The 57,671-nt window shown below is 42.4% G+C and carries 50 protein-coding genes (2 of these 50 running past the window's edge); 22 read left to right on the forward strand and 28 right to left on the reverse strand.

Features of this window, described 5'->3' with window-relative positions; all coding sequences use genetic code 11:
• The 3 genes from BLT07_RS14515 to BLT07_RS14525 all read right to left on the reverse strand — a co-directional run.
• A protein-coding gene (locus BLT07_RS14515) for an AI-2E family transporter (protein WP_091870313.1) crosses the window boundary here: on the reverse strand, positions 1 to 490 show its 5' end (the start). Its footprint begins 611 nt before the window's first position; only the first 490 of its 1,101 coding nucleotides appear in the window; its start codon is at positions 488 to 490; its stop codon lies beyond the left edge, outside the window.
• A gap of 95 nt (positions 491 to 585) precedes the next feature.
• Positions 586 to 1,191, reverse strand: coding sequence for a DUF4159 domain-containing protein (locus tag BLT07_RS14520; protein WP_091870318.1), 606 nt, complete (start codon positions 1,189 to 1,191; stop codon positions 586 to 588).
• A gap of 105 nt (positions 1,192 to 1,296) precedes the next feature.
• Positions 1,297 to 2,007 (reverse strand): galactosamine-6-phosphate isomerase, encoded by a 711-nt coding sequence (locus BLT07_RS14525; protein ID WP_091870322.1) that lies wholly within the window; start codon positions 2,005 to 2,007, stop codon positions 1,297 to 1,299.
• Positions 2,008 to 2,284: 277 nt separating this feature from the next.
• Here BLT07_RS14525 and BLT07_RS14530 point away from each other — a divergent pair, with 277 nt between their 5' ends.
• On the forward strand, positions 2,285 to 3,148 hold the full coding sequence (locus tag BLT07_RS14530) for a sugar phosphate isomerase/epimerase family protein (RefSeq protein WP_091870326.1): 864 nt from the start codon (positions 2,285 to 2,287) through the stop codon (positions 3,146 to 3,148).
• 22 nt (positions 3,149 to 3,170) lie between these two features.
• On the opposite strand, the gene BLT07_RS14535 is transcribed toward BLT07_RS14530, so the two are convergent.
• Positions 3,171 to 3,878: a 16S rRNA (uracil(1498)-N(3))-methyltransferase gene (locus BLT07_RS14535; RefSeq protein WP_091870331.1), complete on the reverse strand. Its 708-nt coding sequence runs from the start codon at positions 3,876 to 3,878 to the stop codon at positions 3,171 to 3,173.
• A 177-nt stretch (positions 3,879 to 4,055) separates the two neighbouring features.
• Here BLT07_RS14535 and BLT07_RS21750 point away from each other — a divergent pair, with 177 nt between their 5' ends.
• Positions 4,056 to 4,253 (forward strand): DUF433 domain-containing protein, encoded by a 198-nt coding sequence (locus BLT07_RS21750; protein ID WP_449421127.1) that lies wholly within the window; start codon positions 4,056 to 4,058, stop codon positions 4,251 to 4,253.
• On the opposite strand, the gene BLT07_RS14545 is transcribed toward BLT07_RS21750, so the two are convergent.
• Positions 4,216 to 5,337: a tRNA (adenosine(37)-N6)-threonylcarbamoyltransferase complex transferase subunit TsaD gene (locus tag BLT07_RS14545; RefSeq protein WP_091871034.1), complete on the reverse strand. Its 1,122-nt coding sequence runs from the start codon at positions 5,335 to 5,337 to the stop codon at positions 4,216 to 4,218. The two genes, BLT07_RS21750 and BLT07_RS14545, sit on opposite strands and share 38 nt — an antisense overlap.
• A gap of 225 nt (positions 5,338 to 5,562) precedes the next feature.
• Here BLT07_RS14545 and BLT07_RS14550 point away from each other — a divergent pair, with 225 nt between their 5' ends.
• The 4 genes from BLT07_RS14550 to BLT07_RS14565 all read left to right on the forward strand — a co-directional run bounded on the left by BLT07_RS14550 (position 5,563) and on the right by BLT07_RS14565 (position 13,353).
• Positions 5,563 to 9,999, forward strand: coding sequence for a translocation/assembly module TamB domain-containing protein (locus BLT07_RS14550; protein ID WP_245726565.1), 4,437 nt, complete (start codon positions 5,563 to 5,565; stop codon positions 9,997 to 9,999).
• A gap of 134 nt (positions 10,000 to 10,133) precedes the next feature.
• Positions 10,134 to 11,120: a 6-phosphofructokinase gene (pfkA, locus tag BLT07_RS14555; RefSeq protein WP_091870334.1), complete on the forward strand. Its 987-nt coding sequence runs from the start codon at positions 10,134 to 10,136 to the stop codon at positions 11,118 to 11,120.
• Positions 11,121 to 11,313: 193 nt separating this feature from the next.
• A complete protein-coding gene (gene gap / locus BLT07_RS14560; RefSeq protein WP_091870338.1) occupies positions 11,314 to 12,315 on the forward strand; it encodes a type I glyceraldehyde-3-phosphate dehydrogenase in 1,002 nt (333 codons plus the stop codon).
• Between the two features lie 186 nt (positions 12,316 to 12,501).
• A complete protein-coding gene (locus tag BLT07_RS14565) occupies positions 12,502 to 13,353 on the forward strand; it encodes an N-acetylglucosamine kinase (RefSeq protein WP_091870342.1) in 852 nt (283 codons plus the stop codon).
• Positions 13,354 to 13,499: 146 nt separating this feature from the next.
• Here BLT07_RS14565 and BLT07_RS14570 read toward each other — a convergent pair whose 3' ends face one another.
• Positions 13,500 to 16,262 (reverse strand): putative LPS assembly protein LptD, encoded by a 2,763-nt coding sequence (locus BLT07_RS14570; RefSeq protein ID WP_091871043.1) that lies wholly within the window; start codon positions 16,260 to 16,262, stop codon positions 13,500 to 13,502.
• Between the two features lie 136 nt (positions 16,263 to 16,398).
• Between BLT07_RS14570 and BLT07_RS14575 the strand changes: the two genes are divergently transcribed.
• The 10 genes from BLT07_RS14575 (at position 16,399) to BLT07_RS14620 (ending at position 28,079) form a co-directional block, all read left to right on the forward strand.
• The gene (locus BLT07_RS14575) at positions 16,399 to 17,676 is read left to right on the forward strand and encodes an N-acetylmuramoyl-L-alanine amidase family protein (protein WP_091870346.1); all 1,278 of its coding nucleotides are present in this window, start codon (positions 16,399 to 16,401) and stop codon (positions 17,674 to 17,676) included.
• 249 nt (positions 17,677 to 17,925) lie between these two features.
• Positions 17,926 to 18,909, forward strand: a complete 984-nt coding sequence (locus BLT07_RS14580) for an MlaD family protein (RefSeq protein WP_091870350.1) — start codon at positions 17,926 to 17,928, stop codon at positions 18,907 to 18,909.
• Between the two features lie 52 nt (positions 18,910 to 18,961).
• Positions 18,962 to 20,293: a 4Fe-4S dicluster domain-containing protein gene (locus BLT07_RS14585; protein ID WP_091870354.1), complete on the forward strand. Its 1,332-nt coding sequence runs from the start codon at positions 18,962 to 18,964 to the stop codon at positions 20,291 to 20,293.
• A gap of 220 nt (positions 20,294 to 20,513) precedes the next feature.
• Positions 20,514 to 21,293 (forward strand): (Fe-S)-binding protein, encoded by a 780-nt coding sequence (locus BLT07_RS14590; RefSeq protein WP_091871046.1) that lies wholly within the window; start codon positions 20,514 to 20,516, stop codon positions 21,291 to 21,293.
• 120 nt (positions 21,294 to 21,413) lie between these two features.
• Positions 21,414 to 21,896 carry an ABC transporter ATPase gene (locus tag BLT07_RS14595; protein WP_091870358.1) on the forward strand — a complete coding sequence of 161 codons (483 nt, stop codon included), beginning with the start codon at positions 21,414 to 21,416 and terminating at the stop codon, positions 21,894 to 21,896.
• 66 nt (positions 21,897 to 21,962) lie between these two features.
• On the forward strand, positions 21,963 to 24,875 hold the full coding sequence (locus BLT07_RS14600) for a serine hydrolase domain-containing protein (RefSeq protein WP_091870361.1): 2,913 nt from the start codon (positions 21,963 to 21,965) through the stop codon (positions 24,873 to 24,875).
• 79 nt (positions 24,876 to 24,954) lie between these two features.
• On the forward strand, positions 24,955 to 26,103 hold the full coding sequence (bshA, locus tag BLT07_RS14605) for an N-acetyl-alpha-D-glucosaminyl L-malate synthase BshA (RefSeq protein ID WP_091870366.1): 1,149 nt from the start codon (positions 24,955 to 24,957) through the stop codon (positions 26,101 to 26,103).
• Between the two features lie 124 nt (positions 26,104 to 26,227).
• Positions 26,228 to 26,473 (forward strand): AbrB/MazE/SpoVT family DNA-binding domain-containing protein, encoded by a 246-nt coding sequence (locus BLT07_RS14610; protein ID WP_091870371.1) that lies wholly within the window; start codon positions 26,228 to 26,230, stop codon positions 26,471 to 26,473.
• Positions 26,464 to 26,787, forward strand: a complete 324-nt coding sequence (locus tag BLT07_RS14615; RefSeq protein ID WP_091870374.1) for a type II toxin-antitoxin system PemK/MazF family toxin — start codon at positions 26,464 to 26,466, stop codon at positions 26,785 to 26,787. The genes BLT07_RS14610 and BLT07_RS14615 overlap by 10 nt, the downstream gene beginning before the upstream one ends.
• Before the next feature lie 110 nt (positions 26,788 to 26,897).
• The gene (locus BLT07_RS14620) at positions 26,898 to 28,079 is read left to right on the forward strand and encodes an OmpA family protein (RefSeq protein ID WP_091870379.1); all 1,182 of its coding nucleotides are present in this window, start codon (positions 26,898 to 26,900) and stop codon (positions 28,077 to 28,079) included.
• 55 nt (positions 28,080 to 28,134) lie between these two features.
• Here the strand turns inward: BLT07_RS14620 and BLT07_RS14625 are convergent, their stop codons facing one another.
• From BLT07_RS14625 to BLT07_RS14735, 22 genes are all read right to left on the reverse strand, one after another.
• Positions 28,135 to 29,106 carry an alginate O-acetyltransferase AlgX-related protein gene (locus BLT07_RS14625; RefSeq protein WP_091870383.1) on the reverse strand — a complete coding sequence of 324 codons (972 nt, stop codon included), beginning with the start codon at positions 29,104 to 29,106 and terminating at the stop codon, positions 28,135 to 28,137.
• 1 nt (position 29,107) lies between these two features.
• Positions 29,108 to 30,562: an MBOAT family O-acyltransferase gene (locus tag BLT07_RS14630; protein ID WP_091870387.1), complete on the reverse strand. Its 1,455-nt coding sequence runs from the start codon at positions 30,560 to 30,562 to the stop codon at positions 29,108 to 29,110.
• A 38-nt stretch (positions 30,563 to 30,600) separates the two neighbouring features.
• On the reverse strand, positions 30,601 to 31,923 hold the full coding sequence (locus BLT07_RS14635; protein ID WP_091870390.1) for a GNAT family N-acetyltransferase: 1,323 nt from the start codon (positions 31,921 to 31,923) through the stop codon (positions 30,601 to 30,603).
• Complete coding sequence (locus BLT07_RS14640) at positions 31,847 to 32,905, reverse strand: GNAT family N-acetyltransferase (protein WP_091870394.1); 1,059 nt, start codon at positions 32,903 to 32,905, stop codon at positions 31,847 to 31,849. The genes BLT07_RS14635 and BLT07_RS14640 overlap by 77 nt, the downstream gene beginning before the upstream one ends.
• A gap of 107 nt (positions 32,906 to 33,012) precedes the next feature.
• Entirely contained in the window at positions 33,013 to 33,693 is a 681-nt protein-coding gene (locus BLT07_RS14645; protein ID WP_091870399.1) for a PIG-L deacetylase family protein, read from the reverse strand.
• A gap of 95 nt (positions 33,694 to 33,788) precedes the next feature.
• Positions 33,789 to 34,766, reverse strand: a complete 978-nt coding sequence (locus tag BLT07_RS14650) for a methionyl-tRNA formyltransferase (RefSeq protein ID WP_091870402.1) — start codon at positions 34,764 to 34,766, stop codon at positions 33,789 to 33,791.
• A 68-nt stretch (positions 34,767 to 34,834) separates the two neighbouring features.
• Positions 34,835 to 35,491 (reverse strand): HAD family hydrolase, encoded by a 657-nt coding sequence (locus BLT07_RS14655; RefSeq protein ID WP_175455339.1) that lies wholly within the window; start codon positions 35,489 to 35,491, stop codon positions 34,835 to 34,837.
• Entirely contained in the window at positions 35,475 to 36,443 is a 969-nt protein-coding gene (locus BLT07_RS14660) for an ATP-grasp domain-containing protein (protein ID WP_091870408.1), read from the reverse strand. The genes BLT07_RS14655 and BLT07_RS14660 overlap by 17 nt, the downstream gene beginning before the upstream one ends.
• The gene (locus BLT07_RS14665; protein WP_091870413.1) at positions 36,440 to 37,459 is read right to left on the reverse strand and encodes a glycosyltransferase; all 1,020 of its coding nucleotides are present in this window, start codon (positions 37,457 to 37,459) and stop codon (positions 36,440 to 36,442) included. The genes BLT07_RS14660 and BLT07_RS14665 overlap by 4 nt, the downstream gene beginning before the upstream one ends.
• A 4-nt stretch (positions 37,460 to 37,463) precedes the next feature.
• On the reverse strand, positions 37,464 to 38,066 hold the full coding sequence (locus BLT07_RS14670) for a sugar transferase (RefSeq protein WP_091870417.1): 603 nt from the start codon (positions 38,064 to 38,066) through the stop codon (positions 37,464 to 37,466).
• A 174-nt stretch (positions 38,067 to 38,240) separates the two neighbouring features.
• Positions 38,241 to 39,404: a glycosyltransferase gene (locus BLT07_RS14675; protein ID WP_091871048.1), complete on the reverse strand. Its 1,164-nt coding sequence runs from the start codon at positions 39,402 to 39,404 to the stop codon at positions 38,241 to 38,243.
• A gap of 55 nt (positions 39,405 to 39,459) precedes the next feature.
• Positions 39,460 to 40,599 carry a glycosyltransferase gene (locus BLT07_RS14680; protein WP_091870422.1) on the reverse strand — a complete coding sequence of 380 codons (1,140 nt, stop codon included), beginning with the start codon at positions 40,597 to 40,599 and terminating at the stop codon, positions 39,460 to 39,462.
• Positions 40,600 to 40,666: 67 nt separating this feature from the next.
• The gene (locus BLT07_RS14685; RefSeq protein ID WP_091870425.1) at positions 40,667 to 41,437 is read right to left on the reverse strand and encodes a formyl transferase; all 771 of its coding nucleotides are present in this window, start codon (positions 41,435 to 41,437) and stop codon (positions 40,667 to 40,669) included.
• Positions 41,434 to 42,420, reverse strand: a complete 987-nt coding sequence (locus BLT07_RS14690) for a polysaccharide deacetylase family protein (RefSeq protein WP_091870429.1) — start codon at positions 42,418 to 42,420, stop codon at positions 41,434 to 41,436. Before BLT07_RS14690 ends, BLT07_RS14685 begins: the two co-directional genes overlap by 4 nt.
• 1 nt (position 42,421) lies before the next feature.
• Positions 42,422 to 43,507 carry a glycosyltransferase gene (locus BLT07_RS14695; RefSeq protein WP_091870433.1) on the reverse strand — a complete coding sequence of 362 codons (1,086 nt, stop codon included), beginning with the start codon at positions 43,505 to 43,507 and terminating at the stop codon, positions 42,422 to 42,424.
• A gap of 34 nt (positions 43,508 to 43,541) precedes the next feature.
• Entirely contained in the window at positions 43,542 to 44,417 is an 876-nt protein-coding gene (locus BLT07_RS14700) for an O-antigen ligase family protein (protein WP_175455340.1), read from the reverse strand.
• A gap of 281 nt (positions 44,418 to 44,698) precedes the next feature.
• Positions 44,699 to 45,628: an ATP-grasp fold amidoligase family protein gene (locus BLT07_RS14705; protein WP_245726566.1), complete on the reverse strand. Its 930-nt coding sequence runs from the start codon at positions 45,626 to 45,628 to the stop codon at positions 44,699 to 44,701.
• 90 nt (positions 45,629 to 45,718) lie between these two features.
• Positions 45,719 to 46,300: an acyltransferase gene (locus tag BLT07_RS14710; RefSeq protein WP_091870443.1), complete on the reverse strand. Its 582-nt coding sequence runs from the start codon at positions 46,298 to 46,300 to the stop codon at positions 45,719 to 45,721.
• A gap of 28 nt (positions 46,301 to 46,328) precedes the next feature.
• Positions 46,329 to 47,666 carry a murein biosynthesis integral membrane protein MurJ gene (gene murJ / locus BLT07_RS14715; protein WP_091870448.1) on the reverse strand — a complete coding sequence of 446 codons (1,338 nt, stop codon included), beginning with the start codon at positions 47,664 to 47,666 and terminating at the stop codon, positions 46,329 to 46,331.
• Positions 47,667 to 47,681: 15 nt separating this feature from the next.
• On the reverse strand, positions 47,682 to 48,785 hold the full coding sequence (locus BLT07_RS14720) for a glycosyltransferase family 4 protein (RefSeq protein ID WP_091870453.1): 1,104 nt from the start codon (positions 48,783 to 48,785) through the stop codon (positions 47,682 to 47,684).
• Between the two features lie 184 nt (positions 48,786 to 48,969).
• Positions 48,970 to 50,787 carry an Ig-like domain-containing protein gene (locus BLT07_RS14725; RefSeq protein ID WP_175455341.1) on the reverse strand — a complete coding sequence of 606 codons (1,818 nt, stop codon included), beginning with the start codon at positions 50,785 to 50,787 and terminating at the stop codon, positions 48,970 to 48,972.
• 964 nt (positions 50,788 to 51,751) lie between these two features.
• Positions 51,752 to 52,834: a glycosyltransferase gene (locus BLT07_RS14735; protein ID WP_091870466.1), complete on the reverse strand. Its 1,083-nt coding sequence runs from the start codon at positions 52,832 to 52,834 to the stop codon at positions 51,752 to 51,754.
• Between the two features lie 496 nt (positions 52,835 to 53,330).
• On the opposite strand from BLT07_RS14735, the gene cysQ reads away from it, so the two are divergent.
• The 6 genes from cysQ to BLT07_RS14765 form a co-directional block, all read left to right on the forward strand.
• Positions 53,331 to 54,137: a 3'(2'),5'-bisphosphate nucleotidase CysQ gene (gene cysQ / locus BLT07_RS14740; RefSeq protein ID WP_091870469.1), complete on the forward strand. Its 807-nt coding sequence runs from the start codon at positions 53,331 to 53,333 to the stop codon at positions 54,135 to 54,137.
• Positions 54,137 to 54,553 carry a DUF2061 domain-containing protein gene (locus BLT07_RS14745; RefSeq protein WP_091870473.1) on the forward strand — a complete coding sequence of 139 codons (417 nt, stop codon included), beginning with the start codon at positions 54,137 to 54,139 and terminating at the stop codon, positions 54,551 to 54,553. The genes cysQ and BLT07_RS14745 overlap by 1 nt, the downstream gene beginning before the upstream one ends.
• Positions 54,550 to 55,143 (forward strand): adenylyl-sulfate kinase, encoded by a 594-nt coding sequence (gene cysC, locus BLT07_RS14750; RefSeq protein ID WP_091870478.1) that lies wholly within the window; start codon positions 54,550 to 54,552, stop codon positions 55,141 to 55,143. The genes BLT07_RS14745 and cysC overlap by 4 nt, the downstream gene beginning before the upstream one ends.
• A 1-nt stretch (position 55,144) precedes the next feature.
• Positions 55,145 to 56,050: a sulfate adenylyltransferase subunit CysD gene (gene cysD, locus BLT07_RS14755; protein ID WP_091870482.1), complete on the forward strand. Its 906-nt coding sequence runs from the start codon at positions 55,145 to 55,147 to the stop codon at positions 56,048 to 56,050.
• Between the two features lie 22 nt (positions 56,051 to 56,072).
• Positions 56,073 to 57,329: a sulfate adenylyltransferase subunit 1 gene (locus BLT07_RS14760; RefSeq protein WP_091870486.1), complete on the forward strand. Its 1,257-nt coding sequence runs from the start codon at positions 56,073 to 56,075 to the stop codon at positions 57,327 to 57,329.
• A gap of 157 nt (positions 57,330 to 57,486) precedes the next feature.
• Positions 57,487 to 57,671, forward strand: the beginning of a protein-coding gene (locus BLT07_RS14765; protein WP_091870490.1) for an arylsulfotransferase family protein. 1,150 nt of this gene lie beyond the right edge of the window; 185 of the gene's 1,335 nt are visible here — the first part of the coding sequence; it begins with the start codon at positions 57,487 to 57,489; its stop codon lies beyond the right edge, outside the window.

Genomic DNA, 57,671 nt, shown 5'->3' on the forward strand with positions numbered 1-57,671 from the left:
CGACACTGGCCGTGCTCAGCACACCTAGGAAAGTGTTCAAAAAATCGGGAATAAATCCCAGGTTGAAACCGTCCAAAACACTTTTCTCGAAATCCGAATTCTGCAGAAGGGCATTGAAGGTTTCCGTTGAGGCACCAAAATACTGGGTTATCTCTTGGTAGAGGGAGATCAGTTTTTGCTGCAGGTCATCAATATCGAGCAGCGACAAGTTTTTGCCCTGTTCCGTCAACAGGGGTACAAACAGCGCGATAACTCCCGCAAAAATACCCAGCATTAAGAGCATGGTGAGAATGACGGCCAACAGATTCGGGAATTTCAATTTTCGCCTTAAAAAATAGACCACTGGACTGCCGATCAATGCAATCACCGCTGCAATTGCCAAATACGCAATTACCGACTGAATTTGCCATAAAAAATAGAGGAGCAGGGAAATACCTAAAATAATGCCCACAGCCCGTAATATTCCCGTGGATATGGTTTTCGCAGTCATTGCTGAAAAAAGTTTATGAGTTTATTGGGTGATGAGTTTATAAAATATGAAGTTTTCTCGTTTTGTCTACCGCTGCTGCTACCTAGTATTGAATTTCAGTGCTCAAAAGCATATGCTACAATATTAGCCCCCATTTCAAGTGCCTTTTGGCGTACTTCCTCGGGGTCGTTGTGTACCGAAGGGTCTTCCCATCCGTTGCCGAGGTCGCTTTCGAAAGTGAACAACAGTACCAGCCTGTTCTTATGCATAATACCAAATGCCTGAGGCCGTTTGCCGTCGTGTTCGTGTATTTTTGGAAGGCCCTCCGGAAATTTGTATATTTTCTTAAAAATGGGATGGTCCGCGCCCAATTCCTCTAATTCCGCATCCGGAAAGACTTTGACCAGTTCTTTTCTGAGATAGGGTGCCATTCCGTAATTGTCGTCGATATGTAAAAATCCGCCGGATTCCAGATAGGTACGAAGATTTTCGGCCTCCTCTTGGGAAAAGACAACGTTGCCGTGGCCCGTCATGTGCAAAAAAGGATACTGAAAAATAGCAGAACTTCCCACTTCTACAGTTTCCGGTTTTTCTGTGATTTTGGTGCCGATATGGGCATTACAGAACCGGATCAGGTTCGGCAGCGACGTGGGGTTGCTGTACCAATCCCCACCACCATTGTACTTAAGTACGGCAATTTCCTGGGCATTGGCCATTGCCATAAAAAAGAGGCAGAAAGTCGTGCAACGCCGAATTTTTCTAAGGCTTGAACGTACAAAATAGTGTGTAACCATAATGGTGTCAATAAGTGTCAAAGGTATGAATAATCACAATGCGGTTGAATCGATAAAGCACTCGACATTGGTGTGCGACCACAAAAAGGATGCTGGTAACTGTTTAGTAATCCGTTTCAACAGTAATTTAGAAATCACACTTTGCTTGTTCGATCCGGTAATCAAAAGAATTATTTTTTTAGATTGGAGAATATCATCCATGCCAAGGGTCAATCCATACCTGGGCTTGATTTCCATGGTATTTGCCATAGCGTGCTGTAGCGATTGATGTGATAGGCGGGCCATATGGCAATTTGAATTCAAAGCCTCTGCCGGTTCGTTGAACCCGATGTGGCCATTCTTTCCCAACCCCAAGATGCAGATATCGATCGGACCATTGAGCCGGATTTCCTTTTGTATCCGCTGGCATTCTTTTCTGGGGGAAACCGGATCGCTTTTAAACGCAATATACCGGTCGCTTGAAATGTGCAAAGGCCGGAGGATTTTTTCTTGGATAAAGGTTTCACATGAATTGGGGTCAGTAGAAGGTATTCCGCCCCATTCATCGAGTTTTATAATCCTTAGTTTCTTAAATACTTCCTTTTCATCGAAGTAGCTTGCTGCCAAATTTTGGTAGACCCCAACCGGGGAATTTCCCGTAGCGGCACAAATCAATTGTCCGGGTTTTTCCCTTAAATCGGCAACGATCGAATCGCTGCCCGAACGGCTCATTTCTCCATAATCGCTACAGTACTGCACTTTCATATCAGCAATAGTTTTGGTTAACCAGAACAAATGTCATGCGCGTACTACTTGCCCCAAGATATCCGAACAGACCCATCGAAACCTACTGTTTCGGATAATAAGTATATATGATTGGTTTTTTTAAAATTGAAAATACTATTTTTTTGTTACATTTAGGAATCAATTATAACTAGGAATCAACCTAACTATTCGCCAATTGATAAGGGGTGATGATTTCTGGCCTGCCATGAATTACAATAAAACACTTGAAAGCAGTAATACATAAATACGGAACACAATGAAAAGAAGACAATTTTTGTCCCAGGGAACAATGACCATGGCATCGGTAGGATTTCTATCGCAAATGCCGACCGCAATTTTTGCTGCTCCTATAAACAAAGGGATAGCTTTACCTATCGGCTTTCAGTCGTACGTGCTACGGGAAGATATCGGTAAGGACCTTAATGGTACGTTGAACAAAATGGCCGGAATGGGCTATGAATATGTCGAAATGTGCTCGCCCAAAGGCTATCTGGGGCCTTTTGAGCCTTTGGCCAAATATTCGGGCAAAGAACTGATGCAACAGATCACTGATACCGGAATGAAATGCAATAGCAGCCATTTTACCTGGGACGAGATGAAAGGAAACCTTGATGAGCGTATCGAATTCGCCAACGAAATGGGTCTTGAACATTTTGTTGCCTCGGGAGGGCTACATTCCGAAAGCCTGGACGATCTGAAGGAGAAATGTACCCAATTGAACGCCATGGGAGAAAAGATAAAAAAAGCGGGCATGATTGCGGGCTTCCATAACCATATCTCAGAATTCGAGACCAAGTTCGATGGCAAGTATGAGTATGACGTGATATTGGAGCTGTTGGATCCCGAGGCTGTGAAAATGCAATATCAGACCCAGCCGATCACCATGGGTGTTCAAGGTTCTGCCTATTTTAACAAATTCCCGGGTAGGTTTATTTCAACCCATATGCAAGATTACAATCCAAAAGATACCACCAAAGAAATCGCTTTGGGACAGGGAATTGCGGATTGGAAAGATTTCTTCGCCGCCGCTAAAAAGGGGGGTGTTCAAGTTGCCTATGTCGAGATGGAGTCGAATCCCGGTACGTTGAAGGATAGTGTTAGATATTTAAAAAATCTTTAACAGTTCAATTCTAAATTCAGGGTTACCCATTATTGATCATAGTCACCACCGTACACGCTACAATGGCTGCGGTTTCAGTTCGCAATCGGGCCTCTCCGAGCGACACCGCCAAAAAACCCTTATCCTCGGCGGATTTTGTTTCGTTTTCGGAGAAATCGCCTTCTGGGCCTATGAGCACGGTAACATCGTGATCGGGTGCCACCCTTCGTTTTAGTTCGACCTTCGCATCTTGCGTACAATGGGCAATAAAAAGAAGTCCCTTGTGTTCCTTTTCCAAATAATCCTTGAAGGAGATGGCTTCGTTCAGCTGGGGAAGATAAGATCGCAGGCTCTGTTTCATAGCGGACTGCACTATCTTTTCTGACCGTTCTTGTTTGACAGTCTTGCGTTCTGAGCGTTCACAGATGATTGGCGTTATCTCATTCACGCCGATTTCGGTCGCTTTTTCCAAAATCCACTCGAAGCGATCATTCGATTTTGGTGGCGCGACAACGAGATGGAACCAATACATTCCCCGGTGCTTTTTGGCATTGGAAATAACCTGCGCCATACATCTTTTCGGATTGGCGTCAATTATTTTGGCCTCGAACATCTGCCCTTTTCCGTTGGTAATGTGCAAAATATCATCCGCTTTCCTTCGCAGCACCTTTATGATGTGTTTGCTTTCGTCTTCCGGAAATGTGAATTGTGAAACGCTACTGTCGAGATCGGGGTTGTAGAAGAGTTGCATAAAAACTAAATTACGGAAAAAAGTTCAATCGTAAGTATCCCTACACTTCGAGGGCAAGAAGTTTACAGGGCTGTCCTCCTCAAATAACAGTAATCTTTGAAATATTAAACATTCTTCAAACATGAACTATCAGGATTATTTAAGGATTGATTCCAATAAAAGAGGAGAAAACCCTGTATTCGTGGATTGCGAATCACAGTTTATGATGTTTTGGAATACCTGGCCTCAAATATGACCGACGCAAAGACCCTCGATGATTTTAAAGACCCCACCCGTGAAGACCTGAAAGCATATATTGCCTTTGCTGCCGACCGCGAACGTAAACTAATGACTATTGCTAATGACTACCGATTCCGTACCTCGCCTTCGCGGTAACCGCTTGATTGGCAAATAACCCTTCTTGATATTTCAAATAACCCACAATGCCTATCATTGCGGCGTTGTCGGTGCAGTATTCGAATTTCGGTACGTAGGTGGTCCAACCGCGTTTTTTTTCGGCTTGCTTGAGGGCCATCCGGATACTGGAATTGGCGGATACGCCGCCACCAATTGCAATTCGGGTAATACCGGTCTGTTTCGAGGCCTTTTTGAGCTTATCCATCAAAATGCCTACAATGGTTTTTTGTATCGAAGCACAGATATCCTTTAAATTCTCGGTTACAAAATCCGGGTTCTTCGCCGTTTCCCGTTGAATGAAATAGAGAATACTAGTTTTTAGTCCGCTAAAACTGAAATTGAGGCCGTCTACTTTGGGTTTAGGGAAGGGAAAGGCATCGGGATTTCCTTCTTGGGCATATCGATCGACTAAAGGACCGCCAGGGTAGGGAAGTCCCATTATCTTGGCACTTTTATCAAAGGCTTCCCCAACGGCATCATCTAAAGTTTCGCCCAAGATTTCCATATCGAAATGATGCTTGACCAGAACGATCTGGGTATGACCGCCGCTGATGGTTAGCGCTAAAAACGGGAATTCTGGGACACTGCTATCCTCGTTCTTGCCTTTACGCCCTTTACTACCTTGCTGCCTACCAATTCCTTCGTCCCTACCAATTTCTTCGTCCCTGCCAATTCCTTCATCCTCATCCTCTATAAAGTGCGCCAAAATATGGGCCTGCATGTGATTGACCTCGATCAGCGGAACATTCAGTCCCAGGGCCAGGGACTTGGCAAAAGAGGTGCCCACCAACAAAGAACCCATAAGGCCCGGTCCGCGTGTAAAAGCTATGGCTGATATGTCTTTTTTGTCGATATTTGCCTTGACCAAAGCTTGGTGTACCACGGGAACAATATTTTGTTGGTGCGCCCGAGAGGCAAGTTCGGGTACAACCCCCCCGTACTCCTCATGTATTTTTTGGGTGGCCACCACATTGCTGAGCACTTTTTTATTCTTTAGAACCGCAGCGGAAGTGTCGTCGCATGACGACTCGATGGCAAGAATGTAACTATTTTTTTGTTTCACCGTGTTTGGAATAAAATTTGGGAACAAAGGTATTTAAATTCAGTGCTAACCTGAAATAATTGGTTACTTTGGTTTTTGAGGGAAAAAAATTTAATATTCAATGGGATGGCCACGATCTATGAACCTGTAGAAGGTAACGTCGCGCATTGAACTGTTTCAATATCAGCATTTAACAAATATCGCTTTATCAAAAAACTGAGAAAAATACTGATCCGGACCGTACTGGTGCTTTTGCTGATCAGTGTTTTGGGTACGCTGATACTCTCATTGCCCATCGTTCAAACCAGTTTTGCCCGGTATGCCGCCGATACCATCAACAAAGACTTCGGTACGCATATCAGTATCGATAGGCTGCGTATTTCGTTGATTTCCTGGGATACCAATCTAAAGGGCGTTTATATCGCCGATTATCAAAGGGATACGCTTTTCTACGTCAATGAGCTCACGACTTCCATATTGAGCGTTCGAAACCTGATCAAGGGCCAGCTCGAATTCGGGGATATCGATATCGACCAGCTCGATTTTAAACTCAAGACCTACCGCGATACCACAAGTACGAATCTGGAGGTGTTTATCGATAAACTGGACGATGGCCGCCCAAAAGACCCGAACAGACCGTCCTTTTTCTTTTCCTCGTCCGATGTCGAGATAGCCAATAGTAATTTCATCCTCATAGACGAAAATCGGGAAACGGAGCAAATGCTACATTTCACCGGCCTTAATATCCGCGCGAAGGATTTTCAAATATCGGGGCCCCAGGTCACCGCAGATATCAAAGCGATGTCCTTTAAAAGCGGTAGGGGCATCGTGGTCGAGAAAATGGCAACCGAATTCAAGTATACCCGAGAGCAGATGCGCTTCGATTCGTTGCTAATCAATACCCCAAGGTCGCATTTGAAGGGGAATCTGGTATTCGATTATGAACGTACGGATTTCGAGGATTTTCTGAACAAGGTAAAGCTGACCGCCGATTTTGACGATTCTACCGTGGCGTTCGACGAGATAAACATGCTTTACGATCAGTTCGGAAAGGGCAAGGAGGTAAATTTTTCTTCGCAGCTCAGCGGGGTTTTGAACGACCTGACCACCGAGCAGCTATTCCTGCAATCGGACAATACCGGTATTCGGGGCAATTTCAATTTCAAGAACCTGTTTACGAAGACCAAACCTTTTATCATGAAGGCCGATATGAAAAACGTAAGCTCTAGCTATTACGAACTGCGGTCCTTGATGCCCAACATCATTGGCAAATCATTACCGCCGGTCGTTTTTCAGAAATTGGGCCAGTTTACCATCCGGGGAAATGCAACTATTTCCGATACTTCCATTGACGCCAAGGTAAATTTGAATACCGCTATCGGAAGTAGCTATGCTGACGTAACTTTAAATGGGGTAAACGACATCAACAATGCGACCTATAAAGGATTTATTTCATTGATGGATTTTGACCTAGGCGATTTTGTGGATAACAAAAGATTGGGAAAAACGACCTTGGATGTCAACATTGAGGGAAAAGGGTTCTTGCAAAAAACCCTGAACACCGAGGTTATCGGTGAGGTGTATACGCTCAATTTTAACGACTATACGTATAAGAATATCAAGGTATCCGGTATTTTAAAAGATCAACTTTTTGACGGTAGCCTGGTCGTCGATGATGAGAATGTGAAATTCGATTTTAACGGATTGGCCGACTTTGGCTCTGCGCAAAACGATTTTAATTTTAATGCCAATGTAGACTACGCCGACCTCAAACGCCTACATTTTATCAATGACAGCGTTTCAATTTTTAAAGGCAACGTAAACATGAACGTTACCGGAAACACCCTGGACGATCTGATGGGGGACATCTCGTTTACCAAAACCGTTTTCAAGAACAAGAACGAGGTCTACTATTTTGAGGATTTCAAGGTGTCTTCCAGTTTCGAGAACGACTCCATCCGCATCATTGATATCAATTCCCCCGATATAATCACCGGATACCTGAAAGGTAATTTTAAGGTGAAAGAGCTGGGTAAATTGCTCCAGAATTCCCTCGGAAGTATTTATACCAACTATCGGCCCTTCAAGATTTCCAGTGGGCAGACGTTGGCCTTTAATTTTAAGATCTACAATAAGATTGTCGATGTGTTCTTTCCCGAGGTGAAGTTTGATCCCAATACTTTTATTAAGGGAGATATCGTGGCGGACGAGGGCGATTTTAAATTAAATTTCAAATCACCAAGTATTGAGGCCTTCGGCAATGAGGCCGATAATATCGACATCCGGATCGACAACAAGAACCCTTTGTTCAACACCTTTATTTCCGTAGGCGATCTTTCGAACCGCTTTTATGATGTCAAGGATTTTAACCTGATCAACACTACCTTGAAGGATACGCTTTTCTTTAGAACGGAATTCAAGGGCGGCCGAGAGTTTGACGATAGTTACAACCTTAATTTTTACCACACTTTTAACGCCGATAATAAGTCCGTTATCGGTTTAAAGACCTCTGAGGTGAGCTTTAAGGGCAATACCTGGGTATTGAACAAAGATAATGACAACAAAAACAAAGTAATCATCAATCGCACCCTGGATAGTATCGATATTCGGGAAATCGTAATGAACAACAGCCAAGAAGAACAGATCCGACTTCGTGGCGAACTGGCCGACTCTACGTATAAAGATCTCGAACTACAGTTCAAGATCGTATCGCTGGATAAAATCACACCTGCCATTGACAGCCTGAAATTACAGGGTGAGGTGAACGGTACCTTGAACATACTTCAAAAAGACGATATTTACCTTCCATCCTCGAACTTGGGCATCGAAGATTTTTCCATCAACAATATCCGGTTGGGCGATTTGGCGCTTGGTATCGTGGGTAATAAAGACCTTACCGAATTCTCGGTAAACACGCAGATAAAAAACAAGGGTCGTGAAAAACTAAGTGTTATAGGCACTATTAATAATCAGGGCGACATGCCCGTGGCGGATCTTTCGGTCAGTCTCGACAGCTTTGACCTTGAGCCTTTCGCCCCATTGGGCGAGGCCATTCTTCGCAATATCAGAGGCGATGTTACCGGTACCGCCACCATAACCGGCCCTGTGAACAATCCCGATTTTGAGGGCGTCCTTACTTTAAATAATGCCGGATTGGGAGTGCCCTATCTTAATGTGGATTATAGTTTTGCGAATAGTTCACGGGTAAACCTGTACAAGCAGACTTTCGATTTCGATAACATACAAATAACCGATGTCGCCAAAAAAACAAAGGCGACCTTAGACGGTACGATAAGCCACTCCTTTTTCGATAATTGGTTATTAGATCTTAATGTGGATACCCAGAACGATCGATTGCTCGTTTTGAATACCGATTTTGAAGAGGAAGTATTGTACTACGGCACTGGATTCCTAAATGGAAAAGGAAGGATTTTTGGTCCCACAAAGGCATTGAACATAAAAGTGGAAGGCGAAACGGCCCGCGGAACCTCGTTGAAAATTCCCTTGAGCGACGTGGCATCCATCGGGGATTATTCCTTCATTAATTTTGTCAAAAAAAACGGACTCGATAGTATCGACGAAACACGCACCTTGGATGAATTTCAGGGGCTCGAGCTTACTTTCGACCTAGACGTAACCCCCGAAGCCGAGGTAGAGATCGTTACCGATACCGAAACGGGAAGCTCCCTTAGGGGAAGCGGAGTGGGGATTATTCTCATCCGAATCAACACGCTCGGGGCCTTCGAGATGTACGGGGATTTTGTCGTGGTAGAAGGGGAATACAATTACAAGTTCGGGGGCGTGATCAACAAAACTTTTCAGGTAAAACCGGGCGGTACCATTGTCTGGGACCGCGAGCCGCTCAAAGCAACCTTAGACCTTGAAGCAGTCTATGCCCTTAACGCGAACCCGGCACCGTTGCTCGATAATTCGGACTACAGACGGCGCATACCTACCGAGGTGGTCATTAAACTGACCAATGAACTTGAGAGTCCCGATATCGCTTTCAAGATTGATTTTCCGGGTACGAACTCCATTATTCAGTCCCAATTACAATATCGGTTACAAGATCCCGCGGTCGAAGAACGCAATGCCCTTTTTCTGTTGGCCCAAGGCTCCTTTGTCAACGACCAGACCGGCATCAACCAACAGGCGGTGACCGGCAACTTATTACAATCCGCATCGGGACTCCTGAACCAAGTTTTGGGCGAGAACGATAATTTCAATTTGGGTCTTTCCTACGAACAGGGCTTTATTGACCGTAGCACGGCCTTTGAGACAGAGAGCCGGGTCGGGGTCACGGTATCGACACAGATCAGCGATAGGTTGCTCTTCAATGGCAAGGTGGGCGTGCCGGTCGGGGGGACGAGGGAAACCGTAGTTGCCGGGGATTTCGAGATTGAGTTGTTATTGAACGAAGAAGGTACCTTAAGCGCTAAGTTTTTTAACCGTGAAAACGAAATACGGGAATATCTGGCCGATAGGCTGGGGTATACCCAAGGAGTCGGTATTTCTTATGAAGTCGATTTTGATAGTTTCAGCGCGCTTTTTCGAAAACTCCTAAAAAAGGATGCGGCCCCCAAAGAAGATTTGCCGGATCTCGATAAGGTACCTACCGCGGTGATGGGCAAAGACAGCCTGTTGCGGTTTTACCCGAAATCGAAGTTGAATGGCGGGCGATAATTTTTCAACTTATTGTCAGTTTCCATCTATTATTTCTACGAAAACGTTTGAGATGCTACGAATAATTCAAATTAGCAGCCTGCGCCCTACTTGAATTGGAACAAGTTTTGTAATTTTGCAGCTTAGTTTTTTTAATGGGTCCAGAAATAAAGAAAATTGGGGTTTTGACTTCCGGTGGCGATTCCCCCGGCATGAATGCGGCCATACGGTCCGTCGTTCGTACCTGTGCTTATATGAAGGTCGATTGTGTAGGTATCTATAGAGGATATCAAGGTATGATCGAGGGCGATTTCAAACCTATGGATGCCCGAAGCGTCAACAACATCATTAATAAGGGAGGTACGATATTGAAGTCCGCCCGATGTGACGAGTTCCGCACGCCCGAAGGCCGTAAGATGGCCTATGAACAGCTACGTGCCGAAGGTATCGATGCCTTTGTGGTCATCGGAGGCGATGGTAGCTTTCATGGGGCAATGACGTTCAACGAAGAATACCACTTTCCGATTATCGGTATACCCGGAACGATCGATAACGATATTTTCGGTACCTCGAACACCGTAGGTTTCGATACGGCAATGAACACCGTGGTAGACGTCATCGACAAGATCAGGGATACCGCAAGTTCGCACAACAGATTGTTCTTTGTAGAGGTGATGGGCCGTGATGTCGGCCATATTGCGCTAAACGCCGGCGTAGGTGCCGGAGCCGAGGAGATATTGATTCCCGAGGAAAACCGGGGCTTGGAACGTTTGTTGGAATCGTTGAAGCGCAGTAAAAAATCCGGGAAATCATCAAGTATCGTAGTGGTTGCTGAAGGTGACAAGATAGGCAAAAGTGTTTTCGAGCTCAAGGAATATGTCGAGGAACACCTTCCTATATATGATGTACGCGTTTCCGTACTGGGGCACATGCAGCGAGGCGGCGCACCTTCGTGCTACGATCGCGTGCTTGCGAGCAGAATGGGGGTGAAGGCCGTGGAAAGCCTGTTGGAGGGCATGACGAATTTTATGGTCGGTGTTCAAAATAATAAGATTATTCTGACCCCGATCAGTAAGGCTATCAAAGGGCATACCAAAATAGATAAAGAACTTATACGCGTCTCAGAAATCATGACCACCTAGTTGTGGCACTCGGGAATCGAACCAAAACAGCTGCGTTTTTCGAAAATTGAACATAGACTCCTATGTATTGAACAACTTTAGTTTAGGAGTTTAGAAGGAAAACAGATAGTTTTGAAACGATAATCATTAGCATACCGCACCCAACATGGGTGTAATACATAAAACATAATTTTAATCCTAAAAACAGAATACTATGTCAGATTTAAAAATAGGAATTAACGGATTTGGACGCATCGGAAGATTGGTCTTTCGTGAGACAGTCAGAAGAGAAGGTGTCGATGTCGTCGCTATCAACGATCTTTTGGAAGTCGAGCACTTGGCCTACCTTTTAAAATACGATTCCGTTCACGGTCATTTCGACGGTACGGTAGAGGTTAAGGACGGACACCTAGTGGTCAACGGGAAGACCGTAAGGATCACCGCGGAAAGAGAGCCCAAAAATATAAAATGGGATGCCGTAGGTGTCGAGATCGTTGCCGAATGTACCGGAATTTTCAAAACTTTGGACATGGCGCAGAAGCATATCGACGGCGGTGCCAAAAAAGTAGTGATTTCCGCTCCTTCGCCCGATGCTCCTATGTTCGTCATGGGCGTTAACCATAAAGAGGTGAAAGCATCCGATAAAATCGTATCCAATGCTTCGTGTACGACCAATTGTTTGGCACCCATGGCCAAGGTATTGAACGATAGTTTTGGCATCGAAGAAGCCTTGATGACTACAGTTCACGCTACGACCGCCACGCAAATGACCGTAGATGGCCCATCCCAAAAAGATTGGAGAGGTGGCCGAAGTGCTATGTTGAATATCATACCTGCTTCAACAGGTGCCGCTAAAGCCGTTACCAAAGTAATTCCGGCCTTGGAAGGAAAACTTACGGGAATGGCCTTCAGGGTGCCGACCGCCGATGTTTCCGTTGTGGATTTGACCGTGCGTTTGGAGAAGGAAACTTCATATGAAGAAATCAAAAAAGCATTCAAAACCGCTTCGGAAGGAGATTTGAAGGGAATTTTAGGATATACTGAAGAAGAGGTGGTATCCCAAGATTTCGTTAGCGATCCCCGAACCAGTATTTTCGATGCCGGTGCGGGAATGGAACTGAATTCCAAATTCTTTAAACTGATTTGCTGGTATGACAACGAAGCCGGATTCTCCAACAAAATGGTAGATTTGGCACAGCACGTGGCAAGTTTGTAATTTTTAAGGTATTTTTTTAACTGAATCCTGAGATTAGGCAAAATTTTGCTTATTTTCAGGATTCTTTTTGTTACGTTTTACCGATTACGATTTTTTCTAAACACACTCTGAATGTCTATTCATTTCATTACGTTTTTCAGAATTTGGAATTTGAGATTTGGTGCTTGAAATTAAATTACACAGCTTATGATATTAATTGTAGATAGCGGGGCAACAAAATCCGACTGGATAGCCTTAGACAAAAATGGCAACCAATTGTTCATCACCCAGACATTGGGACTGAGTCCCGAAGTTTTGACCCGGAACGTCATCGAAGACCGATTGGCCAACAATTTCGAGCTCTCCAAGAATAAAGATGAGGTGACCCAGTTGCATTTTTACGGTGCGGGCTGCGGTACCGATCGCATGAAAAAGTTTTTGGCCGAAATTTTTAAGGATTTTTTTCCCAAAGCCAAGGCCGATGTCAAGGAAGACACCTTTGCCGCCATTTTTTCAACGACCAAGGTAGGGCATCAAGGTATTGTCTGTATTTTGGGCACCGGTTCCAATTGCAGTTATTATGATGGTGAGCGCCTGCATCAAAAAGTGACCTCTTTGGGGTATATTCCCATGGATGACGGAAGCGGTAATTTCTTCGGAAGAAAATTGATACGGGATTATTATTTTAACAAGATGCCGCAAGATTTGGCGGAAAAATTCGCCGAGGGATACGATCTCGAGGCCGATGTTATTAAGGAGAACCTCTACAAGCAGCCCAATCCGAATACGTATTTGGCCACCTTCGCCCGGTTTCTTGTGGAGAACAAAGATCACCCGTATTCAAAGGGTGTTATCGATAAGGGCTTTCAGCAGTTCATCAATAACTACATCATGCAATTCGATTTGGCCACCAAGGTGCCCATCAACTTTGTGGGAAGCATTGCCCATTACCTCCGCAAAGAACTGACCGCCGTTCTCGAGCGCAATGATTTGATCGTAGGGGTTATCCGCCAGAGGCCCATTGAGGGCTTGATGGAGTTTCACCGGGAGACGCTGTAACAAAATCAAAATCAAATTCAAAAACCAAATTTAATTACAAGGCTGGCTAAAGTCATCATTGTAGTGCCCGTGGTTTAAAGTATAATCGCTATTTCGCAGCTGTTCAAGGTTGCAAGTATTTCATTTTTTCCGTGAACGTTCAACTTCTATCGTCGCCTTCTAGATGGCTGACTGCGGTTCTCCCATTTCAGATCGCTAAGCAGGGAGCTTTTTATCCCGATAAAAAAGTACCAGCGGGAGTAGGTGCCGAACGGGGTCCAATTGAAGTTCATGCGGAAACTTTTCAGGTCGCGCTCGAACCGGAGCTGGGTCAGGGTGAACCCTTTATTCTTAAAATCATAGCCCGATGACCCGCCGACCTTCCACCGTGGCGAAAGTTCGATATCACCGGAGAACATGAGGGAATGGCTGCTGAATTCGTTCTGACGTGCGGAATTGAAGTAGCTGGCGGAATAGGCTAGTCGGAAATTCCATGGGATTTTTGTGGCGTAGGGCGGGTTTTCGACATCCTCGTCCTCATCTTCCCCATACTTGTCATCGATCAATCGATTGTCGTAATTATCGGCACGTCCGAAAAGGTCATCGTCCCGGCCGCCACTCTGGGCCACATAATCGTAGGCACCCGCTTCATCCTCTTCCTCTTCTTCCTCTTTCTTTTTGCCAAAAGTCTTGCTATCAATGGAATATCCGATATTGATATTGGCGGCCGTTAAGCGTAAAAGACTTCCACCGTTATTTATATTAAACGTATTGATGCGCCTTCCATTATTGTCGATAGCATACGGATCAAGGCCTGCGGAAAAATTGATAGACATTTTATTGTTCAGTATGTTGGTGCCGCCGTTGATGCGCAAGGGACTTATTTTGAGCGAGTCGGACTCAAAATTATAGCCCGTAGAAAGATTGAAATTGCTCAGAATGGGCACCTTTTTGGCCTCGGTGGCCGTAGAATCCTTATCCGTTACTTTGGCCTCGAGGGTGTTGGCCAACGAAAAACTGAGACTGTTCGATTTACCAAGACTGGGCGCGCCGTTCAAAGTACCTTCGAACCGGCTATATTGTACCAGTTCGTCAAGGTCGGAGTTGAAATATTCATCATAAAACTGATCGAACGAGGGGGCATACCCGTAACTTAGGGACGGCCGCATCACGTGTCGAATGGCCTGTATCTTCTTATCTTCCCCGAAAGTAAAGGTGCCGTAGATCGTGGTGCCGATACTCGCGCTAAGATTATAGGTGTTATATCGGTCGAAACCGGGTATGGTATCCCTTACCACAATGCCCCGGTCAGCATCGGTAGCCGGTTGATAGCGCTGACGAAAGGTTTCCAACGCCCAAACATCCTCATAACTACCGCCCATACTGACACTAAAAAATTTGGCGACCTTAAAATTCGTGCTGATGGGGATACGGTGCCGGGCGCCGAACTTTGCGTCGTCGAACATTTTGGCCGTAAAAAACTCCGCATCGTTCGTTGTCAGTTGGTTGCGGGCGTTGACATCGTACTGAAAGTTAACGTTCTGTATCACGCCTTTCTTGATGCCATCGCGTTTGGCAAAGGGAAAAATCCGCTCCATACTCGCCTGAAAGGTGGGCAAGGTCATTTGAATGTTCTTTTCATCGGGATTTTCTCGGGCAGAAGGACTCGTATTCTGGGAGTGTGTCGCCGTAAGGCTCATATTCACGGATGGATACGCGGGAAAGGTCTTTGAGTACGAAATCGAGGACGATAGGTTGTTGTTCTGGGTCAGCGGTAAGTTGACCTGGTTCAGTGATTGCTGGTAATACGAGCTGCTACCGAGGTTGACGGATGCCGAAAACTGGGAATTCGGACTCGCCTTTTGGTCCTGCGAATGCGATATTTGAATGTTATAGGCCGTGCTATTGCTATAATCGTCGAAACCTTTCTGGCTGGTCACCAGATTTTCGTACCTGAAATTCACATTGCCGCGATATCGGTACCGCTTCGTATAGACACTTTGGGTACGAAAGCCATAGCTACCATTGGTGTAAAAATCACCGGTAAGGGTTATATCCGCATATTCGGAAAAAGGTACATAGTACCCCCCGTTCTGTAAAAAGTAGCCCCGGTTGGGATCGTTGCCGAAGGTGGGCATCATCAGACCGGCCGTACGCCCGGTGGTCAATGGAAAATAGGCGAAGGGCAGGCCGATCGGGGTCGGTACATCGGCGATATACAGGTTGCTAAATCCGGCAATCACCTTCTTTTTCGGTACAAACTTGGCCTTGCGCAATCGAATGTAATAATCGGGATTTACGGTGTCCTTTGACGTCGTTATTTTGGCCTCGCTCATAAAATAGACCGAATCGTTTTCCTTTTTAGTGACCTCCGCATACACTTTCATGGCATCGCTGCCCAGTTGGCCCAATCCGGCCTGCTGTTCGGTACGTGAGTTGAAGATCAAGGCCTTTTCGGTATCGAAATTAAAGCGGATGCTGTCCGGCCGTACCTCATTATCGCCCTGCTTGAAAAAAGGCAGCTGGGTATAATTCCCAAGGGAATCCTTTATACGGCCCGCGTAGACTTCGTTTTTCACATAATCCATTGTGATTTTCCCGGCCTTTAGTTCGGTATCCTGATAATAAATTTCCGCTTCGTCGTAAAGATAAATTTTTTGGTCTTTTTGGCTGAGCTTTACGTAATCTTTGGCCTTGTACCTGATTTTGTCAAGCAACAGGGGCTGTTTGCCATTGATAGGAACTACGGCGGTGGAATCTTGAGCCGGCAGGGTATCTTTTTTAATGGGATTCGGATAGAGCGGTGCGATGATCGTATCTTGCTCGGCCTTAATGGGCAGGGGTATCAAACCGTCTTCCTGTGCGACCGCCGACCAGACGCCGACAAATAGCAAAACCAGTAATACTAAATGACGATTGTTTGATTGCAAGGCTATATATCCTATTTTTGTAACCGTTTGGCTCGGCGTTTTCGTTATAATAGCTAGCGGCCCATAGATAACAAAGCCCAAACTTACATATATTTTTTGTTCCCTTTATAGGGAGTTACCACAAATTTAACCAAAAATGAAGGCATTGAAACAGGGTACAAACGTAGGTTCCAAAAGGTTTATTTGGTTCTTGTGTTCTATTTTGCTCGGTCTACTGCTGACCTCTTTTCATACGAATGGTGATAAGATACCCGTCGATGATAAATTCACGATCGTGCTCGATGCAGGCCATGGTGGTCACGATCCCGGAAACTTGGGCAATGGGTATTACGAGAAGAATATTGCCCTCAACATCGTGCTGAAAGCCGGTGCGCTGTTGGAAAAAAACCCCGATATCAAGGTCATCTACACGCGAAAAGACGATACTTTCGTCGACCTTTACGTCAGGGGCGAGATTGCCAACAAGGCCGATGCGGACCTGTTCGTTTCTGTACATTGCGACTCCCATACCTCACAAGCCCATGGCGCGGGTACCTTTGTATTGGGCCTGCATGCGAACAAACAAAATTTTGAGATTGCCAAGAAAGAAAACTCCGTGATCTATTTGGAGGATGACTATAAAAGTCGCTATGCGGATTACGATATCAATTCTCCGGAATCCGTTATCGGGCTGACGATTATGCAAGAAGAGTTCTTGGATCAAAGTGTCGCTTTGGCAAAGGATATACAGGATAATTTTTCAAACAAACTCAACCGCGTCGACAGAAAAGTGAAACAAGCGGGTTTTATCGTGCTGCACCAAACAGTTATGCCCAGTGTATTGGTGGAGACTGGATTTCTCACCAATAAGGAAGAGGGTGCCTACCTGAATTCCAAAAAGGGACAATCCCAAATGGGTACCGCAATCGCGGAAGCGGTGTTGACCTACAAGAAGGATGTGATGGCCAACATGGCGGATTTAGGAGTCGAAGCAGTTACTGAAGCTCCCAAAGAAACCGCGCAGGTCATCGAAGACGCTGGAAGAAAGTCAAAAGGGACCTCAAAATCCGGCAAAGAAAAGACGGAGGAGGTGGTGGCGAGTGTGGATACTGAAGTTTCCGCGAAGCCGGTCGATTCCAAAAAAAAGGAATCAGCGAATACCAAAGAAAAGATTATTTATAAAGTACAGATAATGGCCAGTGCCAAAGATTTTCCATTGCGCCCCGAATCGTTCAATGGCCTGAACGATGTGGCCAAAGAACCTATCAAGAACCTGTATCGCTATGTTTATGGAAGTACACCATCTTTGCGAGAGGCCAAAATGCTGAAATCCAACGCAGATAGGAAAGGCTATCCGACTTCCTTTATAACAGTGTATCGCAATGGGGAACGGATAACGTTCAAGGAGAGCAAAAAATATATTTCGGGGGAGTGATGGCTTTGGGCATATCGCAATTCGCTTTGCGCTGTGCTATTTGACCGATGGCAGTAAGAACAACCACAGCGCGTACAGCGAATGGCGAATGGCGTCCAGCGAATGGCGCACGGCGTACGGCGAATGGCGTCCAGCGTACAGTGCATGGCGATCCCTACGATATTTCCCACTATATTTGTAGTGAAGGCAGATTACCGGGACGCTTCCGTTTTTTATTTCTAATTTTGTAACCACTCAAAATACATCCATTTGAAAATATCCAGGCAAATCAAGACAGGTATCATCGTCGTAGGCGGCATTCTGTTGTTTATATTGGGCTTTAGCTATTTGAAATCCTCTCCTTTGTTCGAGGATGGTAAAACGTTTTATGCCGTTTATAAAGACGTAGGAGGCTTGCAAACGGGCACGCCGGTAACCATTAACGGTCTGGTGGTCGGTAATGTTAACGCAATTAAATTTAAGGATAGTAGTGGTAATCTGGTGGTTACATTTTCCGTTAAGAACGATTTCGGTTTTTCCGAAAATAGTCCCGCTGAACTTTACGATACGGGTATCATCGGAGGAAAGGGCATTCAAATCAAACCGGTGCAAGATGGAGCAGCCCTTGCAAAATCGGGGGATACGTTGAACAGCAGGATACAGCCTGGCCTTACCCAGTTGCTGCAAACCCAATTGACCCCATTGCAAAAAAAGGTCGAGGGGGCGGTTACCAATGCGGATTCCTTGTTGATGAACGTCAATGAGGTGTTGGATACCCGTGCAAAGAAAGATCTGCGCGAAACGCTTGCCGGCCTTAACAGTACGGTGGCCAGTTTCCAGAAAAGTGCTGACGCCCTCAATCGTATTTTAAATAATAATGAAGAAAAAATTGGGAATTCGCTAGATAATTTTGAGGAATTGACCGCGAATTTCTCCAAGTTGGCCGATTCACTCAACAATTCGGGATTGAACCGTACTTTGGCCGGGCTGGAGTCCGCCGTGTCCAATCTGGATGACCTCATGGCTCGAATGAACAGTGGCGACGGTACTTTGGGAAAATTGCTCAACGATGAAAAGCTCTATACCAACCTCAATAGTGCCTCAAGGGAGCTTGACCTGTTATTGCAAGACTTGCGCCTGAACCCTAAACGCTACGTAAACGTTTCGGTGTTCGGCAAAAAGCAAAAGGAATATGAGGTGCCTGAAGATGACCCGGCAATCGAATCAACAGAACCCGTCGGGAATGAGCAGTAGGGAAGGGATAAGTGAAAAGTGATAAATGAAAAGTGATAAGTAAAAAAAGCACATGTTATACCTTCCTAACATTTTATTTATCATCTTGCTGGTCGCCGGCATCGGATATTTCGCCCGAAACGTAGCGCGGCTGCGGAAGAACATCAAGTTGGGAAAGGAGGTTGACGTTTCCGACAACCCTGCCCAACGCTGGAAAAACATGGCGAAAATAGCGTTGGGGCAGACCAAAATGGTGGTCCGGCCGATTGCAGGCGCTCTTCACGTTATTGTTTATTTGGGCTTTATCATAATAAATATTGAGGTGCTGGAAATCATTATCGATGGCATATTCGGCACCCATCGTATTTTTGCACCTTTGGGCGCGATATATGATGTGTTGATTGCCTCCTTTGAGATACTGGCGTTTTTGGTCATTGTTGCGGTGATGCTTTTTTGGATACGAAGGAATATCATCCGATTACGACGCTTTATAAAGCCGGAAATGAAGGGCTGGCCGAAGACGGATGCTAACCTGATCTTATATATCGAGGTCGTTTTGATGGTATTGTTCCTGACGATGAACGGGGCCGACTATCGGTTGCAACAAATGGATGTGGCACACTATACCCAGGCGGGTGTTTTTCCGATCAGCCAGTTTATCGGATCGTTTTTTGATGGAATGTCCGTTTCAAGCCTTATTCTGGTCGAACGTACCGCTTGGTGGTTACACATTGCGGGTATTCTGTTCTTTTTGAACTATCTGTATTTTTCCAAGCATCTGCATATTCTTTTGGCTTTTCCGAACACCTATTTTGGAAGGTTGAAGCCCCAAGGCCAATTCAGGAACCTCGATGCGGTAACCCAAGAGGTAAAATTAATGTTGGACCCCTCGGCGGATCCTTTTGCCGCACCTGCGGAAGGCGAGGAGGAAGCAGAACCGGAAAAATTCGGGGCGTCCGATGTGATGGATCTGAGCTGGGTACAATTGTTGAGTGCCTACACCTGTACGGAATGCGGCCGCTGTACCGACGAATGTCCCGCCAATCAAACCGGCAAAAAATTGTCCCCTAGAAAAATAATGATGGATACAAGGGATAGGTTGGAAGCCGTGGGAAAAAATATAGCCGCGAACAAAGGCCAATTTGTAGCCGATGGCAAACAGTTATTAAACGATTATATCACCCCGGAGGAACTCTGGGCCTGTACCACGTGCAACGCCTGTGTACAGGCTTGTCCCGTCAGCATTGACCCCTTATCCATCATCATGGATATGCGCCAATACTTGGTTATGGAACAATCCGCCGCCCCAACGGACTTGAATAATATGATGGGAAATCTGGAGAACAACGGTGCCCCCTGGCCGTTTAATCAAATGGACCGATTGAATTGGGCGGAAGGGAAATAGAGGAGTTGATAGTTGCAATTTAAAATAGTTTATGAGTTTATAAGGTTTAGAAGTTTAGAAAAATTAGCTTTTTTTACGGATCTTGAACCTCCGTAGGCACATTTTAACCTTGAAACCATTGCCCGACAGCTGCTCATTTAACATGATTGACCATTTAGCATCATATAAACAAATAAACTCATAAACCAATAAACCCCTTTCAACCTTGAGCGAAAAACAAATGAAAGTCCCTACTATGGCCGAGCTTTTTGCCGCTGGCAAGCCACCCGAAATCCTTTTTTGGGTGGGCTGTGCGGGAAGTTTTGACGATAGGGCCAAGAAGATTACGAAGGCTTTTGTACAGATTTTGAACAAGGCAGGCGTTTCCTTTGCCGTTTTGGGAACCGAGGAAAGTTGTACGGGAGACCCGGCAAAAAGGGCCGGCAACGAATTTCTGTTCCAGATGCAGGCCATGACCAATATTGAGGTGCTGAACGGCTATGAGGTGAAAAAAGTGGTGACCGCTTGTCCCCATTGTTTCAATACCATCAAGAACGAATATCCCGGTTTGGGCGGCAATTACGAAGTGGTGCACCATACCCAATTTTTAAGGCAGTTATTGGAGGAGGGCAAAATTTCTTTGGAAGGCGGAAAGTACAAGGGAAAGCGCATCACCTACCACGACCCTTGTTACCTCGGCCGCGGTAATCAAGTGTACGAAGCCCCAAGAGAACTCATCCGAAAGTTGGATGCCGAACTCGTGGAAATGAAAAGCTGCAAACAACGGGGACTCTGTTGCGGCGCGGGAGGGGCACAAATGTTCAAGGAACCTGAAAAAGGGGATAAGGACATCAATATCGCCCGTACCGAACAAGCTATAGATGTCCAGCCCGAAATCATCGCCGCCGCCTGTCCCTTCTGCAACACTATGATGACCGACGGCGTAAAGAACAAAGAAAAGGAAGCCTCTATCGCTGTTATGGATATCGCGGAGCTTATCGCCTCGGCAGAAAATCTTTGAAAGTTTGCAGTTGCAATTCGCAATGGCAGTACTTCGGAAACAGTAGTTAGTAGCTACAAAACTAAACTCATCAAGCAATAAACCTTCCCTTTCGGCAGGCGAGCTCATAAACTTTATCCCATGCTAACAGACTTCAACACCTTACCCGAAACCTCACGAATTTGGATCTATCAGGCGGATCGCAGTTTTACATCCGATGAACTGGAGGAAATCCAAAGTGAAATGGATGCCTTCTTAAAAGACTGGACGGCCCACGGCAGTAACCTGAAAGCAGGCTACGAAATCCGTTACAAGCGGTTCATTGTTATCGCCCTTGATCAATCGCAAACCGCGGCCTCGGGCTGCTCCATAGATGCTTCGGTACATTTTATCCAGCATTTGGAAAAGAAATACGATGTACAATTGTTGGATAAAATGAACGTATCCTATAAACAGGGCGAATATATCGCCTATAAAACGCTAAGTGATTTCAAAAAAATGGCGAAGCAGAAAGCGGTATCCAAGAACACCGTTGTTTTTAACAATCTGGTCAATAACAAACAGGAATATGAGGAACACTGGGAAGTTCCCGCCTCCGAGAGTTGGCATGGACGATTTATGTAAGGAAGATCCGATGAAATGCAATAATCCTATCGGTTTTCTGTTATCCTCATAGACCATTCTAATACTATGCGTTTTTACCAAATTTTCCCTTTACTTCTTCTAACTTTTACGTTCGCCAATGCCCAGAAAAACCCCTTGGTAACAAGGGACAGCGTTGACCAGCAAAATTGGGTCGATTCCCGATACGATGCGATGTCCCTAGACGAAAAACTGGGGCAATTGTTCATGGTGATGATCGCTTCCGATCAAGGCGCTGCGGCTATCGATCAGGTTGAATCGCTTATAAAGGATCAGTATATCGGCGGGGTCATATTCTCTACCGGGGGTCCTGTGCGACAGGCCAAACTGACAAACCGGTTTCAATCCGCCTCAAAATTGCCGTTATTGATAGGTATGGATGCGGAATGGGGACTCTCCATGCGGCTTGATTCCACCTATTCCTTTCCCTGGAACATGACCTTGGGGGCGATTACCGACAATACGATCGTTCAGGATGTGGGCCGGCGGATCGGCGAACATGCCAAACGTTTGGGCGTTCATATCAACTTCGCCCCGGATATCGACATCAATACCAATCCGAATAATCCCATCATCGGAAACCGATCTTTTGGGGAGGATCGCGAAAATGTCTCCAACAAGGGCATCGCTTTTATGAAGGGCATGGAAAGTGCGGGCGTTTTGTCCAGCGGCAAACATTTTCCCGGCCATGGCGATACCGAAACAGATTCCCATAAGGCGTTACCCATACTCAATTTCAATCGGGCGCGTTTGGACAGTGTCGAGCTTTATCCTTTTAAGCGTTTAATAGAAAATGGTTTGAGCAGCGTTATGGTCGGACATTTGGAAGTTCCCGCTTTAGAAATTAAAGAAGGACTTCCCTCATCTTTATCCGAACAGATCATATCCGGGGTGCTAAAAGAGGAAATGGGTTTTCAGGGTCTCGTCTTTACCGATGCCCTCAATATGAAAGGCGTAACCGATCATGGAAAAAACGGGGATGCCGAGCTGGCAGCATTTATGGCCGGAAACGACATCCTATTAATGCCTTTGGATTTTAAAAAAGCCAAGGATAAACTGGCCAAGGCCTACGATAAGGGCAAAATTTCCGAGGAACGCCTGTCCGAATCCGTAAAAAAAATTCTTCAAGCCAAATATAAGGTAGGGCTGAACCATTACAAATCTGTGGAACTCGAAAATCTCTACGAAGATCTGAACAGCCGTAAAGATGACCTAATCTATGAAGATGCTATCGAAAATGCGATCACGGTGGTCAAGAACGACTACTATTTAATGGGTATCAAGAATCTGGAAAATAAAAAGATCGCCTACGTCAAATTCGGTGATGCCGAGAGTGACGCTTTTTTCGAAACCTTGAATAAATACGCCGAGGTCACCCAAATTAATGGAAAGGATATCGCTACCCTAAAGGATAAACTGAAGGATTATAACTTGGTGATTATCGGATACCACAAAAGCAACGAGAGTCCGTGGAAGCCTTATAAATTCTCCGAAAAAGAGCTGCAATGGCTCGAAGAAATTGCCGCCCAACGCAGTTCAAACCTCATCCTTTCGGTATTCGCCAAGCCGTATGCGCTCATGGATATTCCATCCTTTCAAAGTATCGACGGGGTAGTGGTGGCGTATCAAAATAGTAAACTGGCGCAGGAGAAGACGGCACAGCTGATTTTTGGCGCCATACCTGCCAAAGGTAAACTTCCCGTAACGGCACATCGGGAGTTTCCGGTAAACCGGCAGTTGAAAATAAATTCGTTGCTGCGATTGGGGTATAGCTATCCTGAGCGTGTCGGACTCGATGCGCAAAAATTGGCCCTAGTGGATTCCTTGGTTCAGCACGGCCTCGATTCGTTGATGTTCCCGGGGGCACAGGTATTGATAGCGCGCAGGGGCAAGGTGGTCTATAACAAAGCCTTCGGCAAACCGACCTACGACTCCGAAGACAGTATTACCACAGAAAGTATCTACGACCTGGCCTCGGTCACCAAAATTTTGGCCACCCTGCCCATGGTCATGAAAATGGACGAGGAGGGCGATATTGCGCTAAACAATACATTTCAGGAGCTTTTACCGGAATATGCCGATACCGAATTAAAAAATGTAACCGTACTAAAAGCCCTTTCCCATTATGGCCGGCTGCCCGCATGGATCGCCTTTTATGTGGATACGTTGAACAAAGACCGAAAACCCTCCGAAGAATTTTATCGCGAGGCGCCGATGGACGGTTTTCATATCAAGGTAACCGATAAGCTGTATCTGACCGATGCCTATAAAGATTCCATTTACGATCGCATAGGCCGACAAGACCTCAAATCGAACCGGTACCGCTACAGTGATGTTGCGTATTACGTCATGAAAGAATACATCGAAGCCAAGAAAAAGCGCCCATTGGACAAATTGGCCAGTGATTTTCTGTACGGGCCCATCGGGGCTTATAACACGAGCTATAATCCCTTGGAAAAATTCCCCCTGAACAGGATAGTGCCCACCGAGGAGGATAATTACTATCGGTACCAGCGGGTTCAAGGCTATGTACACGACATGGGCGCCGCCATGCAAGGTGGGGTAGGCGGGCACGCAGGCCTTTTCAGTACGGCCGGCGATGTTGCCAAGATTATGCAGATGTACTTACAAGAAGGCTATTACGGCGGGACCCGTTTTTTGGATTCCAGAACCATTAAAAAATTCAATACCTGTTACTTCTGTAAGAACAATGTGCGGCGGGGCGTCGGCTTTGACAAGCCCGAGCTGGAAGGTAAGGGAAATACCTGCGGTTGCGTTTCCCGAAAAAGCTTTGGCCATAGTGGTTTTACGGGCACCTACACTTGGGCGGATCCCGAAGAGGAAATTGTTTACGTCTTTCTGTCTAACCGAACCTACCCCACTGCTTCCAACACCCTCTTGATCAAGTCAGGACTGCGAACACGAATTCAGGAAAAGATTTACGAGGCGATTGTTAACTGAGGTTGAGTTGGTGTTTGGCGTTTGAATTTACGTTCGGTTTTTGAATTTGAATTTGCCCGCTTTTCCCTAACTTTGACGGATGAAGATAGCAATAGTATGTTACCCGACTTTTGGGGGTAGTGGCGTGGTGGCTACAGAATTGGGCATTGCCCTTGCGAATAGGGGGCATGAGGTTCATTTTGTGACGTATCGCCAGCCGGTTCGGCTCGAATTATTGAGCAACCGCATCCATTTTCACGAGGTACATGTGCCGGAATATCCCTTGTTTCATTATCAGCCCTACGAGCTGGCCCTGTCGAGCAAACTGGTCGACACCATCAAATTGCACGATATCGACCTGTTGCACGTGCATTATGCCATTCCCCATGCCTATGCGGGCTATATGGCCAAGAAAATGTTGGAGGAGGAGGGCATTTACGTACCGATGATCACTACGCTTCACGGCACCGACATTACATTGGTCGGCAAGCATCCTTTTTATAAGCCTGCAGTGACCTTTAGTATCAACCAATCGGACGTGGTTACCTCGGTATCGGAAAACCTAAAGCAGCGTACCTTGGAGTTTTTTGACATTAAAAAGGAAATCGAGGTGGTGCCAAATTTTATCGACAGCAAAAAATACAGCTCCTCTTACACCGATTGCCAACGTTCATTGATGGCAGATGACGACGAAAAAATTGTGACCCATATCAGTAATTTCCGGAAGGTAAAGCGCATTCCCGATGTGGTGGAAGTATTTTACAGAATTCAGCAAAAAATCCCCGCAAAACTGGTTATGGTAGGCGAGGGGCCCGAACGGGAAAACGCAGAGAACCTGTGCAAAAAACTGGGAATCTCCGAAAAAGTACTATTCTTGGGCAACAGCAACGAAATAGATAGAATACTTTGCTTCTCCGATCTGTTTTTGCTGCCTTCCGAATCTGAAAGTTTCGGTTTGGCCGCTTTGGAGGCAATGATCAACAAGGTACCCGTGATTTCCAGTAATACAGGGGGAATTCCCGAAGTGAACGAAGAGGGTATAACGGGGTTTTTGAGCGATGTAGGCGACGTAGACGATATGGCCAAAAATGCACTGAAGATATTGAGCGACGATGCTGTCCTGGAAAAATTCAAGGAAAACGCGGTGGTCTCGGCCCAACGATTTGATATCCGTAAAATAGTACCGCTTTATGAGGCCATATACGAAAAGGCGTATAAAGGCCGTTTTAATAAAGTGTACGACCGCTGAAAACTAGGGTGCCAGATACCGAAAAACCGAAGAATGTTCCTTGGCTATGATTTTGCCACTAATACAAAAAAACTTGTACGTTGAGATAAATATAATAACTTTGTAATTACAAAAATATAGAGTTATGGAAATATCAATTATCCAAATTGGAAATTCAAAAGGTTTGCGCCTGAGTAAAACCATTTTAGAAAAGTATAATATAAAAGACAAAGTCGAGCTGATTTTAGAAAAAGGGCGAATAATTTTAAAACCAATTGACAGCCCAAGAAAAAACTGGGGAAAAGCGTTTGAAAAAATGCACGAAAACAATGATGACCGCTTGATGTTCGATGATGTATTCGAGGATGAAAATTTTGAGGAATGGAATTAAACCAATACTCAATTGTACTCGTAAATCTTGACCCAACAAAAGGTAGTGAAATGAAAAAAATCAGACCTTGCGTAATCATTTCACCAAATGAAATGAACAAATATTTAAATACGATTGTTGTCGCTCCCATGACAACTAATTTAAAAAAGTATCCTTCCAGAGTTGCGGTCAAATACAACAATAAAAATGGAATGGTTACAATGGATCAAATACGGACCATTGACAAATCAAGAATTTTGAAAAGGTTTGACCGATTGACCAAAACTGAAATGCAAAATTGCAAGGATGTAATTAGAGAAATGTTCGTGGATTAAATTTACGTTTCATGCAATGCAACGAAAATTCCTACCGTTCAGAGGGTTTTTTTTGAAAGGAAGTCCTCTTCCCCGTTTCTTTGTAGTAAGAACACCCAAATCTTACACCTATGAAACATTTTGCGCTATTTGTGCTCTGTTGTGCATGTCTTTCCTACAATTCCGTATGCTCTCAAGAAGAAGAACTACAGCTTACTTCCAAAGATAGCATCGTAGAAAGTTCATGGATGATCGGTCTCGGGTACAACTTTGTCGACGATTCCGGTGATATGCTAGACGAGTTGTTTTCGTTCGATGACCAATGGAACACGGTCGCCTTTCCATCCCGAGTAAGCATCGGTAGGTATTTCAAAAGTGGAATCGGCGTCGAAGGTATTGCTACCTATAACAAATATAAGGTCGGTAAATTAATCGATGGGGTTACCAACCTCGAAGCAACCAATTATTTCGGTCTTGATGCCCGCTTATCATACGACCTGAACAAGATTATTGGAGAAACGGCCTGGTTCGACCCTTATGTGGGCGTAGGACTAGGATATACAAAGGCGAATAATCAGCCTAGGGGCACTTACAATGCCATCATCGGCTTTCGAACCTGGTTTTCAGACCGATGGGGACTCGATTTAAGTTCTTCCGGCAAATGGGCCATGGATATTAGCAAGGCTAGTAACCACCTGCAACATGCTGCCGGCGTGGTCTATCGGTTCGGAATCGAAAAGGGATTGTCTAAAAAGGGTGAAGAAAAATTGGCCCTGAACCAAGCCTTGCAAGCGGAAAAACAACAGCAAATGGATTCCATTGCCGCAGCCGATCGGGAGAAGGCCGCCACTGCCTTGGCCGAGCGATTGGCACAAGAAAAGGAAGCTGCCCAATTGGCCGCTGCCGAAAAGGCAAGGCAAGACGCCGAAAACCGAAGAAAACGGCAAATCGAGGATGAAATCGATGCTTTGGGCTTGGTTTATTTTGCCCTGAATTCCTCGTACCTTGATACCCAGTCCAAATCCATTTTAGATGCGCTAACGGTGCTATTAAAGGAAAACGACGGTATAGTGTTGAAGGTGAGCTCCTATACCGATTCACGGGGTACGTCGACCTATAACGATTGGCTTTCAAGAAAACGGGTCGAGCGCACGGTGGGCTATTTGATTCAACAAGGCATCGCTGCCGAACGACTGCAACCAGAGGCATACGGCGAAGAAAATCTGCTCAACGAGTGTGATGACACTACCTATTGTCCCGAAGAGAAACACAAAATCAACCGAAGGTCGGAGTTTAAGGTATTGAAGTTTTGAGTACTCCTTCAGGAAACGCGAAGCTTGGGGACTGTCGGTGACGTGCAAGCCATAATCACTTTCTAACCGATTTGATGTAGTCCGCAATCTCTTCGGAAATCAATTCCCGGCCATGGGCGTTCCAATGGCGGTCGTAGATGAGGTTGGTCGATACTTTGGATGTTGCAAAACTTTGGGCGAAATCGATATAACGGATGCCATTTTCATCCAAAAAATCTAAAAACCGGGGACTGGTCTTTCTACTGTCCAAAAGAAGGGCGGTCTTGCTTTTGTCTAGGCCATAAAAGTCGATAAGTCTTTTAAAGTTGGCGATACGTTTATCGTCTTCCGCACTTTTTTTGGCCTCTTCATCTTCCTCGCTCAACGTATTGGTTTGGTAGGCACCTTCCGTATTGGCAAAAGCATTACCACCCTGCGCCAATTTTTTCAGGGGCTCGATAATTCCGATTTTAGAACCGTAGGCCAAAAGCTTGATGTTATCACGAATTTTGAATAGGGTAGAGGATAGCATATCGATACGGGCACGGTTCGGTTCGTATTGGCCGCGGCCCAAATCATTCTCGTAGTTCAAGTAAAGGATAATTTCATCGATGAGCTCAAAATCTTTTCTATAGGCGTGAACCAAATGTATTTGGTTGGCAAAATCATAGCCCGCGTACCCGTATTTGTATACTTCTATGCCTGGTATCTTTTCTTCGATGCGTATGGCGGTAGAACTTGTATAATCTTGATGGAAGCCTTCGATAAACGAATCGCCTATCAACGCTACCTCGAACTTGTCTTTACTCGGCTCGAATTCCCTATGCGAATTGAACCCCGCTTTATTGATATGAAATTCCGAGAAATTCTGGTTCCGGTTTCCTGTTACTGCATAGCCCGTGTGTTCCGGAACCCTTTTCTCCACGCCGTATTCATCGATAAACCTTGGCGGGTCTTCGGTGTAAAGGTGTAGCGCCCTCACGATACCTTCCAGTAAAAGAAGGATCAAGAAGATGTAAAGCACTGATTTTAAAAGAAATTTTTTCATTTTAAAACTGAAAATAAATGAACGAGCGATTAACACCATCGTCGTAGAACAATAAGATACCTAAAACCACGAGAGCGTACAACAACAGTCGTACCGCCCGATATTTAAATTTAAAAGGACTGCGTTCGTCTTTCCGGATCAGATATTCGTACAAAGTAAACACACCGATTAATATAAAAAAATCGAGCATGCGATACCCCATGGGATGCACGTAGGGTTCGTAACGAAAATCCGTTGCAATGCGATGGATATAGTCAAAAGCCGCGCTTATAGAAGGCGACCGGAAAAAGATCCTTGAAAAAGTGACCAACGAAAAGGTGAGCAGCACCTGAAAGATTTCGGTCAGGGTAGGCAGCCACGTACGTTCGCCGATGACATTATCCGAATACAACCGGTTTCTTCCCATCAAAAATACGGGGATGTACAGCAAGGCATGTAGGCCGCCCCAAAATACGAAAGTCCAATTGGCACCGTGCCAAAGGCCGCTGACCAAAAAAATAATACAGATATTCCGGATAGATTTCAGTTTGCCCACCCGTGATCCCCCGAGGGGAATATAGAGGTAATGCCGAAACCAAGTGGAGAGCGAAATGTGCCATCTCTGCCAATACTCCGCGATATTCCTGGAAAAATTAGGGAATTTGAAGTTTGACATCAGTTCGATACCGAACAATTTGGCGGTACCGATGGCGATGTCGGTATAGCCGCTAAAATCTCCGTATACCTGAAAGCTGAACAGACAGACTCCTAAAATCAGTGTTGAGGCCGGATAGTCGGTATAATTTTCAAAAATATCATCCACAATGGGCGCCAGCGAATCGGCGATGACCATTTTTTTGAAAAAGCCCCAAAGAATGAGTTGAAGTCCACTTGAGGCCTGGGCATAGGTGAACGTTCTTCGGGAATTGATTTGTCCCAATAAATTCGATGCTCTTTCAATAGGCCCGGCGACCAATTGCGGGAAAAAAGCAACGAAGGCGGCGAAGGCCACGAAATTTCTCGTCGGCTCGAGTTTTTTGTAGTAAATGTCGAACGAATACGACATCGTCTGAAAGGTATAGAAAGAAATACCTACGGGCAGGATGATACGCAGCGTCCATACACTTTTGATCTGGTAGCCCATCGTTGCGAAAGCGTCGACGAACGAGTCGATAAAAAAATTATAATACTTGAAAAAGCCCAACAGGCCCACGTTACAGATAATGCTGACCCAAAGCCAATATTTCGCTTTTTTTTTGTCGTCACGATTTGTATGGATGTACTGTGCCACATAGAAATCGAGAAGCGTACTAAACGCGATTAGAAAGAGAAAGCGCCAGTCCCACCAACCATAAAAAACATAGCTGGCAACGATTACCAACAAGTTCTGAAGACGTAGGCTCTTTTTGAAGACGAACCAGTACAGCACGAAAACTATCGGTAGAAACAGTAAAAATTCAAGAGAATTAAATAGCAATTTTAATTGGGTTTATGGATTGATAATTGGCGTACCACTTAGTGTAACGTCGCCAAAACCCGTTTAGTCTTACAAATTAAATAATAATGATCGCTTTTTTCTGAGGTATATATCTGAATGTCCCGATAATGGCCATCGTTGAGGTAGAGGTATTCGAAGACCAACATTCGTACATCGCAGTTCTCAGGGGCGTCCAAGACTATTTTGTCTACGGCGTTCATGGGTTCGTCGTCGCCTAATTCGGCAAAGGCATAACTTCTGTTCAGAAGGGGTTTGGGGGTTTTATTTTTAAATCGGTAGGTTATTCGGTGGAGTTGATCGTTGACGTTCTTTTCCCGAAACCTTTGTTTAAGGTCAAAGAATTTTTTCAATACAATGGCAATAGTCCTGGCACGTATCGATTTGGTATCGAAATAGATATGATATTCAAAATCGTAAGTGGTTGTGGCCCATCGGGTTTTATAGTCGAAATATCCTTTTGAGAAGTCGAAAATCTTTAGGTGGTTTTCTAGGCACCAGTCCAACAATCCCATAATTGTGATCGATCCCAAATGGAACTTTGCATAATCGATATCGAAAACGGTGATGGCATCGAAAAGAATATCCTCGGAAAAAAAGTTTAGGGTAACCCCGATCGGATTATCCCCATTATAGATAACGAACAACGAAGCCTTGCCTTCCAAAAGCATAGGATACGTGACCTCATGATAAAATGACCACTCGTTCGGATCTAGGTTGTTATTGGTGATTTGCTTGTCGTCAAAGCGTTTTTCGAGCAATTTCCGAAAACTCTGGAAGATGTAATCGTAGGTTTCCCTGTCCATTTCGCCACGGTACATGACATAACGTACATCGAAAGAGGTTTCAAAGCGTTTTTTATATTTCTTTAGTTTGTACCTACTGCTCTTGCTAAAACCAGTAGCTAGATAATCGTTGGTCGTTTTGAAGTTTTTAAGATCGATCAGATAGCCGGGGTATTGGGTGCTGCGATACAAGCCTAGATCAGTGCCGTAGGTCTCCGTATTTACCTCAAAATAGTTGGGCACATCATAAATAAGGAAGGCTTTTTTTTTATAATCGTCCGAATTTTTTGGATCAAGGCGGTAACTAATACCCTTTGTAAGGGTTTTTCCGATATTGGTATACAGCGGAAAGAATCGATTTTTCGTAAACCCGAGGGAGGGCAGGAATCTAAATAGGCGTCCCGATTTTTCGGAAGCGAAATGTTCGGACCAAAGGGCCGTAAAGGTTTCGGATAGAAAGGGATTGTTCAACATACGGTCGTTAGGCCTCTGTCTTGAGTTTATGGCGATAGGCCGGGAAGAAGTCCGTTTCCCCTTGTTCTTCGTGTTCTTCCCCATTTTTAGACTGGGCAACCAAATCGTCGTAGACCTCTTTATTGACGATATATTTCCAAAATCCCGCCGGTTTGAGGTCTTTGGAGAAGGAGGCCTTAAACTGGAAAAGGGAATCTTCCCTGACCCCGAGACCACCACCAAGATTAAAATAGGTGAAGTTTTTAGCTGTTGCGATTACACGCATCTCATCAATTAATAATTTAATGGGATTCAGGGGCAGGTACTCTTCCTTACATCCCGATAGATGGTATTGAACAATGTTACCGGTTTTGATAAACATAGCACCGCCGATCAATTCCCCAGTATCTTTTCTGGAACACAGTAAAAGTTTTACTTTAAAATTCGAACTGATCATGAGTTGGTAGAAATATCGTTTCTCGAAGAAATAGTATGGGTCGGCATCGACCCTTCGCATATTTTCGTAGTACATTTCGATAAACTCCTCAATTTGGGCCTCTTTTTTTCCTTCCACAATATCATAGACCCTTCTGGCCTTGTTTATATAGGTTTTCAAACGGCTGTTGTATTGTTGCCTTTGGAGGTCTAGCGGTAGGGTCAGGTCGATGTTCACTACGCAACCGGGACTGCTTATGCAACCGATATTCTTTAAAAGGTTCGCTTGGTAATCGACGTAGGGATGCAATCGCGTAAACAGGGAAACAACCTTGTTGTCGATAAGAAAACGCTGTAGTTCGGCTTTAAATCTTGAATTGTCGAAAACTGATGGGTCTTTATCTTCGGTCTTGCACAGCGGACCGGCATACCCGTAGACCGAAGTGGCATCTTTATAACTGGTGCCCTCTATATCACGTATTAATAGGGGCAGGGCAATTAGAGTATCGATTTCCCTGTAGGCTATGAGCATGGGTCTTTCACCCTCCTTTTTAGACAGAAGGTGATAATAATAGGTAAAGTAAAAGTCAAAATGGCCGATCAGCTTCATAAAGCTGTTCCATTCATCCCTATCCGTTATAATTTCTATCATTCCGTTAACTTCTAATTGACTAAAGTACAGCCTTACTTAGAAAATTTTTGCGATTTTATACACAACTTTTCATTCTAGCCGAATTTGTAAGAAATGCTTTCCCGTTATTAAATGGAATACACCAAAAAGAACGGCTCCGCATATTCAGTACCCACAAGATTGCCAAAATACTTGGCCGAATTTCGAAGCGCTTCAATGCTTCGCGGGTGCGGATATTCCCGAATTTCGGTGGTATACTCCGCCATCGCCCTTAGTTTATCTTCGATGGTTTCCGAAATATCGATAAACACGCTAGGGTTAAAGGGTTCTTTCTTTAATAGGTTGCCCCATTCTGTCGACGAATTGACGTAGTAAGACAATAAGTGCCTCACTTTTTGCCCCGGATACGGCCTGCAGGCGACCAAGGTACTTTCAAAAAGCTCGTTGTGGTCTTTGTTGATATCGGTACGATCCTGTACGAAGACCGTGTCATATTCTCCTCCCGAAATTATCTTGCCCAATGCAATGTTTTTATCCACATGGGCAATGGTGTCCAAACGCATATCCGGAAAGTCGGCACGGGGCAGTACCTTAGACCCCAGAATATCGTTGGCCGCTTTGGCCTCGTGGAACTTGTCTTCTAAAATGGCGTCATTGTCAAAATATTGGGTGCTGCTGCCATCGGTAAAGATGAGCACATCGACCTGCTTGCCCATTTTGACCAATTGCGGAATCGTTCCGCCCACACCCAATATTTCATCATCGGGGTGTGCGGCAATTACGAGTATTTTGTTGAAAAGTTGAAGCATTTGTTTATTTAGTATAAGATACGTTAGCAGTTAGTTTGTTCGGGATTCTATGTTTTGGCACTTGGCGCTTGGCACTTGGCTCTGGCAGTATTTTCTCAAGTACCATGGCTATTGCTAAGTTTGAAAATCGCATCTTGCACACTATATCCCAGTTTATCGCCAATTCTGAAAAATTTGAGGTCTTTAGCATTGCCTTTTTCATGACTAGGGCGATTGAGCCAAAGTTTACCGTCGAAAAACTGCACCAATATCCCCTTTTTATTTTTTTGGAGAATCTGCCCCAAAGTCCCGAAATATATATCTTCTTCATCGAATTCTACCTCCCAGAAGACAATTTTTTCCTCTTTATAATAACAGTAGGCCCCCGGAAAGGGTTCGGCCACGGCGCGGATGAGCTTCTCGATATCCCCGATTTTTTTGTCGAATTCCAGTAGCCCGTCAGCGGGCGTGCGTTTGCCTCGGATGGTTACGCCTTTTTCATCTTGGGTCGAGAATGTGATGGACTCCTTGCCGATGATGGACTTGTATATCTCATGAAAACCGAGGCCCAACTGTTTGGCGACTTCACTATACAGATCCTTGACGTAGGTTCTAGGCGGGATATCGAATTCCCGTTGAAAAATCAATTTTCCGGTATCCACACCGGTATCGATCTTGAAAAAGCTGACCGCCGATGTCCTTAAATCCTCTAGGATGGTCCAGGGTAAGGGAGCGCGCCCCCGTCCGTGGGGCAACTTTGAAGGATGGGTGCCTACCACAAATTTTGAAAAGCATGCTATAAAATCCGCCTTAAAAATTTGGCTCCATCCCAAGGTAAAAAGATAATCGGGACCTATCTTTTTCATTTCTTGGATGGTTTCATCGGAATTCACGTTTGTTGTATCCAGTACATTGATTTTATGAATCTTGCAAAAATCATGAAGGTCGTAATAATCCGATACATGCTTACTTTGGCCACTCGGCAAGGTAATCAGGGTATGGATGCTACAGCCTTGGTCGACCAAGTAGCGCAAACACTCGAAAGATTCGAGGTTGGCACCGATACAGCAGATTTTATGTTTAGCCTCCATCATTTTTGCAATTGTTGAATCATTTTAAAATTCCAAATTAAATCACATCTAGCACAGTCGAGATGCCCATCTCATACAATATTGATTTCCTCAAAAGAGGTCACAAACTGTTGCGGCATATGGCTTTTATCAAAGTAGCCGTGCCCGTCGAAGTGCATATTTAGTCCGTTGTCAATTAGACCGAGTGTTTGCCATCCGAGTTTGTTCGGGGCGATAAAATCTTTTCGGAGGTTATCGGCCATATAAAGATAGGTACAGTCGGGAAATGCTTCCTCGATGATTCGATAATTTCTTTCGTCGGGCTTTTCCGAGCCTACTTCTTCCGAAACGACGATTTTATCGACTCGGTCGATAATGTCCAAAGCCTTTAATTTGGCGCGTTGCGTGGTCTTTCTTCCATCGGTGAGAATCCCGATTTTTCCCTTTTTGGCTTTGATCTGGGCCAGGGTATCCAATACGCCCTTGAAGGGCTGCAAGCTGGGAACATGTGTGCGATAGGTGTTCAGTAGGTGTGACTTATCCATTTTGTATGTTTTGGAAACAAACTCAAAAACATCCTTTTTACTTCTAAAAAGGGAATACATTCGGGCAAAAAGGGGTCTCCATTGTGCAGAGTCTACACTTTGGGCAATTTCCGAATAGGCCGATCGTAAATATTCCATTTCGTTATACAGGGTATCGTCAAGATCAAAGACAATGACCGTTTTCGCATCAACCTTTATATCCATGTACCAAAATTTCATCGTCATAGCGTATCATCAGCAAATCTTTTTCCCAGCAGTCGAATTGATCATCAATTTTTTCGTCCAGTAAAAATTCCTGAATGATCCACTTGGGGTAATTGGCACCGGATAGGTAAGAGAGGGGAAACCCGCCTCCAAACCTAGGGTTGATTTCTATGCCGTATATATTGTCATCGGTCTTGTGTTTAAAAAACTGGGAGGTCAAACAGCCGACCGCGCCCTCGATATATCCCAATTTTTCCTTAATGTAAGGCACTAAAGTATTGGCTACCGTCAAGGCTTTATATACTTCTCCGTCACGTACTTCGAGACGTTTTCTGGGTACGACACATTTTAAGGCATGGTCTTTACCATAATAGAGATCGCACGTAAATTCATCGTAGCAATTATGATCGAGATATTCGAGAAACATCAGCTTGTCATTGGCAAAGTGGTAGTCGGTCAGTTCCGCTTCGTCCTTGATTACATAGGTGTCGATACTACGGCTGCCGTCGATCGGTTTTATGAACAGGGGCAATTTGTAGTCGTCTTTGGCGTACTCATGGGCAAAGGCCACCTTTTGGGATTCAAAAAATTGATGGATTTGCCTTTTATCCCTACATTTTTCGACAAAGCCCTCCGATGCAATAACCGCTTTTAGACCGTTCTCGGCGAAAAGGGTTTCATTGATGGCCATGGGAAGTAATTCGGCATCGATTGTAGGTATCAGCAATTGTATGTCACAGGCCTTGCACTGTTGTATCAGCGCATCTGGGTAGTCGGGATGGGTTACCTTCGGCACCTTAAAATATCCGTCTGCCACATGGCATGCTCCCGAAAGCTGGGGATTCGCATCTGAAGCGAATACTTTAGCCTGCGGATACACCTTTTGGAGTTCCTTTTGAAAGGCCCGCACCAGCGAAACACGTCTTCCGGCAGAAGAGATTAAAATATTCATCTTACGAATGTATAAAAAGTTCGGAACATCTTGATAAACGGATTCATCAAAGGTTTGTGGTTAAAAATATAAACCAAAAACGAGTATCCCGCACCCTTGTAATCTTCGCCCAAAAATTTTTTCAAGGGATACGCATCAATTTTCTCGAATCCTTCCAGCATTTCCGGAATTTTCTTTACTGAAATATCCGACTTCATCAACCGCACCATCAAGAAGAAGACAAAAGACTGCTGTCTGGTTTTCAAGCGTTTGATACATCCCTCGGCATGGGGGTGGTCTTTTGGAATATTCTTGATCAACCCATCATACACATGGGCGGCGTTGGCATTGTCATAAATGACCTTGTTATAGTGTTCCGGACTCTTGTTGCGCATAGCCGAGGTGGGCAATATCCGGTAGCGGTGCACATCAAGGGAGACATGGGCCATTCTTTGGGCCTCACAGAACAGTTCCGAGGTCAGGATGGCATCTTCCATCCATTTCCCCTCTATAAAGCGGATGCCCGTTGCCCGCATAAATCCCCGGTTAATTACATACCACCAAATTTCGTTTTTATGTTTTCGGGAAGCGATATAGGCAATGCCGTCTTTGATATCTAGGTTTTCGATAGGACGGTCAATATCTTCCGAGAACGGATAGCGTTCCTGCACCACCGATTTACTTTTAAAGGTGAGGATATCGAGATTATTATCGGCCATCAATGCCAGCAAGGTCGGCAGGGTGTTTTCCGCCAGATAATCATCGGGGTCCAGAAAATAGATATATTTTCCTTTAGCTATATCGAGACCTGAATTTCGCGCGGCACCGACACCGGCATTTTTTTTATCTAAAACGACGATATTGTCGTGTTTGTCGGCATACCTATTGGCAATGCGCAAGGTATCGTCTTTTGATTCGTCGTTTACAATAATCATCTCAAAATCGGAAGCGTCCAAATTTTGATGCAACAGGCTATCTAGGCATTCCGGTAGGTAATGCTCCATGTTATAGCAAGGGATGACGATACTCAATTGCATAGGTTTAATTTCCTGTGAAAGCTTCCATTGTGGCACTGGTTTCAGATGAAATGCCGTCTCGCTTTAACACCTTTAAAAAGGTGAGCCATAAGATTTTAAGGTCTAAATTAAAGGAAACGTTGTTTACGTACCAGACGTCAAGTTCGAACCTTCGGGGCCAAGGCACCGTATTTCTTCCGTTGACTTGAGCCCATCCAGTTATTCCGGGGCGGACGTTATGCCGTTTGGCCTGTTCCACGCTATAGAGCGGTAAATATTGGATTAAAAGCGGTCTGGGTCCGATGAGACTCATATCCCCTTTAAGTACATTGAACAATTGGGGAATTTCATCCAAAGAGGTTTTTCGTACAAATTGACCAACCTTGGTGATACGCTCGCTATCGGGCAAAAGTTGGCCGTCCGCCCCTTTTTTATCGTTCATTGATTTGAACTTTAAGATTTTGAAAATAATACCATGCTTCCCCGGTCGCTTTTGAACAAAAAAAGCCTCCCCTTTATTCGCGATGGTTAGAAGAATATAGGTGACGATCAAAATGGGACTGCATACGACCAAGATGATAAACGAAAGTATAATGTCAAGGGTTCTTTTGATAAAGCGTTTGTACATTTAATAGTAGTATCGTGAATTACCGTTACCGTGAAAATAAAGATTATAAAACTTTAATATCCAGTCAAATAGACCAAGTACGATAATTTCTGTTTAAAGGATGTTTTTTACGTTCAATGAACTCGTTTTCTCTGTGTTGCAAAGAAAATGATAAAATGGGAAAGGTCCTTGAGTTTAATCGTCGGATTGCTTACTGTCCAATCGCCTATACTCCTCAAGCTGTGCCTGCCAAACCAATTTTTGTTCGTATTTCTGGGCAATCAACGCCCGGTAAGTCGCATTGGGACTTTTATAGGCTGCACTGTTTTCGACCACATCGCACATGGCCGTTGTAAGCGCAGAAACGTCTTTTACAGGAATGATGGTGCCATTGATGCCTTCTTCCACGATTTCGCGGGATCCGTTGATATCGGTAACGATACAGAATTTGCCCATGGCACCCGCTTGTAGCACGACATTGGGGAAACCTTCACGATAACTGGGAAAAACGAATACATTGGTTATGGCAAAAAAAGGCCGGACATCTTGTTGCCACCCTGACAGAATGATATTAGGGTTTTCGTCAATTTCACGTTCTATGCGGTCGGGTAGGGGAGCTAGTTCCTCTTCCTTTGGGCCTACTAATAGTAATTTTACGTTTTTATGCGTTTCACATATCGTAATAAAAGCAGTAACCATTTCAACGATTCCCTTATCAACAACGATACGACCTATAAACGAAAGTACAAAATCGGAATTTTCTATACCCCATTCGCCCCGAATTTCCGCCTGTTTTTTACCATCGTACAGGTCCGGGTCGAAAAGGGATAGGTCGATGCCGTTTACATTGCCGTTACAGATGACCTTCAAAGGTTTTTTGGTGATGCCGTATCGGATCATATCTCTTTTCACCCCTTCTCCCTCAGGATATACGTTGGTAGCGCAGAAACATATAACCTTATCGAAAAATATGAGTACTTTCTTCATAAATCCTTGTTGTGTTGGAAATATGAGTCCCGTAAAGGTGTGCATTCTATGGGGTACACCCGCGAGATAAGCCGCCATCATACTCAAGAGTCCCGCCTTGGGGGTTAGGGAATGCACGATGAATGGTTTTTCAGCTTTGAAAATGCGGTAGAGCTTGTATAGAGAAACAATATCCTCAACAAGGTTGATTTTTCGGTTTATGCGTACTGGGATGGTTTCTATACCTTCATTGTCTCTAATGTTTTGATGCTGATATCCGTCGGATGCGATTCCCGTAACATCATAATATTCATTCATAAACCGCAGCTGGCCTTTCAGCAGAACGGCAAGTGATCCGGAAATAGCGGAAACTCTGAATAATTTCTTTTTCATGGGGGCGAGGAGCGTTAATAGTAAGCTACTGTTATTAATCGCAATTTCTATGGTTTTATTGTTTCGACAAGGCGAATTCATAGGCCTTTAGTATGCCCTCTTTTTCAAAAGCCTTTATTCTTTGACTAACATTAATTTTACATGATTGCAAATACTCTGGATTTTCCATAAAATACGCCATTCCTTTGGCCATCAAATCAACATCGTCTACCGGGGTCAAAATGCCGTAGGGCGTCTTCATCAGAGCATCGACCGCGGGCTTATCGAGCTCCATGATTTCATCAGGACCCGATTTGCAATTCGTTGTCAGAATAGGCAATCCACAGGCCATAGCCTCTAGAAGTACGTTCGGAAAGCCTTCATGGTTCGAACCGAACACAAAAAGATCGGCGGATTTTAGGTATTTATAGGGGTTGGCATCGAAACCGAGGAAGTGGACGCGGTCGGAGAGATTCTCATCTTCGACAAGTTTCCTCAGGTCATTTCCGAGAATTCCCTTTCCCAACAGATACAATCGCGCATTGGGGAATGCAGCAAGAGCTTTAATAAGCAGCTGTTGGTTTTTTACGGGGTCGAATCTTCCAACGGACACCATGTTAAAGAAAGCATCATCGAAAAAATTGGGTAGTGGATCAATTTCCTCTATTTTTTGTAGATCAATCGGGTTTTCAATTACTGCTGTAAGCTCTTTTTTTATGCCATAGTTCTCAACTAAGTCTTTTACATTCGCTTTTGAGTTGCCAATGACCAAGTCGGCTTTTGGGTATAGGCTTTTGACCAAAAAGTTGTTAATTTTTGATTGCATATCGCCATACCCATATATCATACTGGCGTAATTGCGTTCGCTGACAATAATTTTCGGAGGTCTTTTGTTAAAATGGCGCATCAATACATTGACATAATTCGGACGCGACAAAAGGCTAAATGAATGGGTTAGTTGAAGCTTTTTTGAAAGTTTGGCGTATTTGTAGGCCAAGAACGGCAGTTTCAAAAACTTAAATATGCCGTTTTCGTTTGCTTTTGATTTTTCAAGATAATGCATTGGAATATCATCGGGAAGAGCATAACTCATGGTCGTATTCATCAAAATGAGATGAACGGTATGATTCTGTTTCTTTAGGTAAGGTAAGAGATAAGAAACTACACGTTCGGCACCTCCGCCCGACATCGAATAGATGAAGATAGCAATATTCATAAAGTATTACGTTTTAAAAAGGCCCGGTGTTGGAATACTATACAATTAGGCCTCCCTCTGGGATATTCTATTTGACACCTTTGGAAATTCTGGTATAAAGATAGTACCATAATGTGGGATGAGACCAAATCTTGCTCTCCGAGGTCATACTTTTTTTTTCTTGGAGCTTATTTTCAGAAAAATCGGCTATAGCAAGATGCATCAATTGTATACCTTCTCCAATCTGTAAATAGGTGTAAGTGGTAAAATTATCTTTTTCATTTGGGGATATACTTTTCTGAAACAGCACACCTCCCGTATCAATACCGGTATCTACCAAGTGTACGGTTACGCCACAATTTTTTCTATCATCATTCGCCAAGGCCCAATACCCCCCGTGAACCCCTCTGTATTTGGGTGTGATGCCTACGTGCGTATTGACAAATGTCGTATCGATACAGGTCAATACCTTTTTAGAAATAATCCGAGTGCCGTTTACGATAATCAAATCCGGTTTTTCTTTCTGTAAAAATGAGATGCACTCTTTGGAATTTACCGAAGGTACATTTTTGATTTTTTCGGAAGGGATTTCGGTAGCATCAAGCTGGTATTGCGACTTGATTTCATCGATACGTTTTTTGGAATTTTTTTTAAGGGTTTTTGGAACGAACAAGCTAAATAATATTTGACCGAACACCTTTACATAGCCCAAGCGTTTAATTCTTTTTTTAATAAATTTTTTTTTATTGCCTCTACCTTCAATGATTACGTTTGCTATAGGAAAATCATTTTTCAGCCCGTTAAACATAAAGGTCGAAGATTCACCACCTCCGGTAAGCATAATTATTTTTTTGTTCATGACTCTTGTGTTAACCTATCGGATATTTCACCCATTGTTGAACTCTCAAAACCATATTTGGATTTAAGTGCGTCGTAATGATCGAGAATTTTATTTAATATCTTGAAATTTTCTTCTTGGTGCACTCCAAAATTGTGCGGATGCCACCACAGATGATACACTTTTTTGTTTTTGGCGGCGTAAGTCATACCGTTTAATATTCTTTTTAATCTAATATCCTCCAGTAGACTCAATTTTTGGGAATAAGGCCTTAAAAATCGACTTGATGGAATATTATAGGGTGTCGCTGCCTTGATTTCTTCTAAATCGTAACAATTATGTCCTGAAATGTTTACATAGGAATCGAATAGCCTAAAAGCGCGTTTCATCAACTTCGGAGCTTCACCCATACCCCCGTTAAAGAACCATATTTTTTCATTACCGCGGTATGAAGTGATTCCCAAATCCTTTAGCACTTCGATATATTCTTTATTGAACTGATTTCTTGGGAAGATTATACTTTGTAAGGAAATACCTTTGGCCTCTCCGATTTTTTTAGCTGCTAGGAGATCGTCCCTGAAATTTTCCTTGGTCTGTCCCTTCTCCAGACAATAATAATGGGAAAAGGTGTGGGTGGCAATTTCTTGGTTTGGGTATTTTTGTAAGAGTTCTATCAGCGAAAGAGCATAGTGATATTTGTCCGATTCCTCGTTCTCACCAATCTCATCAAACTTATCATTATAGGGTGAAAGATTTTTATTGACATATAGCGGTTTGCCTTTGGGGCTGGAGGCGATGAGTTCTTCTTTGTCCGACGCAAATAAAAAGCCGACTGTAGCAAAAGTGCCTTTGACCTGATGCGCCTCAAAGGCCTCGATCATCCTTGGCAATGCCTCCCTAACACCCAGTATATGCTTTCCATAACTTTCTAAGGTCAGATGGTCTCGCATGCCCCAAAAGAGTTCAAAATCCAATGAAATAACGAATTTTCCGGTAGTAGTCATTCTAATTTTCGTTAGTAGTACTTGATACAACTGAAAGAATCAGTTTTTCGTATTTATCAATCACAATTTCGGAACTAAAATTTGATAGAACAGAATTCCGAACATCGCTACGTTTCCAATTATGATCAGCAGCTAAAATTCTAAGATACTCCGTTTCATTCTTTACTAAATAACCATTTTTATCATGCTCGATGATTTCTTTCGTGCCCCCCGGAACATCAAATGCCAAAGCAGGGGTACCCATGGTACAGCTTTCCAGCACGGCATTAGGAAAGCCCTCCGAAAATGATCCTTGTAAAAACAAGTCATTTTGTACAAGATACTTGTTTACTTCATCTGTATAGGATATATAAGTGATTTTTGAGTCTAGGTTTAGCTCATTAGCCTGTGCTCTCAAATTATCTCTTTCGGGGCCATCACCAATTATTGTATAATGAAATTTCTTGTTCAATCGAGCAAGAATTCTTAGAATACGGGCGTGGCCTTTGATTTTGCTCAAACGGCCTACAGTTATAAAGTTGTGATTTTTTTCGATACTGTCGACCACGTTGATTTCATCTGGATTGGTAATGGGATTACCGATAATGCATATTTTATCAGTAGAGGTATTATAAAGTTTCTTAAAATTATCAGCCATATCCTGCGATTGGCATATTACAGCATCGACTTGAGAGAAACATTTCTTAACCAACCATCCTCCCACTTCCTTTGACTCGATATTGGTCGGTCGGATAACAAATCTGATGGAAGGAAATAATAATGCGAAAAATCCGGATACCATATTTAAATGCCCGACTGAACTTAAAACAATATCTGGCTTATTTCGACTCAAAAAGTGAAAAAGACTTGGAATGGCATGCAATACCCTGCTTTTACCCAAGTATATAACAGGGACATTATCAACTGAGTAAGTTGTTTGTTCCGATTTACCCATTACCAAAAGCGTTGTAGAGAATTTATCAGAACTGAGGTTCTGGGAAACATAAGCAAATACCTTTTCGGCTCCACCGGCTACAAGAGACGGAATCATAAAAACAACTTTGATTCTTTTATTTTCAGTAAAATTAGTTCTATGACTTTCCTGCATTTAAAGTTTTTTTGGTTATGATACACATTTTCGTCTATTTTTCCAATTCCCTTATTTTCCTCAACTCCAAATAGACGTACATGGAGAGTAATACATTATTATAGGCGAAGAAGTAGGTGTGGCTTACCAACATTGCAAGCGAGACAATGACCATGATATAGAAAAGTTCGGGCCGGGTTTTGAATAGTTTGAAACTTGCCATCAATAAATAACCATATAGTCCGATTAAAAGTAAAAAAGGAATGATACCTGATTCGCCAATGACCATTAAGTAAGTATTGTGAACACCTGGTAAAACTCCATTTTTTCTTTGAAGTTTCATAAAGCCATGGCCGAAAATTGGCTTGTCCATAATCATATCGTAATACATGGCCCAGGTGCTAGTTCTGGAATCCTGCTCTAATGTTTTGGTCTGTACAGGACCTTCGTCGAAAATACTTTCTAAAGCGTCAAACCTATCGCTTGCAAAAATTTTGGTATCGGTGAAGGTAAATACTCCAAGTAAAACAATACCTCCTATAATTGGTACTAGTATGTTCTTTTTATCTTTTGCAATTGCGATTACATTAATTAGCAACCATACGATAACAAAAGTTCTTGAAAGGGTAACAATACCCCCCAATGTAAAAGCAAACTGACCTAAGAGCCGCCAAGTTTTGGATTTAATGGTGTAAGAAAGGGCAAAACCAAACAAACAGGCACTACCTGCAGAATTCGGGTTGAGATAAAAGCCACTATAGCGTCCTCGAATTAAGTCATACATCACATTGGCCTCGGGAAAGACAACGGCATTTAATATCACACTGAAGGCCCCTATCAAAAATATATAGAAAAAATCTTTTGGTTTACAGCGGTACATTAGCTCTGCACCACATATGATGGCAATCATAAACCGCAGTGACTCTTTCATAAAAAAATTCGTGGTATCAATTTCGGTATAATTAAAACTGGTTATTGTAAAGTACAATACACTGAATATGACAAAAGGTATTGCGGGTTTATGCCATGGTTTTGAAAAGAAATAGTACACCAGCAAAAGTAAGGATGTTGAATAGCTAACAAGAGATCCCATACCAGGCCCCATGTATACTAATGCAAAAGCGGTAAAATTACAAAACAATAAAAATAAGAGTAGATATTTTAAAAGTATAAGGGCTTTCATACCAACTGTGTCATGTAGTTACTTACTATCTAAATCTTTTTGGGTAATTTTAGGCGTTCGCCCAAAATTTTCGCCCATTTCTCTGGATGGATAGTCTCAAACCCGCTGCCAGGATGAAAGGTTATTTCTCCAAAATAAATACATTCGTTTAGTTCATAAAAATCTATCCTTGCATAGATAAATTCCGAGGATAAAGCCATTGCTAGATTGATCAGTTCCTCTAAATTTCTAGGACGAGGTATTTGCTTACCGTTATCCCATAAAGGTTTGTTGTTTTCCCAAACACTCCATGTGAATGGCAGTAAATTCCAGTTTGGATCATACAAATTTCGTTTGTGGTCGGAGAATCTGTCAAGGTCGATTTGAATAATTTCAGGTCGCCCGTTAAAACAATGAATTTTATAGTCCATGGGTATTTTGCCACTTTCGTCTAAAAGCAGTTTTTCGACAATTATCCGTGGTTCAATATTCTTATATTGCCACTCCCGATATTTTTTGTAGTAATTAATTTCTAAACGGTCAGTAAGTTCTTTTTGGATTTGTTCCCAATCGTTTCCTTCACTTTGGTATACGAATATACCTCCCCCGCTATCATGATTGGTCTTAATGATACAAGGAATTTGGTTGATATTTTCAGGAATAATTTTCTTAGGATCTTTTGTGTGAAAGTAAAGAGGAACAAGATACCGCTCTCCGATTTTTTCAGACACGTATTCTCTAACCGCATATTTATCAGCACATTGCGTATGCAATGGAGACCGATCATAAAGTTTTAACCAATTGATTTTTTCGTTCAAATCTTTCGGATTTGTCAGATTTAATGCTTTCCCGGTTTTTCTGCGATATCTATGCTTGGTATAAATTTTGCTGGGTGAACGATTTAGTATATTGTGATAGCTAAATCTCAAAATGTTTCCAAGCATGGTATGATGATAGAATTTATAAAACAATGATTTCATATTAAAAGTTACTAATGAGTTTGTCGTTTAATCTATTATAATCTCATGTTCTCTTGAGTATTTGATTAAAAGTCTCAAACTGTAGGACTGTCAAAAACTTTTGATTATCCGTAATGGATTACCACCGGCAACGACCATCGGCGGAACATTTTTATGAACCACGCTATTTGCGGAAATCACACTGCCCCTACCAATTGTAATACCAGGTAATACAATAACTCCCGTGCCAAGCCAAACATTGTCTTGAATACTAATTTCCTTACTATCACCATTAGTATTAATACGGTTTGAAACATTAGGAAAGGACAGGTCGTGCCCATTCCCGTCGAATATTTGACAATTGGCTGCAATCAGGCAATTCTTTCCTATTTTTATTTTAGTGTAGGCATGTATACAACTTCCATGAATTCTTGTATTCGCCCCGATTTCGATTATTGCACCCGGTCTATCCGCCATTAATTTACAAGGCATAAACATATTAAGGTGGTAACCTATATTTTTAGAATTGATAGTTACATTATCACCGATAATCAATTGAGCCTTTTCATGTACGGATATCAAGGGTTTATTCGTAAAAAGCACACCTTTTCCTAAACTTATATTACTTTTTTTATAGCTTGAAGTTAATAATTTTGATCTTATTGCCGATATAATTGACTTTAATGAAAACATATAATTGGATTAGATTTTTAATTAATGACTATCCAAACTCTTTTAATTTTAATCTAAAAATATAATATGCAGCCGTAGTACTTTTCAAGATTGAAACTATAGTTGTACAAATCGCAATACCTAATATACCATAATATTGCATAAAGATATAGTCTAGGATTATATTTAAAACTAGGGCAATAAGTGAAATATAGGCTAAAACGGCATTTTTATTTATGCTCGTCAAAAAATTGACCATTATCATGCCCGAAATAGAGAACGGAAGATAGATTAAAAAAATCTGTTGTATCCGGGCTACCACCAAAGTATCTTCCGAATCAAATTCTTTACGCTCGAATAAGAACGCTACAAGGTCATGTGATATCAACACTCCTATAAGCACCAATACTGCTACTGAAACAAAAACGATTTTTAATGTTTTAAAGAGCGACTCAAAGGTTTTTTTCCTATTTTCTAATATCGATCTAGAGAAATGGGGCAGTAAAACGTTAGTAAAGGCTATTACTAAAAGACCTGTTAAAAAGGCAGGTATTTTAAGGCCGTAATTAAGAGCGGCAATTGATCCTACAACCAATTGTGCAGCAAAGAATTGGTCTACCATTGTATTTAAACCTGATAATAGGCTAGAGGATACCTTTGCAGGTAATTGCGAAAAGAGAATTTTAATGTTGCTATTTTGAAAATCAGGAATTCCAAAAAACAGAATTTTTTTTGACAATGCTACTAATAATAAATACAAGAGGGTGGCAAAAGCGCCGAAAACCGTACCGGCTGCCAAAACCTGATTGCCAAAAGCATCCTTAAAAAAAATTAAGCAACAAATTATTGCCAAAGGCGTAAAAATTCCACCGATTGTGGAAAGTCGGTACTCATCGGCTATATTTAACAATCCCCCTATCAACGAAGCCAAACCCCAGAAAATAACACATGGAAGAAGCACGTAGAATTGTTGTTTAACCGAGGTGTAATAAGATGATGGATGCCCAGGATATAATTCCTCCAAAAATGTATCCGTGGACAAATAGGCAATTCCCATAAAAAGGAAACTTACCACCACAGTTATTAGAAAACTTGTTGCTTGAAAAGAGCCCTTGTCGCCTTTAATTTTCATTTCGGCGATATAGTTTGGTACAAAAACGCTTCTATAAGCACCCAAAAAAATGTTGCTAATCAATGTTGGAACTAGAATGGCGATATAAAAAGTATCTAAAAGTTCAGAGAGGCCAAAAGTAGCGGCGACCATAGTTTCTTTGTAGAATCCTAGCCCTTTTATGAGAAAAGTAATTCCACTTACCAAAACTAAGTTCTGAATAACCTTATTTTTACTTAACCGATTGAAGGTTTCGAGAACTTTGTTAGGTATCATTAAAGAATGGAAATGTTAAAGGTGCTGACCGAGTAAACGGTCAATAAGGTTCTTCCAAATACCGACTATATTTTCGGTGCTGTATTGTTCTACGGATTTTTGAGCTGCTTGGCCCATGGAAAGGCGTAAATTATCATTCGCAGCGAGCGTTTGCAATTTCAGGGTAAGAGCATCGATATCGTCTACAGCCACCAAATACCCATTCAATTCGTTTTGAATCATTTCGTCCGGGCCAGTAGGGCAGTCTGTCGAGATGCAAGGTAACCCCATGTTCATTGCCTCCAGCAAAGCATTGGGAAAGCCTTCATATCGGGAGGTAAATGCAAATATTTTGCTCGACGCATACTGGAAAATAATGTTCGACTTTTTCCCCAACAAAAATACAAGTTTCTCAAGCCTTAATTCGGATATTAAATCCATAAGTTTCGGTCTTAAACGGCCTTCACCGGCTATATGAAGTTGCCAGCCTTCGAGTTTAGCTTTTGAAAAGGCGCGGATAAGGACATCATGCCCTTTTTGATGTTCAAGACTACCTACATTAAGCACTATATTCTGCTTTTTTACTTCTGGCATTCTATCGAAGTCAGTTTTGATGGGATTGGGAATAATCACCATTTTGTCATCTTTAATAAAAGACGTGTAAAAACTTTTAACCCTTAAGGTCTGAACGATTAATACATCGGCCATTGGATATACAATACGTCTTAATATCTTCCAAAAAGCGCTGGTAGAGGCACTTTGAAGATAAGGGTTGTTGCGTTCACTTATAATTACGGGTATGCCCAAACGTTTTCCAGCCAATGTTGCCAGAATATTGTTAGCCGTCATGAAACCAATGCAGAGATCGATTTTCTGTTGTTTCAATATTTTTGAAATTACTTTATAAATCTTAAAATTGGAGTTGATGGCTTCAAAGATATTTTTACTGGGTTTCAGACCATTTATGCAGTGCAATAGCGTTACCGTTTCTTTCAGTTCGTAAAAACTAGGCGAATCTTCAATAGTTATTATGTATACATTGAAATGTGAGGACAAAGCATTACTTAATATGCTTACAACACGTTCTGCCCCACCAGAGGATAATGAGTGAATTACAAAAGCTATATTCTTCTTTTCCATTCCATAGAAAATATTTCAAAATTGGAAGACTTTACCGGTAAATTTCCGACAGGAGCACTTTTGACAGAAATGAATAAATTAATTCGGATAAAGAAACCAATTTTCAATATAAATTTTTTTACCCCATTTAGAATTGAACAGAGGACAGCTCGAAATAAGTTGCAAATATAGTTAAATCTCTCAGTCAAGATTTAGTTAAACTATAGAGAAAGCTTTCAAGGTTCGTATATCCATCACCGTTGGCGTCAGCATTTCCATCATTCGGATTATTTGGATCGAGATTATTGGTGATTTCCCAATTATCGGCCATGCCGTCATTATCGCTATCGTAGTTGTAAGGCCTGGTTACGGATGTGAGAATTGGGAAACCTCCAACTTGATTTTCATGGGTAATTCTTGACCCCGTACCATTAATAACGTCGTTTATAATCCTATTATCGGCTTCGTCCCTAAACAAAGATGCACCGACTTTGGATAAAACGGTATTCATAACTTTAGAGTTCGGCATGGGTGTCAAATCGGAGTTGCAAATTGCCGAACTCCTTAAATGAGGTATGACATCACTATTACCATTTGACGATATAGTTATAGCGCCTCCATCCTCAGTGTTATCATACTGATACAACCGAGTACCACTTTTAGGTTCGTCCCAAGTACCTAACCTTATGGTTTCCAAAGCCCTTTTCGAGGTGTTGCTGGTTAGATATACATTACCAATAATGTCGGATTTAGTATTGTAAAATAAAACAGTTCCACGATCGAATCCGTAAATTATATTATTAACAAATTCAACATAGAAAGTTTGATTTTTATAAAGTATATTTCTTTCCTTGTTATGAGCATATAAATTTTTGAAAAACGTGACATGGCTAACATTATTGTCGACCAAAGTACCATAACCTTTGTCAACATTTTCTGCAATAATATTATTTTGTATCGTAATATCTTCTAAGAATCCGCTCGCAGAGCCTGCAATATCTAATAAACCATCCCTTCCCCAAGAAATACTGCAATGGTCCAATACAATGTTCCTAATGGTAGATCCAGACCATGCCCTGATTTTTACTGCGTCGTCTGGTTCATAATTCTCACTTGTTGAAGCGCCGGTACCTGCAGGTAGCCATGCCTTACCTGGCCTTATTCTCAGATATCGTATAATAACGTTAGAATCATGTATCCAAAAACTAGATCCTTTTAATGCTATTCCGTCCTCCGGGGCGGTCTGGCCTGCTATGGTTAGATTGCCATAGCCTCTTCTAATTTTCAATGGTTTTGTTAGCGTGATATATCCGGAAACTTCAAATACAATTGTTCGGGTGCCTTTAATTTTTTCAACCCCGTTTCTCAAACTACCCGGACCACTATCGGCTAGGTTGGTTACATGGTAAACAAATCCACCCCTGCCTCCTGAAGCATTCTTGCCATAACCCTCGGCACTAGGAAATGCTTTTAAAGATCCTAAATCAGTTGTAACAGTAACTACTGCTTCTTGAGTGGTCTTTTTGTTATCTTCGTCAGTAGTCTCGACAGTGTAGGTAAACTCGTCGGTAATCGTTTCTTTGGGTTGGTCTTGTTGAGCTTGTTGTTGTATTTCCTGCTGCTGGGGCGTTTGTTCGGTTTCTTTTATTCCTACGTTTGGGTTTTTTATCGTATCTTCCTTTACTGGAGTTTCCTGTGGGGTATCGGACTGCTCCGCTATGATGTTCTCTTCTCCATTCCCATATTCTGCGGGGGTGAATTGAGAATCCTCTAGGTCACCACCGGTATTATTTTGCGTTTCAGGTGTATCTGAGGAATCTGGGTAATAAGTCAAAGTTTTGTCTTCATTAATTACCACAGTACCCTTGGTAGGTTGTGAGGTTTCAACAATTTTTACTTTATCGGGGTTGACAAATGTGTCATTTGCCAGAACATCAAGAACAATACTTTTTTGTGGGGCGACCACGAAATTATCGCCAATGGCCAAATTGCCGATAAAGCGCGCTTCCCGAAAATCGGACACGATGTAATCAGCTAACAAGTCGGTATCCTTACTACAGGAAAAAAGTGAAACCAAGATAAAAACAAGTATCATCGATTGAACGATTTTTAAAAAGGATATTCTCATAAGTAGGTTATGATTTTGGGGTTTTGTATCACGGCTCCAATTTGGGGATGGATACCTCTCACTTATTTTATGCTACGTTGAGCACTATTCTGTTTAGATAATTTTTGTCTACAACATATCTATACGAATTTGTAAAACTAATCCAATTCCACAGGATTCTTGTCATCGAATTATCTATTCACGTATTCACGTATTCACGGGAAATAGCATGTTTTTAAAACTCCATGGCCTGAGAAATATTGTGAAGTGTACAATTTTATCGATAAAATGCATTTTTTAGTAGCAAAACGCAAATGAATATGTCGACAATTTTAATTGGCTCATTTAGGGACAGAATTTCTCGTCTCTAGGCGAAGGCTTCGATCTAAGATTTTTTTTATATGAATTATTAGAATACTTCTCATTCCTTTAAACTGATAAAAATCAATATTTTCTGAATCACAAATATTAGTAAGGATATTTGCTGTAGCCACACTTATCCGAAATTTTTTAACTTTTAAATCATCAAAAAACCTGACTCCTAAGAACATTTCCCCATGTTCATGTTGGTTTTTCGTTTCAAGGGTTTCAGACATCTGGTGCAGGGTGTCAAGGTCAAATCCTCGTGTTATGGTTTGATGAAATTCAAGTAGATAACCGACGCTTTTTCGGGGTGGCACCTATGAGACCGTAGGTACTTTGGTTATCTATGGATAGGTAACCGATGAATTAATAATGAAGTCATTAAAGAGTTTTGAAGCAACCAATAAATACGATGATTTCTGGATTGGGTTGCTTCAGGTGGTTTGAAATCGGACCAAATCTTTTAACCTTTAGCGAGGAGTAGTTTTAATTGGATTGTATCTAGAAAAAGGTTCGTTTATCCAGAATATAATTCAATATAGTGATTGACCATAATATTTAAATCGTATTTTTTTGAGCGAGCCATGCAATCTTTCACAATTTTATTATAATAGATTTTATCCGTAAATAATTCGTCAATCATTTCTGCCAACCTGACCGAGTTGTTTTTAGGGAAAAGTAATCCTGCACCTTCAACTACTTCGGTTAGTCCAGGAACATTGGAAGCGATAAAAGGTTTTCCCGAAGCTAAGCCTTCCACGCTGGCCAGTGAAAGGCCTTCGTAGTGGGAAGATAATATAACGATATCAGCGGTTTTTAAAAGTTGTGGCACATCTGTTCTCACCCCTAAAAAATGTACTCGATTTTCGACATATAACTCTTTAGCCAAACTTTCACAATACGACATTAATTCTCCTTTTCCTACAAGTAATAGGTGGACGTTAGCGTTTAATCTTTCAAGAGCTTTTATCAATATTGCCTGATTTTTTTGCTTTCGAAACGAAGAGACCTGTATTAGTATTTTTTGATCATCATTAAGGCCAAGCTGTTCTCTATCGATCGCTTTGGCTGAAGCGATAGTTTCTAGGTTCACTCCATTATAAATATTTACCACTTTACTTTTTTTTGTCATTAAATGCACATCCAAGCTTTTACGAACTGCATCGGAGATAGCAATATGGCAATCGTACTTTCTATAAATTATATTATCGATTTGTCGATAAAACCAATTGCCCATTCTACGGTTTTTCGTATTGTGTTCCGTATGGATCAGCTTTCCATTGAAACTTTTACGCACTGCCAGTGCTGTCCAATAAACAGCAGGGAATAGATGTACGTGAACAACGTCATATTTATTTTGCAGCAGATGCTTTCTTATTTTTAGGATATGAGAAGGATTATAGATGTTGGTATTCTCGCTTAAGAAATGAACTGTGATGTCCGTCCGTGTTAAAACTTCTTGCTCCAATAATGAATTGGTGGTTTTAAAAAGTAATATATCAACTTGGTGACCTTTTTCAATTATTTTTTTTGAGGCTTCCACAACTAATTTTTCAGCACCACCAATAAGTAAAGAATTAATAATTTGAAGTATATGCATGAAAAGACTATTTTAGGATGTCCGCTTAAATCAAACTAATAGCAAATACCCCAAAGGTTTACGAGGTTTTCAGTGTAGTAAAATATAATGCGTTTTAATACCAAAAGATTTCATTTATCACACCAGAAATTTCATTCAGCCATTATGAGCGATAAATTTTTTGGATAGATACATCTAAACTCTAATCGGATTATTGTTATACATTGGTACTTACTTTTTACAGAATTAAGTTTTAAAATCTTTTTTATAACGCTTGAATAAGAGTTTTAAACCGATTCAATGGTAAGGTTAGCTTAATATCATGGATTAAGTAAAACTTGCTTTACGATTCATGGTATTTGAAAAGAGCTTGGTTAAATTTACAAATTTACAAATGAAGACTGAAACTCACATTAATTCATCTTTTTCATCTTACTAATTGGTTCTTCATCGTAATAAAAGCTTTAAAATAGGAAAAATCCCTCTATTTTACGAGTTTTACGATATTTAAAAGCCTATGGGTATATCTGCTAAAATTTTGCGCATTGCGATTGATGCTTCAATCTTTGCTGGCAAAGTAATAATGGAAGTTTATGAGAAACCACATTATACTTCTGAATTAAAACAAGATCAATCGCCTTTGACAGAAGCGGACTTGGCCGCTAGTAAGGTTATCAACTTCAGTTTGGCAAATACAGGATATCCTATTATTAGCGAGGAGAATAAAAATAGTAACTATGACATTCGAAAAGATTGGAAATACTGTTGGATTGTTGATCCCCTCGATGGAACCAAGGAATTTATTAAGCGTAATGGCGAGTTCACGGTAAACATTGCCCTATGTAAAAATGGTATCCCTATCTTAGGGGTGATTTATGTTCCTTTTACACGCGAGTTGTTCTATGCTGATGTTCATAGGGAAGAGGCATTTAAAACAATTGTGGACAACGATTATAAATTGGCAGCCAAAGTTTTTGACGTCACTGATCGTATTTATCCTGCAAAACCAAACAAGAAATCGATACGTGTGGTTGGCAGTAGGTCCCATATGAACCAAATGACCTTGGATTATATCTCAGCCCTCGAAAAAGAATATGAAAATGTAGATATTGTTTCGAAGGGCAGTTCGTTAAAGTTCTGTTTGGTCGCTGAAGGCATAGCAGATGTTTACCCGAGGTTTGCTCCTACGATGGAATGGGATACGGCAGCCGGTCAAGCCATTTGTAGTGCGGTCGGTCTAAAAGTCAATGAACGTGATACGAAAAAGCCTTTGTTATATAATAAGGATGATTTGCTCAATCCTTTTTTCATAGTACACCATTAATGGAAAATATTTCCTTTAAAAGACATTTTGCTAAGACTGTTACATGGCGCCTTGTCGGTACATTGGACACCATTTTACTGTCTTGGGTCATCACCGGAAATCCATTTACAGGTCTTAAGATTGGAGCATCCGAGGTGATAACAAAAATGATACTTTATTATTTTCATGAAAGAATTTGGATACATCTTGGCGTACCGGATAGTCGGCGAAGACACATTCTAAAAACCATAACTTGGCGAATAATAGGTACTTTTGATACTATTCTCCTTTCATGGTTTATCACTGGAAGTGTACAAACAGGATTACAGATTGGTGGGGTAGAGGTGGTAACCAAAATGATTTTGTATTACTTCCACGAACGCGCTTGGTACCGAATCAATTTTGGATTAGAAAAGAGAAAAAGAGCTAGAAAATGAAAAAAAATATTGTAACCCAAAAATTTAAAATCGGAAGAGACCTCCGACAGAAGGCAAATGGGCATAATTCTTTTCTTGTGTTTTTTACCGGCTTGTCCGGATCGGGAAAATCGACTATCGCAAATGCTCTCGAACAAAAGCTGTACGATTTGGATATAAAGACCTATGTGCTTGACGGAGACAATGTACGGAAGGGCATTAACAAAAACCTTAGCTTTAGTGAGAAGGATCGATCGGAAAATATTAGAAGAATCGGTGAAATCTCTAAATTATTTGTAGATGCAGGTATCGTAGTTCTTGCCGCTTTTATCGCGCCCTATAAAAAAGATAGGGAATTTATAAAAAAAATAATGGGCAAGGACAACTATGTGGAAGTGTACGTAAATACAAGTTTGGAAGAGTGCGAGCGGCGCGATGTTAAAGGCCTTTATAAAATGGCAAGGAAAGGGGAAATCAAAAATATGACGGGTATTTCCGCTCCTTATGAAGAACCTAAATTTCCAACAATCGAACTAGACCAAAACCAATCTGTCGACGAAGCCGTGGCTCTTATATTCTCGGAAATTAAAAATAAACTAAGCCTAAAATGATATGAGTCAATATTTTTTGAATTATCTGGATGAGTTGGAGTCGGAAGCCATATATGTTTTACGTGAGGTACAGGCCCAATTCCAAAATCCGGTTATACTTTTTTCGGGAGGGAAAGATTCCATCGTAGTAACCCATTTGGCAAAAAAAGCCTTTTATCCCAGTCAGATTCCCTTTGCCTTTATGCACGTTGATACAGGTCATAATTTTCCCGAGACAATCAAATTTCGGGATGATTTAATAAAATCATTGGAGGCGCGTTTGATTGTCGGATCTGTGCAAACTGCGATTGACGAAGGGCGTGTCGTCGAAGAAAAAGGGAAGAGTGCTACACGAAATGCGCTGCAAATTACTACGTTACTTGACGCCATTGCAGATAATAAGGTGGATTGTGCCATAGGAGGTGGAAGAAGAGATGAGGAAAAAGCGAGGGCAAAAGAACGTTTTTTTTCCCATCGCGATGATTTCGGACAATGGGATCCCAAAAATCAGCGTCCCGAACTTTGGAATCTTTTTAACGGTAAATATTTTGAAGGTGAACATTTTAGGGTTTTTCCCATCAGCAATTGGACTGAAATGGATGTCTGGAATTATATTAAGAAAGAACAAATCGAAGTCCCTTCCTTGTATCTTGCCCACGATAGGGAAGTAGTTTGGAGAAACAATTCGTGGATTCCCAATTCTGAGTTCTTAGTGCTCGATGCGAAAGAAAAAGTTGAAATCAAAAAAGTAAGGTTCAGGACTTTGGGAGATATTACAATCACAGGAGGTATAGAATCTGAAGCAGATACCTTGGATAAAATCGTTACGGAAGTATCGGCCATGAAAATGACCGAGCGGGGAAATCGCAGTGACGATAAGCGTTCGGAAACTGCGATGGAAGACCGGAAAAAACAAGGATATTTTTAAACAAAATATTAGGCGTAATATTATGAAAATAGACAACAATCAATTATTAAGATTTACAACAGCGGGCAGTGTCGATGATGGCAAAAGTACTTTGATTGGAAGACTTTTATATGATTCTAAATCGATATTCGAAGATCAAATCGAAGCCATTGCGAACACAAGTAAAAAGAAGGGATTTGATGGTATAGACTTAGCACTGTTCACTGATGGTCTCCGAGATGAGCGCGAACAAGGAATCACGATTGATGTAGCTTATAGGTATTTTACCACCCCCAAACGAAAATTTATTATCGCCGATACGCCAGGCCACATTCAATATACCCGAAATATGGTGACGGGGGCCTCAACGGCCAATGTAGCAATTATTCTAATAGATGCAAGGCATGGAGTGATAGAACAGACCAAAAGACATGCATTCATTGCTTCTTTGCTACACATACCACATGTGATTGTATGTATCAATAAAATGGATTTGGTAGGTTATAAAGAAGAGAACTTCAACAAAATCACCAAAGAATTTGAAGAATTTTCTTCGAAAATGCTTACAAAAGACTTTCGCTTTATTCCTATAAGTGCATTACATGGTGATAATGTGGTCAACCGTTCTGAAAATATGCCATGGTATTTAGGGGCACCCCTTTTGCACACTTTAGAAACCCTACACATAAGCAGCGATATCAATAAGGTAGATGCCAGATTTCCGGTACAAACGGTGTTGCGGCCTCAGCGAGAGGGCTTTTATGACTATCGTGCCTATGCAGGGAGATTGGCTAGTGGCATTCTTCGCATAGGGGATAAAGTCACCATTATGCCTTCTGGCTTTACGTCTACCATCAAAGGTATCGAAGGGCCATCTGGGAAGCTCGAAGAAGCCATTGCGCCCCTGTCAATCTCAATTGAGCTTACCGATGACATTGACGTGAGTCGAGGAGATATGATAGTACGGTCCAACAATATGCCAGAGGCAGCACAAGACATAGAGGTTATGCTTTGTTGGCTAGGTGATGCTGATGCCAGACCAAGGGCCAAGTATACGATAATGCATACCTCAAATGAACAGAAAGCTATGATTAAGGAGGTGGTTTACAAAATCGATATCAACACGCTCGGTCGAAAAAGTGATGAAAAAGAATTACAGATGAATGATATCTGTAAGGTGAAAATTAGAACGACTAAGCCACTAATGATTGATTCTTACCGAGAAAACCGAAATACAGGTAGTATCATCCTTATCGATGATTCCACCAATGAAACTGTTGCTGCCGGTATGATCGTATAAACAACTTTGTACAACCAAAAGGTGAAATAAAAGCGGATAACTGACATATTCTTAGGTTGACTTTAATTTGAGATTTACAACAACGAGAAATTTGAAGTTATAACGAATTAAAAACTTAAAATACGGATATTCTTCATTTTCTTACTTTCTTTGTTATATGAAAAAATTACGATTTGCATTTATTCTTATTGCCGGCTTATTTTTCTTTACCATAATTATAGCCTCAAGTGTACGTAACATATATTTAAGTAGCGATGCAGGTAAGGGTCGGCTTGGTTTTATGGCGAATCCCATAAAATTTTTGGCGGAAACTCCCTCCTTGATGAAACAAATTGTAGCACC

The sequence above is a fragment of the Pricia antarctica genome (assembly GCF_900101815.1).
GTDB lineage: Bacteria > Bacteroidota > Bacteroidia > Flavobacteriales > Flavobacteriaceae > Pricia > Pricia antarctica.

Excerpts from the sequence above, each read along its gene's own strand:
- BLT07_RS14520 (WP_091870318.1), bottom strand. The coding sequence starts at position 1,191 with ATGGCAATGGCCAATGCCCAGGAAATTGCCGTACTTAAGTACAATGGT.
- BLT07_RS14525 (WP_091870322.1), bottom strand. The coding sequence starts at position 2,007 with ATGAAAGTGCAGTACTGTAGCGATTATGGAGAAATGAGCCGTTCGGGC.
- BLT07_RS14530 (WP_091870326.1), top strand. The coding sequence starts at position 2,285 with ATGAAAAGAAGACAATTTTTGTCCCAGGGAACAATGACCATGGCATCG.
- BLT07_RS14535 (WP_091870331.1), bottom strand. The coding sequence starts at position 3,878 with ATGCAACTCTTCTACAACCCCGATCTCGACAGTAGCGTTTCACAATTC.
- pfkA (WP_091870334.1), top strand. The coding sequence starts at position 10,134 with ATGGGTCCAGAAATAAAGAAAATTGGGGTTTTGACTTCCGGTGGCGAT.
- gap (WP_091870338.1), top strand. The coding sequence starts at position 11,314 with ATGTCAGATTTAAAAATAGGAATTAACGGATTTGGACGCATCGGAAGA.
- BLT07_RS14565 (WP_091870342.1), top strand. The coding sequence starts at position 12,502 with ATGATATTAATTGTAGATAGCGGGGCAACAAAATCCGACTGGATAGCC.
- BLT07_RS14575 (WP_091870346.1), top strand. The coding sequence starts at position 16,399 with ATGAAGGCATTGAAACAGGGTACAAACGTAGGTTCCAAAAGGTTTATT.
- BLT07_RS14585 (WP_091870354.1), top strand. The coding sequence starts at position 18,962 with ATGTTATACCTTCCTAACATTTTATTTATCATCTTGCTGGTCGCCGGC.
- BLT07_RS14590 (WP_091871046.1), top strand. The coding sequence starts at position 20,514 with ATGAAAGTCCCTACTATGGCCGAGCTTTTTGCCGCTGGCAAGCCACCC.
- BLT07_RS14595 (WP_091870358.1), top strand. The coding sequence starts at position 21,414 with ATGCTAACAGACTTCAACACCTTACCCGAAACCTCACGAATTTGGATC.
- BLT07_RS14600 (WP_091870361.1), top strand. The coding sequence starts at position 21,963 with ATGCGTTTTTACCAAATTTTCCCTTTACTTCTTCTAACTTTTACGTTC.
- bshA (WP_091870366.1), top strand. The coding sequence starts at position 24,955 with ATGAAGATAGCAATAGTATGTTACCCGACTTTTGGGGGTAGTGGCGTG.
- BLT07_RS14610 (WP_091870371.1), top strand. The coding sequence starts at position 26,228 with ATGGAAATATCAATTATCCAAATTGGAAATTCAAAAGGTTTGCGCCTG.
- BLT07_RS14615 (WP_091870374.1), top strand. The coding sequence starts at position 26,464 with ATGGAATTAAACCAATACTCAATTGTACTCGTAAATCTTGACCCAACA.
- BLT07_RS14620 (WP_091870379.1), top strand. The coding sequence starts at position 26,898 with ATGAAACATTTTGCGCTATTTGTGCTCTGTTGTGCATGTCTTTCCTAC.
- BLT07_RS14625 (WP_091870383.1), bottom strand. The coding sequence starts at position 29,106 with ATGAAAAAATTTCTTTTAAAATCAGTGCTTTACATCTTCTTGATCCTT.
- BLT07_RS14635 (WP_091870390.1), bottom strand. The coding sequence starts at position 31,923 with ATGGGGAAGAACACGAAGAACAAGGGGAAACGGACTTCTTCCCGGCCT.
- BLT07_RS14640 (WP_091870394.1), bottom strand. The coding sequence starts at position 32,905 with ATGATAGAAATTATAACGGATAGGGATGAATGGAACAGCTTTATGAAG.
- BLT07_RS14645 (WP_091870399.1), bottom strand. The coding sequence starts at position 33,693 with ATGCTTCAACTTTTCAACAAAATACTCGTAATTGCCGCACACCCCGAT.
- BLT07_RS14650 (WP_091870402.1), bottom strand. The coding sequence starts at position 34,766 with ATGATGGAGGCTAAACATAAAATCTGCTGTATCGGTGCCAACCTCGAA.
- BLT07_RS14655 (WP_175455339.1), bottom strand. The coding sequence starts at position 35,491 with ATGGATATAAAGGTTGATGCGAAAACGGTCATTGTCTTTGATCTTGAC.
- BLT07_RS14660 (WP_091870408.1), bottom strand. The coding sequence starts at position 36,443 with ATGAATATTTTAATCTCTTCTGCCGGAAGACGTGTTTCGCTGGTGCGG.
- BLT07_RS14665 (WP_091870413.1), bottom strand. The coding sequence starts at position 37,459 with ATGCAATTGAGTATCGTCATCCCTTGCTATAACATGGAGCATTACCTA.
- BLT07_RS14670 (WP_091870417.1), bottom strand. The coding sequence starts at position 38,066 with ATGTACAAACGCTTTATCAAAAGAACCCTTGACATTATACTTTCGTTT.
- BLT07_RS14675 (WP_091871048.1), bottom strand. The coding sequence starts at position 39,404 with ATGAAAAAGAAATTATTCAGAGTTTCCGCTATTTCCGGATCACTTGCC.
- BLT07_RS14680 (WP_091870422.1), bottom strand. The coding sequence starts at position 40,599 with ATGAATATTGCTATCTTCATCTATTCGATGTCGGGCGGAGGTGCCGAA.
- BLT07_RS14685 (WP_091870425.1), bottom strand. The coding sequence starts at position 41,437 with ATGAACAAAAAAATAATTATGCTTACCGGAGGTGGTGAATCTTCGACC.
- BLT07_RS14690 (WP_091870429.1), bottom strand. The coding sequence starts at position 42,420 with ATGACTACTACCGGAAAATTCGTTATTTCATTGGATTTTGAACTCTTT.
- BLT07_RS14695 (WP_091870433.1), bottom strand. The coding sequence starts at position 43,507 with ATGCAGGAAAGTCATAGAACTAATTTTACTGAAAATAAAAGAATCAAA.
- BLT07_RS14700 (WP_175455340.1), bottom strand. The coding sequence starts at position 44,417 with ATGAAAGAGTCACTGCGGTTTATGATTGCCATCATATGTGGTGCAGAG.
- BLT07_RS14705 (WP_245726566.1), bottom strand. The coding sequence starts at position 45,628 with ATGAAATCATTGTTTTATAAATTCTATCATCATACCATGCTTGGAAAC.
- BLT07_RS14710 (WP_091870443.1), bottom strand. The coding sequence starts at position 46,300 with ATGTTTTCATTAAAGTCAATTATATCGGCAATAAGATCAAAATTATTA.
- murJ (WP_091870448.1), bottom strand. The coding sequence starts at position 47,666 with ATGATACCTAACAAAGTTCTCGAAACCTTCAATCGGTTAAGTAAAAAT.
- BLT07_RS14720 (WP_091870453.1), bottom strand. The coding sequence starts at position 48,785 with ATGGAAAAGAAGAATATAGCTTTTGTAATTCACTCATTATCCTCTGGT.
- BLT07_RS14735 (WP_091870466.1), bottom strand. The coding sequence starts at position 52,834 with ATGCATATACTTCAAATTATTAATTCTTTACTTATTGGTGGTGCTGAA.
- cysQ (WP_091870469.1), top strand. The coding sequence starts at position 53,331 with ATGGGTATATCTGCTAAAATTTTGCGCATTGCGATTGATGCTTCAATC.
- BLT07_RS14745 (WP_091870473.1), top strand. The coding sequence starts at position 54,137 with ATGGAAAATATTTCCTTTAAAAGACATTTTGCTAAGACTGTTACATGG.
- cysC (WP_091870478.1), top strand. The coding sequence starts at position 54,550 with ATGAAAAAAAATATTGTAACCCAAAAATTTAAAATCGGAAGAGACCTC.
- cysD (WP_091870482.1), top strand. The coding sequence starts at position 55,145 with ATGAGTCAATATTTTTTGAATTATCTGGATGAGTTGGAGTCGGAAGCC.
- BLT07_RS14760 (WP_091870486.1), top strand. The coding sequence starts at position 56,073 with ATGAAAATAGACAACAATCAATTATTAAGATTTACAACAGCGGGCAGT.